Origin of the sequence: Geobacillus zalihae (assembly GCF_030414215.1) — a bacterium.
GTDB classification, from domain to species: Bacteria; Bacillota; Bacilli; order Bacillales; family Anoxybacillaceae; genus Geobacillus; species Geobacillus zalihae.
Genome location: NZ_CP129217.1, coordinates 2,577,020 through 2,634,690, shown reverse-complemented (window position 1 = coordinate 2,634,690; position 57,671 = coordinate 2,577,020). Strand labels below are relative to the sequence as shown.

Annotated in this window: 57 protein-coding genes, 1 other RNA gene and 2 other annotated features (2 of these 60 running past the window's edge); of the genes, 53 read left to right on the top strand and 5 right to left on the bottom strand. The window is 54.9% G+C overall.

The window, feature by feature from the left end; genetic code table 11:
• The 22 genes from pilM to pheA form a co-directional block, all read left to right on the top strand.
• Positions 1-152 carry the 3' end of a type IV pilus biogenesis protein PilM gene (gene pilM / locus QWV57_RS13365; protein WP_082825830.1) on the top strand. 787 nt of this gene lie to the left of the window's left edge, so 152 of the gene's 939 nt are visible here — the last part of the coding sequence; its start codon lies off the left edge, out of view; it ends in the stop codon at positions 150-152.
• Positions 142-717 (top strand): fimbrial protein, encoded by a 576-nt coding sequence (locus QWV57_RS13360; RefSeq protein ID WP_129447333.1) that lies wholly within the window; start codon positions 142-144, stop codon positions 715-717. Before pilM ends, QWV57_RS13360 begins: the two co-directional genes overlap by 11 nt.
• Positions 714-1,433 (top strand): pilus assembly protein PilO, encoded by a 720-nt coding sequence (locus QWV57_RS13355; protein WP_129447332.1) that lies wholly within the window; start codon positions 714-716, stop codon positions 1,431-1,433. Before QWV57_RS13360 ends, QWV57_RS13355 begins: the two co-directional genes overlap by 4 nt.
• Before the next feature lie 21 nt (positions 1,434-1,454).
• The gene (locus tag QWV57_RS13350; RefSeq protein ID WP_011232097.1) at positions 1,455-1,916 is read left to right on the top strand and encodes a type II secretion system protein; all 462 of its coding nucleotides are present in this window, start codon (positions 1,455-1,457) and stop codon (positions 1,914-1,916) included.
• Positions 1,917-2,032: 116 nt separating this feature from the next.
• Positions 2,033-3,148 (top strand): stage II sporulation protein D, encoded by a 1,116-nt coding sequence (locus tag QWV57_RS13345; protein ID WP_129447331.1) that lies wholly within the window; start codon positions 2,033-2,035, stop codon positions 3,146-3,148.
• A 437-nt stretch (positions 3,149-3,585) separates the two neighbouring features.
• Positions 3,586-4,161: a Maf family protein gene (locus tag QWV57_RS13340; protein ID WP_129447330.1), complete on the top strand. Its 576-nt coding sequence runs from the start codon at positions 3,586-3,588 to the stop codon at positions 4,159-4,161.
• Between the two features lie 136 nt (positions 4,162-4,297).
• Positions 4,298-4,978, top strand: a complete 681-nt coding sequence (gene radC / locus QWV57_RS13335; RefSeq protein WP_013144611.1) for a RadC family protein — start codon at positions 4,298-4,300, stop codon at positions 4,976-4,978.
• 157 nt (positions 4,979-5,135) lie between these two features.
• Positions 5,136-6,158 (top strand): rod shape-determining protein, encoded by a 1,023-nt coding sequence (locus QWV57_RS13330; protein WP_011232093.1) that lies wholly within the window; start codon positions 5,136-5,138, stop codon positions 6,156-6,158.
• A gap of 19 nt (positions 6,159-6,177) precedes the next feature.
• A complete protein-coding gene (mreC, locus tag QWV57_RS13325) occupies positions 6,178-7,044 on the top strand; it encodes a rod shape-determining protein MreC (protein ID WP_020278405.1) in 867 nt (288 codons plus the stop codon).
• A complete protein-coding gene (gene mreD, locus QWV57_RS13320) occupies positions 7,041-7,559 on the top strand; it encodes a rod shape-determining protein MreD (RefSeq protein WP_129447329.1) in 519 nt (172 codons plus the stop codon). Before mreC ends, mreD begins: the two co-directional genes overlap by 4 nt.
• Positions 7,560-7,608: 49 nt before the next feature.
• Complete coding sequence (minC, locus tag QWV57_RS13315; RefSeq protein ID WP_020278403.1) at positions 7,609-8,292, top strand: septum site-determining protein MinC; 684 nt, start codon at positions 7,609-7,611, stop codon at positions 8,290-8,292.
• Between the two features lie 2 nt (positions 8,293-8,294).
• Positions 8,295-9,101, top strand: a complete 807-nt coding sequence (gene minD / locus QWV57_RS13310; protein ID WP_014196423.1) for a septum site-determining protein MinD — start codon at positions 8,295-8,297, stop codon at positions 9,099-9,101.
• A gap of 260 nt (positions 9,102-9,361) precedes the next feature.
• Positions 9,362-10,129 carry a M23 family metallopeptidase gene (locus QWV57_RS13305; protein ID WP_060787742.1) on the top strand — a complete coding sequence of 256 codons (768 nt, stop codon included), beginning with the start codon at positions 9,362-9,364 and terminating at the stop codon, positions 10,127-10,129.
• Positions 10,122-10,982: a site-2 protease family protein gene (locus tag QWV57_RS13300; protein ID WP_063193079.1), complete on the top strand. Its 861-nt coding sequence runs from the start codon at positions 10,122-10,124 to the stop codon at positions 10,980-10,982. Before QWV57_RS13305 ends, QWV57_RS13300 begins: the two co-directional genes overlap by 8 nt.
• 472 nt (positions 10,983-11,454) lie before the next feature.
• Positions 11,455-12,822, top strand: coding sequence for an ISLre2-like element ISGsp3 family transposase (locus QWV57_RS13295; protein WP_301099953.1), 1,368 nt, complete (start codon positions 11,455-11,457; stop codon positions 12,820-12,822).
• A 264-nt stretch (positions 12,823-13,086) separates the two neighbouring features.
• Positions 13,087-13,166: a sequence feature (ribosomal protein L21 leader region), on the top strand.
• A gap of 14 nt (positions 13,167-13,180) precedes the next feature.
• A complete protein-coding gene (rplU, locus tag QWV57_RS13290; protein WP_011232086.1) occupies positions 13,181-13,489 on the top strand; it encodes a 50S ribosomal protein L21 in 309 nt (102 codons plus the stop codon).
• Between the two features lie 2 nt (positions 13,490-13,491).
• Positions 13,492-13,821, top strand: a complete 330-nt coding sequence (locus tag QWV57_RS13285) for a ribosomal-processing cysteine protease Prp (RefSeq protein ID WP_011232085.1) — start codon at positions 13,492-13,494, stop codon at positions 13,819-13,821.
• Between the two features lie 15 nt (positions 13,822-13,836).
• Entirely contained in the window at positions 13,837-14,127 is a 291-nt protein-coding gene (rpmA, locus tag QWV57_RS13280) for a 50S ribosomal protein L27 (RefSeq protein WP_011232084.1), read from the top strand.
• Between the two features lie 172 nt (positions 14,128-14,299).
• On the top strand, positions 14,300-14,848 hold the full coding sequence (locus QWV57_RS13275; RefSeq protein ID WP_015375495.1) for a sporulation initiation phosphotransferase B: 549 nt from the start codon (positions 14,300-14,302) through the stop codon (positions 14,846-14,848).
• A gap of 237 nt (positions 14,849-15,085) precedes the next feature.
• Positions 15,086-16,384, top strand: a complete 1,299-nt coding sequence (gene obgE / locus QWV57_RS13270; RefSeq protein WP_011232082.1) for a GTPase ObgE — start codon at positions 15,086-15,088, stop codon at positions 16,382-16,384.
• A gap of 16 nt (positions 16,385-16,400) precedes the next feature.
• The gene (locus tag QWV57_RS13265) at positions 16,401-16,844 is read left to right on the top strand and encodes an ACT domain-containing protein (RefSeq protein WP_011232081.1); all 444 of its coding nucleotides are present in this window, start codon (positions 16,401-16,403) and stop codon (positions 16,842-16,844) included.
• A gap of 21 nt (positions 16,845-16,865) precedes the next feature.
• A complete protein-coding gene (gene pheA / locus QWV57_RS13260; RefSeq protein ID WP_011232080.1) occupies positions 16,866-17,714 on the top strand; it encodes a prephenate dehydratase in 849 nt (282 codons plus the stop codon).
• A gap of 108 nt (positions 17,715-17,822) precedes the next feature.
• On the opposite strand, the gene QWV57_RS13255 is transcribed toward pheA, so the two are convergent.
• Positions 17,823-18,362 carry a transcription repressor NadR gene (locus tag QWV57_RS13255; RefSeq protein ID WP_013144620.1) on the bottom strand — a complete coding sequence of 180 codons (540 nt, stop codon included), beginning with the start codon at positions 18,360-18,362 and terminating at the stop codon, positions 17,823-17,825.
• A gap of 15 nt (positions 18,363-18,377) precedes the next feature.
• Positions 18,378-19,502 (bottom strand): IscS subfamily cysteine desulfurase, encoded by a 1,125-nt coding sequence (locus QWV57_RS13250; RefSeq protein ID WP_129447168.1) that lies wholly within the window; start codon positions 19,500-19,502, stop codon positions 18,378-18,380.
• 69 nt (positions 19,503-19,571) lie between these two features.
• On the opposite strand from QWV57_RS13250, the gene nadB reads away from it, so the two are divergent.
• The 15 genes from nadB to yajC all read left to right on the top strand — a co-directional run bounded on the left by nadB (position 19,572) and on the right by yajC (position 33,813).
• Positions 19,572-21,164: an L-aspartate oxidase gene (nadB, locus tag QWV57_RS13245; RefSeq protein WP_173400011.1), complete on the top strand. Its 1,593-nt coding sequence runs from the start codon at positions 19,572-19,574 to the stop codon at positions 21,162-21,164.
• A gap of 28 nt (positions 21,165-21,192) precedes the next feature.
• On the top strand, positions 21,193-22,023 hold the full coding sequence (gene nadC, locus QWV57_RS13240) for a carboxylating nicotinate-nucleotide diphosphorylase (RefSeq protein ID WP_129447170.1): 831 nt from the start codon (positions 21,193-21,195) through the stop codon (positions 22,021-22,023).
• A gap of 14 nt (positions 22,024-22,037) precedes the next feature.
• On the top strand, positions 22,038-23,141 hold the full coding sequence (nadA, locus tag QWV57_RS13235) for a quinolinate synthase NadA (protein WP_011232075.1): 1,104 nt from the start codon (positions 22,038-22,040) through the stop codon (positions 23,139-23,141).
• Between the two features lie 158 nt (positions 23,142-23,299).
• On the top strand, positions 23,300-24,856 hold the full coding sequence (gene safA, locus QWV57_RS13230) for a SafA/ExsA family spore coat assembly protein (RefSeq protein ID WP_011232074.1): 1,557 nt from the start codon (positions 23,300-23,302) through the stop codon (positions 24,854-24,856).
• A complete protein-coding gene (locus QWV57_RS13225) occupies positions 24,840-25,784 on the top strand; it encodes a phosphotransferase (RefSeq protein ID WP_301099952.1) in 945 nt (314 codons plus the stop codon). The genes safA and QWV57_RS13225 overlap by 17 nt, the downstream gene beginning before the upstream one ends.
• 34 nt (positions 25,785-25,818) lie before the next feature.
• Positions 25,819-26,559 (top strand): NAD(+) synthase, encoded by a 741-nt coding sequence (gene nadE / locus QWV57_RS13220; RefSeq protein ID WP_013144627.1) that lies wholly within the window; start codon positions 25,819-25,821, stop codon positions 26,557-26,559.
• A 115-nt stretch (positions 26,560-26,674) separates the two neighbouring features.
• Positions 26,675-27,409, top strand: coding sequence for a YhcN/YlaJ family sporulation lipoprotein (locus QWV57_RS13215; protein ID WP_013144628.1), 735 nt, complete (start codon positions 26,675-26,677; stop codon positions 27,407-27,409).
• 138 nt (positions 27,410-27,547) lie between these two features.
• Positions 27,548-28,288, top strand: coding sequence for a YebC/PmpR family DNA-binding transcriptional regulator (locus QWV57_RS13210; protein WP_014196414.1), 741 nt, complete (start codon positions 27,548-27,550; stop codon positions 28,286-28,288).
• A 226-nt stretch (positions 28,289-28,514) separates the two neighbouring features.
• Positions 28,515-28,991: an intercompartmental signaling factor BofC gene (locus tag QWV57_RS13205; protein ID WP_129447172.1), complete on the top strand. Its 477-nt coding sequence runs from the start codon at positions 28,515-28,517 to the stop codon at positions 28,989-28,991.
• Between the two features lie 103 nt (positions 28,992-29,094).
• On the top strand, positions 29,095-29,679 hold the full coding sequence (gene ruvA, locus QWV57_RS13200; protein WP_020756204.1) for a Holliday junction branch migration protein RuvA: 585 nt from the start codon (positions 29,095-29,097) through the stop codon (positions 29,677-29,679).
• Positions 29,680-29,704: 25 nt separating this feature from the next.
• Positions 29,705-30,706: a Holliday junction branch migration DNA helicase RuvB gene (ruvB, locus tag QWV57_RS13195; protein WP_033006369.1), complete on the top strand. Its 1,002-nt coding sequence runs from the start codon at positions 29,705-29,707 to the stop codon at positions 30,704-30,706.
• Complete coding sequence (locus tag QWV57_RS13190; protein WP_011232066.1) at positions 30,703-30,909, top strand: DUF2905 domain-containing protein; 207 nt, start codon at positions 30,703-30,705, stop codon at positions 30,907-30,909. Before ruvB ends, QWV57_RS13190 begins: the two co-directional genes overlap by 4 nt.
• Positions 30,910-31,328: 419 nt before the next feature.
• Entirely contained in the window at positions 31,329-32,357 is a 1,029-nt protein-coding gene (queA, locus tag QWV57_RS13185) for a tRNA preQ1(34) S-adenosylmethionine ribosyltransferase-isomerase QueA (RefSeq protein ID WP_129447173.1), read from the top strand.
• Between the two features lie 17 nt (positions 32,358-32,374).
• Entirely contained in the window at positions 32,375-33,517 is a 1,143-nt protein-coding gene (gene tgt, locus QWV57_RS13180) for a tRNA guanosine(34) transglycosylase Tgt (protein ID WP_060787735.1), read from the top strand.
• Positions 33,518-33,540: 23 nt separating this feature from the next.
• The gene (yajC, locus tag QWV57_RS13175) at positions 33,541-33,813 is read left to right on the top strand and encodes a preprotein translocase subunit YajC (protein WP_119877909.1); all 273 of its coding nucleotides are present in this window, start codon (positions 33,541-33,543) and stop codon (positions 33,811-33,813) included.
• A gap of 163 nt (positions 33,814-33,976) precedes the next feature.
• Here yajC and QWV57_RS13170 read toward each other — a convergent pair whose 3' ends face one another.
• Positions 33,977-34,360 carry a TIGR04086 family membrane protein gene (locus tag QWV57_RS13170; RefSeq protein ID WP_033006360.1) on the bottom strand — a complete coding sequence of 128 codons (384 nt, stop codon included), beginning with the start codon at positions 34,358-34,360 and terminating at the stop codon, positions 33,977-33,979.
• Between the two features lie 66 nt (positions 34,361-34,426).
• Positions 34,427-35,989 (bottom strand): stage V sporulation protein B, encoded by a 1,563-nt coding sequence (gene spoVB / locus QWV57_RS13165; RefSeq protein ID WP_129447174.1) that lies wholly within the window; start codon positions 35,987-35,989, stop codon positions 34,427-34,429.
• A 111-nt stretch (positions 35,990-36,100) separates the two neighbouring features.
• Here spoVB and QWV57_RS13160 point away from each other — a divergent pair, with 111 nt between their 5' ends.
• From QWV57_RS13160 to QWV57_RS13095, 14 genes are all read left to right on the top strand, one after another.
• Entirely contained in the window at positions 36,101-36,388 is a 288-nt protein-coding gene (locus tag QWV57_RS13160) for a post-transcriptional regulator (RefSeq protein WP_013524218.1), read from the top strand.
• A gap of 112 nt (positions 36,389-36,500) precedes the next feature.
• Positions 36,501-38,753, top strand: coding sequence for a protein translocase subunit SecDF (gene secDF / locus QWV57_RS13155; protein WP_047758105.1), 2,253 nt, complete (start codon positions 36,501-36,503; stop codon positions 38,751-38,753).
• 143 nt (positions 38,754-38,896) lie between these two features.
• Complete coding sequence (locus tag QWV57_RS13150; RefSeq protein WP_164977995.1) at positions 38,897-39,799, top strand: cation diffusion facilitator family transporter; 903 nt, start codon at positions 38,897-38,899, stop codon at positions 39,797-39,799.
• 57 nt (positions 39,800-39,856) lie between these two features.
• A complete protein-coding gene (gene recJ, locus QWV57_RS13145) occupies positions 39,857-42,223 on the top strand; it encodes a single-stranded-DNA-specific exonuclease RecJ (protein WP_015375482.1) in 2,367 nt (788 codons plus the stop codon).
• Positions 42,214-42,726 (top strand): adenine phosphoribosyltransferase, encoded by a 513-nt coding sequence (locus QWV57_RS13140; protein ID WP_013144641.1) that lies wholly within the window; start codon positions 42,214-42,216, stop codon positions 42,724-42,726. The genes recJ and QWV57_RS13140 overlap by 10 nt, the downstream gene beginning before the upstream one ends.
• Before the next feature lie 148 nt (positions 42,727-42,874).
• Entirely contained in the window at positions 42,875-45,073 is a 2,199-nt protein-coding gene (locus QWV57_RS13135) for a RelA/SpoT family protein (protein ID WP_301099951.1), read from the top strand.
• 23 nt (positions 45,074-45,096) lie between these two features.
• Positions 45,097-45,555 carry a D-aminoacyl-tRNA deacylase gene (gene dtd / locus QWV57_RS13130; protein ID WP_011232054.1) on the top strand — a complete coding sequence of 153 codons (459 nt, stop codon included), beginning with the start codon at positions 45,097-45,099 and terminating at the stop codon, positions 45,553-45,555.
• An 81-nt stretch (positions 45,556-45,636) separates the two neighbouring features.
• Positions 45,637-45,810 carry a hypothetical protein gene (locus tag QWV57_RS13125; protein WP_020756192.1) on the top strand — a complete coding sequence of 58 codons (174 nt, stop codon included), beginning with the start codon at positions 45,637-45,639 and terminating at the stop codon, positions 45,808-45,810.
• Between the two features lie 234 nt (positions 45,811-46,044).
• Positions 46,045-46,608, top strand: a complete 564-nt coding sequence (ahpC, locus tag QWV57_RS13120) for an alkyl hydroperoxide reductase subunit C (RefSeq protein ID WP_011232052.1) — start codon at positions 46,045-46,047, stop codon at positions 46,606-46,608.
• Positions 46,609-46,622: 14 nt separating this feature from the next.
• Positions 46,623-48,152, top strand: a complete 1,530-nt coding sequence (ahpF, locus tag QWV57_RS13115) for an alkyl hydroperoxide reductase subunit F (RefSeq protein WP_129447176.1) — start codon at positions 46,623-46,625, stop codon at positions 48,150-48,152.
• Positions 48,153-48,573: 421 nt separating this feature from the next.
• Positions 48,574-48,805 (top strand) — a binding site (T-box leader).
• Positions 48,806-48,851: 46 nt separating this feature from the next.
• On the top strand, positions 48,852-50,132 hold the full coding sequence (gene hisS / locus QWV57_RS13110; RefSeq protein WP_081133359.1) for a histidine--tRNA ligase: 1,281 nt from the start codon (positions 48,852-48,854) through the stop codon (positions 50,130-50,132).
• Between the two features lie 4 nt (positions 50,133-50,136).
• A complete protein-coding gene (gene aspS, locus QWV57_RS13105) occupies positions 50,137-51,909 on the top strand; it encodes an aspartate--tRNA ligase (protein WP_129447177.1) in 1,773 nt (590 codons plus the stop codon).
• Between the two features lie 75 nt (positions 51,910-51,984).
• Positions 51,985-52,171, top strand: a non-coding RNA gene (gene ssrS, locus QWV57_RS13100) — 6S RNA.
• A gap of 151 nt (positions 52,172-52,322) precedes the next feature.
• Positions 52,323-53,087, top strand: coding sequence for a tRNA threonylcarbamoyladenosine dehydratase (locus tag QWV57_RS13095; protein WP_020756171.1), 765 nt, complete (start codon positions 52,323-52,325; stop codon positions 53,085-53,087).
• 547 nt (positions 53,088-53,634) lie between these two features.
• Here the strand turns inward: QWV57_RS13095 and QWV57_RS13090 are convergent.
• Positions 53,635-54,285, bottom strand: coding sequence for an RsfA family transcriptional regulator (locus QWV57_RS13090; protein WP_033005212.1), 651 nt, complete (start codon positions 54,283-54,285; stop codon positions 53,635-53,637).
• 181 nt (positions 54,286-54,466) lie between these two features.
• Here QWV57_RS13090 and QWV57_RS13085 point away from each other — a divergent pair, with 181 nt between their 5' ends.
• Together QWV57_RS13085 and QWV57_RS13080 are read left to right on the top strand one after the other, a co-directional pair.
• A complete protein-coding gene (locus QWV57_RS13085) occupies positions 54,467-57,514 on the top strand; it encodes an efflux RND transporter permease subunit (protein WP_015375476.1) in 3,048 nt (1,015 codons plus the stop codon).
• A gap of 97 nt (positions 57,515-57,611) precedes the next feature.
• On the top strand, positions 57,612-57,671 hold the 5' portion of the coding sequence (locus QWV57_RS13080) for a TetR/AcrR family transcriptional regulator (protein ID WP_301099950.1). The gene runs 801 nt beyond the window's last position; 60 of the gene's 861 nt are visible here — the first part of the coding sequence; its start codon is at positions 57,612-57,614; the stop codon falls past the right edge of the window.

Below are 57,671 nucleotides of genomic sequence, written 5' to 3'. Positions count from 1 at the left end.
ATCCGCGGCTTGACGATGTGTTTGCCGTTATGTCAGAGCGGCTTGATGTGCCGCCGGAGCGGCTTTCTCGCTCGCTTGATCCGTTGCCGGACCGTTATCATCTCGCCTGGGGATTGGCGTTGAAAGAAGGAATGGCTGACCATGATCGTTGACATCAACTTGCTGCCGCGCAAAGAGCCGCGCCGTGCGGCGGGCGCCGTGCTGGCGGCCTTCGCCGTTTTGCTTCTGCTGCTTGGCGCTGGGGGAGGCTACTGGCTGATGGAGCGTGCGAATCAACGGCTCGCGGCGCTTGAAGGGGAGCTTCGGCAAGTGCGCGCCGAGCAGGCGGCGATGGAGGCGAAGGGAAAAACGACGGAGCAGCAGCAAGCTGAGCAAGAGCTTGCTAAAGCGGTCGAATGGGCGAACCGTTATCCGCTCAAAACGGTGCCGCTGTTGCGTGCGTTGGCCAAACAACTGCCGGAGCGCGGCTTTATCATGAACTTTTCGTATGCCGGTCAAAAGACGGTGACGATGACAGTGCAGTTTGATGCGGCGGAAGAAGCGGCCTATTATTTAGATCGGCTTGAGGAAGTTCATTTGGTCAAAGCCGTCAAATTGACCGGCATCTCGGCCAGCGGCGAAAGCGGCGGGGCAGAGGGGGAAACGATCGTGCCGCGGTATATCGCGCAATATGAGCTGGAACTTCAGCCGACAAGAAAAGAGGGGGACAACGAATGATGGGCCGTTTTGGCAAATGGCCGCTCGTGTTTACCGGGGTGTTTCTTCTTGCCGCTCTTTTGTTTGCCGCTTTCTATGTTTTTGTGCTCATGCCGCGCTACGAACAAATGGATCGGCTCGAGTCGGTCGTACAAAGCGAGAAAAACGTGTTGGCTGCAATGAAAAAGCAGGCGGCGGGGAATCGAGAAGAAACGGCAGAGAGCCTGGCGGCTTTGCAGAGGAAAGTGCCGGTGCGCCCGTTCGCCGACCAACTGTTGCTGGCGTTTCAAAAAGCGGAATATATTTCTGACAGCCGGTTATTGAGCGTCAGCTTCGCTGAAGGGCAAGGAACCGGAGAATCTCCTTCGCAAGGGAACGCGAATGGAGCGGAAAGCAAGGCGTCCGGAGACAAGGCGTTGATTCCTCCAAGCGGCATCCAGTCTATTACCGCCCAATTGACGGTGGAATCTCCCTCCTATTATCAGCTTGAACGGTTTTTAGAGGTGCTTGAGCACTCTGAGCGCATTTTGGCGGTGGAAGGATTGACGTTTACCGGCCCGCCGGAGTTGACGTCCACCGCTGTCGACGTGCAACCGCTCGCCTATTCCATCAATGTCCGCGCCTTTTACGCGCCGCAGCTTGAGAAATGGAAGCAGCTCATTCCCATCCGCGATGTCCCTCCGCCAAGCGGCAAAGACAATCCGCTCGTGGAAGTGGCGCCGCCTTCGGGACGGTAGCGGGGATGGTGGAAGGCCGATATGCTCATTCGCATGAAGCGGGGGATGACCCTCATTGAGCTTTTGGCTGTGCTCGTCATCATCGGTATTGTGGCGATGATCGTCGGTCTTGCCATGTGGACGGTGATCGACCGTGCGCGCGAGCGGGCGTTTGTTTCCGATGCGTATGGACTATATGAAGCGGCGCGGCTGTATGTCGGCGCCGAGAAAGTGGAATTTTTGCCAGCCCGTTCTTCTGCCATATTGTCGTATGGAGAATTGGTGGGCAACGGTTTGCTGGATCCAATCGAAGATCCGTTTACCGGAAATGTATTGCCGCCGGAAACGAATCCATCGTACGTGCTTGCCACGAAGCGGGAAGACGGCGGGATCGATTATGCCGTTTGCTTAAAAGGCGAGACAAAGCAGCTTTGCACCTATGAGGGGCGCGAGCAGCCGATTCCTGTCGAAGCGCTGGGGACCGAGGCGATTCGCAACCGTTGATGTCGGAAAATGAAGAACAGAAGCGGGGACAAGACGACAAATGTCTTGTTCTTTTTTTTTCCGTTTGTGGTAAGATAGGCGAAAGAAATCGAAGCATGAAGAAGGACGGTGGCCAAATGGACAAGCAGCGCATGCGCATTATGGTGAATATCAACGGCAAGCCCCGCCCATTTACCGTGGAGCGTTCGTCGGAAGGACGGCCGTCCGAGGAGTCGGGTGGATATCCGGTGGACAGCCATCTAGGGAAAGGACAGCGAGCCAAAAACGAGGCGGATGACAGCCGCCAAGTGAGCGCGTTTCAAGAAGGCGGGCCATCCGCAGGCAAGCCATCAACAGGCCTGTGGGTTGTGGAGGATGGGCAAGTTCGAGAAGATGTTGAAACGACGGGTTGGGAAGAGGCGGCCGCCCTTGAGGCGGATGAACGGGTCATTTCCGTTTCCGAGGCGATGCAACAAAAGAAAAGCGCCAGACGTCGGACATGGCGGCTGCCGGCTCAAGCCAAGTCGCTGCTCGCCGCCGCGTTGGTCGCTGCGTTGGTCGGCATGGCGTTTGGCATGACGGTGCTGCGCATCATTCCGAAGGAAAAATTGGCTTCGTCGCCGGCATCTGAAGCGATGACGGAATTGACAAAGCCTGAAACAGCGGCGGGCGAAGAAGGAAGAGAAAGCGTCGTACGAGCGCCGTTTTCCATTGCGGTCATTCAAGCTGGCGTCTATTCGAATGCGGCGGCGGCCAAGCAGGCGTCCGAATCGATCAAAACAGCAGGCGTGCCGGTCGTCGTCGCGGGGCAAAAACCGGCAGCGCTCTATATCGCCGTCGGCGCGGATAAGGAAACGTTGCGGACGGTCAACGACCAATACCGCCAAAGGGTGCCAAGCACGTATGTCAAAGAGCTGTCGTTTGCCGCCGAAGCGGCGGCGCGCCGGTCGGAGGCCATCCAAAAAGGGGAGGTTTTGTATGAAAACATGGCAGCGGTCTCCGCGGCTTTGCTTGGCGGCAGGAAAGCAGGAGAAGATGACTGGCAGGCGCTCCAAAAGGCGTATGACGCGTTAGAAAAAAGCAACGCTTCAAGCGACAAAACAGTCGGGCGGTATGTTGAAGCGCTGAAGCAGGCGTATGTCGCCCTTGCCGCATACAAAGAGCAACGGGATGAAGCGCTGTTGGCCAAAGCCCAGCAACAGCTGCTCGAGGCGCTCGCCGCTTATATCAAATTGGTGCCGCTAGGGAGCTAGGAGCCCCGTTTTTTTTTGCCTATTGCATATAAGTTGCAATAAAGAATTTCCGATTTTTTCGTTTCTACATTTATCTCCATACAAGTCGACTATGATATAACGTGGCGAGTGACCGGCTGGATGTAAAACAAATTATTATAGATAGATGGCAACGAAAACGTTTCACATATCCTTGACGGAAAAGCCGTTTGTCCATTTTTCGACTGTCGAAGGCAAGCCTGTGGCTTGGACGACCGAACAACCTCCCGCTTCACAGACCCATACATGAATCTGAAAGCGGCGTTGTTCGGCCGCCCCACAGTCGCTCAAATGACTTGGAAAAGCTGCAACGGTTCATGCTTCAAATGGCATCTATACAGAAAATTGCCTTTCACCGCAAAATTTGCTACGATACAAATGAATCTTCCGAGCCGAAACGAGCGAAAGGAGAATGAACGATGCCTCCACGGTTCGTGCTTGCTTCCCGCTCCCCACGCCGCAGGCAGATCCTCGAGCTGGCCGGTTGGCCGTTTGACGTTCAAGAAAGTCAAGCCGATGAGACGATCGCCCCCGGAACGCCCCCTGATGAAGCTGTCCAACTGCTTGCCCGCCGGAAAGTTGAGGCGGTGGCGCCGTCTGTCCCTGATGCGTACGTTCTTGGCGCTGATACAATCGTGGTGTGCGATGGCCGCTTGTTAGGGAAGCCGCGCACGGAAGAAGAAGCATTCGCCATGTTGCGGCTCTTGTCCGGGCGAACGCATGACGTATGGACCGGCGTCGCCATCGCACTCCCTCATGGATCAATCACATCGTTTGCGGAAAAAACAGCCGTCACGTTTTGGGAGCTGGGAGACGAGGAAATCGCCGCCTATATTGCGACCGGGGAGCCGATGGACAAGGCGGGGGCGTATGGCATCCAAGGCCGCGCCGCCCTGTTTGTCAAACGGATCGAAGGCGACTATTTGACGGTCGTCGGCCTGCCGCTGTCGCGGACGGTGAGGGAATTGCGCCGGCTCGGGTGGCCGCCGGCATAGATGAAAGCACAGGCGGCCGCCGTCTGGCGCCTTTTTGGCAAAAGAACGCCCCCGCAAACGGATTCTGCTGTCGTACCGAGGGGCGGTTCAAGCCTCTCCATCTTTCGATGAAGCAAAACAAAAAAGGGGGAGTATGATGGCGTGGATGATCCGCGATGTGCCGAAAGACAGCCGGCCGCGTGAACGGCTGCTGTCATCAGGGCCAGAAAGTTTATCCGACCATGAACTGATCGCCATTTTGTTGCGCACGGGCACGAAGGAGGAGTCGGTCGTGCAGCTCGCCCAGCGTCTCCTTCGCCATTTTGAGGGGCTGAGGTCGCTCAAAGACGCAACGGTCGAAGAAATGACGAACATCAAAGGGATCGGGCCGACGAAAGCCGTGCAAATTTTGGCGGCGCTCGAGCTCGGCCGACGCATCCACCAGTCCGGCTGCGCCGACCGCTATGTGATTCGTTGCCCGGAAGACGGAGCGAAATACGTCATGGAAGATATGCGCTTTTTATCGCAAGAACATTTTGTCGCCATTTATTTAAATACGAAAAATCAAGTCATCTACCGCAAAACGGTGTTCATCGGCAGTTTAAACGCCTCGATTGTCCATCCGCGCGAAGTGTTTAAAGAGGCGATCAAACGTTCCGCCGCCTCAGTCATTTGTGTGCATAACCACCCTTCTGGCGATCCGACTCCAAGCCGCGAAGACATCGATGTGACGAAACGGCTCGCGGAATGCGGCCGCATCATCGGCATCGAGCTCTTGGATCACCTCATCATCGGCGATCAAAAATTCATCAGTTTGAAAGAAAAAGGCTATGTCTGACGGTTCTCATTTTTTGTCGAATCAGTTATAATATCAACTATGGGTTTTTCCGAATCCGTTCGGGCGGTGTTGTACAATTTATAAATGACTTGACATCTGATCCATGTTGTCAATAGAAAATCATATGCATTTCGTTTCGGAAAGGAAGATCGATCATATGTTTGGAATTGGGACGAAAGATCTCGGGATTGATTTAGGAACAGCGAATACGCTCGTTTATGTGAAGGGAAAAGGGATCGTTTTGCGCGAGCCGTCGGTTGTCGCCATTCAGCGCGACACGAAGCAAATCGTCGCCGTCGGCAATGAAGCGAAAAACATGATCGGGCGCACGCCGGGCAACATCGTGGCGCTTCGTCCGATGAAAGACGGCGTCATCGCCGATTATGAAACGACGGCGACGATGATGAAATATTTCATTCGCAAGGCCGTCAAAACGAAAGGGTTGTTTGCCAGCAAGCCGTATGTGATGGTATGCGTGCCGTACGGCATCACAGCCGTGGAGGAGCGCGCGGTCATCGATGCGACTCGCCAGGCTGGAGCACGCGATGCCTATACGATTGAAGAACCATTTGCGGCCGCGATCGGCGCCAATTTGCCGGTGTGGGAGCCGACCGGGAGCATGGTCGTCGACATCGGCGGCGGTACGACTGAAGTGGCCGTGATTTCGCTCGGCGGCATCGTGACGAGCCAGTCGATTCGCATCGCCGGCGATGAAATGGATGAGGCGATCATTCAATACATCCGAAAAACGTACAATTTGATGATCGGAGAACGGACGGCGGAGGCGATTAAAGTCGAGATCGGCTCAGCCGGAAATCCGGAAGGAATCGGAAACATGGAAATTCGCGGCCGCGACTTGCTCACTGGGCTGCCAAAAACGATCGAAATCAGCGCCGAAGAAGTGGCTGAGGCGCTGCACGATACGGTCTATGCGATCGTCGAGTCGGTGAAAAACACGCTCGAAAAAACACCGCCGGAGCTAGCGGCTGACATTATGGACCGCGGCATCGTGCTGACAGGCGGCGGCGCTTTGTTGCGCAATTTGGACAAGGTCATCAGCAAAGAGACGGACATGCCGGTCATCGTCGCGGAAAATCCGCTTGATTGCGTGGCCATTGGCACCGGGAAAGCGCTCGACCACATCGACTTGTTTAAAAACAAGGCGAGAGACCATCGCTGACGGTAAGAAGGTGTGACGCATGCCACAGCTTTTTGGGAATAAGCGTCTCATTTTTTTGCTCGTCAGCATCGTCATCCTTGTCATGTTGATCGGCTTTTCCCTGCGCAGCCGCGAAGAATTGACGTGGCCGGAGCAGTTTGTAAAAGATACGGTCGGTTTTGTTCAGCTTCTGTTTGGGAAGCCCGCCCAGCAAGTCGCGGGCTTCTTTGAAAATGTGAGCGATCTTCGCCGTACATATAAGGAAAACGAACTGCTGAAGGCAAGACTTGAGGAATATGCGGCGCTTGAGACCGAGGTCGAGGCGCTGCGGCAAGAAAACGAACGGCTGCGCGCGTTGCTCGATAAAAAAGAGAGCTTGCGTGATTTTGTTTCGATTCAGGCGACGGTGATCGGGCGGAACCCGGATCGTTGGCGGGAAACGATCATCATCAACAAAGGCGAGCAACACGGCGTGAAAAAAGATATGGCCGTCATCACCCCAGCGGGGCTTGTCGGCAAGGTGCAGCACGCTTCCCAATTTACGTCCACTGTGCAGCTGTTAAGCGCGCTTGACCAAAACAACCGCATTTCCGCTTATATCCAAGGAAAGGAAAACGTGTTTGGGTTGATCGAAGGCTACGATGAGAAGCGGCGCGAGTTGCTGCTCGGAGAAATTCCGATTGACGCCAAAGTGGAAAAAAGGCAAAAAGTGTTGACTTCCGGCCTTGGCGGCGTGTTTCCGAAAGGGCTGCCGATCGGTGAGGTGACTGAAGTCAAGCCGGACCAATACGGATTGACGAAAGTCGTCTATGTCAAGCCGTTTGCCAACTTGTATGATATTGACGACGTCATGATTGTGAAACGAACCATCGATGCAGCACTGCAGGAAAAGGAGGAGGCAAAGTGAACAAGTGGCGTCTCCCTTTCCTTGCGGTGTTATGTTTTGTGAGTGAGAGCCTTTTTGTTGATATATGGCCAAAAGGCGACTTGTATGTCCACTATTTTTTTGTTCCCCGGTTTTTTCTTGTTTTTCTCGTGTTCACAGCGATGCATTTCGGCGGGACGCGGGCGATGGGGTACGGGTTTATCTTCGGGTTTCTGTATGACTGCGTCTACACAGAGCTGCTCGGTGTTTATGCGTTTGCCTATACGCTTATCGCCTACTTGGCGGGCAAAGCGATGAAATGGTTCCACCAAAACTGGTTCGTTGCATCGCTCTTGTCGCTGCTTTCCATTGTGCTGCTTGACAGTTATGTCTACGGCATCCAGCTGTTGATCGGGCGGACCGATTGGTCGTTTTCTGTTTTTTGGGACCGCCGTCTATGGCCGACGCTGCTTCTGAACGTCGCGTTTTTGCTCGTCTTTTCGTACCCGCTCGAACGGCGATTGGCCAAAATTCGCCGGTTTGAGCAGGAAGAATAAAAGAGGAAAAACGGCCCGTTTTGTAGAATTATTCGTTGGGGTGAACGTTGTGGCGAAACAAAAGCAGCAGTATGTGACGATTAAAGGGACGAAAGATGGGCTGACGCTGCATCTCGACGACCGCTGCTCGTATGACGATTTATTGAAAGAAATCGAGGAGCGGCTTGTCAAACAAGCTGGCGTCGCGCCAGACAGCCCCCTTGTCTCTGTTCATCTGAAAATTGGGAACCGCTATTTGACGCCTGCCCAAGAGGAAGAGGTGCGTGCGCTCATCCGCCGTTCAAAAAATTTGGTCGTCGATTCGATCGAAAGCAATGTCATGTCGAAAGCAGAAGCGATAGAATGGATGAGAAAAACGGAAATTGTGCCCGTTTCGCGCATTGTCCGTTCGGGACAAGTGCTTCATGTCGAAGGGGATTTGCTGCTGATCGGCGACGTGAACCCTGGCGGAACGGTCATTGCCGGAGGCAACATTTTCATTCTCGGCGCCTTGCGCGGCATCGCCCATGCCGGGTATGCCGGCAATAAACAGGCGATCATCGCTGCATCGGTCATGAAACCGATGCAGCTGCGCATCGGCGACATCATGAGCCGAGCGCCCGATTCGAAAACGGATGAAGGAAATGAAATGGAATGCGCCTATATTGATGAGCATAACCAAATTGTTGTCGACCGCCTTCAGCTGCTTATGCATTTGCGGCCGAATTTGACGCGCTTAGAAAGGAGAATGTGACCGTGGGAGAAGCGATCGTCATCACTTCCGGAAAAGGCGGCGTCGGCAAAACGACGACGACCGCGAACCTTGGGACGGCCCTCGCCATTCTAGGGAAGCGGGTGTGCCTTGTCGACACCGACATCGGGCTGCGCAACCTCGATGTCGTGCTTGGGCTTGAGAACCGAATTATTTATGATTTGGTCGATGTCGTTGAAGGGCGTTGCACGGTGCAGAAGGCGCTTGTGAAAGACAAGCGGTTCGATAACCATTTGTATTTGTTGCCGGCCGCGCAAACGAGCGATAAGTCGGCGGTCAACCCCGCGCAAATGAAACAGCTCATTGAGGAGCTGAAACAGGAATACGATTATGTGCTCATCGACTGTCCGGCTGGAATCGAACAAGGCTATCGCAACGCTGTCGCCGGCGCGGACGAAGCGATCGTCGTCACGACGCCGGAAGTGTCGGCGGTCCGCGACGCCGACCGCATCATCGGCTTGCTTGAAGCGGAGGAGCACGTCAAACCGCCGCGCCTCATCATCAACCGCATTCGCAGCCATATGGTGAAAAACGGCGATATGTTGGATGTCGACGAAATCATCTCGCATTTATCGATCGAGTTGCTCGGCATTATCGCCGACGATGAAAACGTGATCAAAGCGTCGAACCGCGGCGAGCCGATTGTGCTGGACCCAAACAGCAAAGCGTCGATCGCCTTCCGCAACATTGCCCGCCGCATCCTCGGCGAGTCGGTGCCGCTGCCGCCGCTTGAGGAAGAGGAGAAGGGGCTGTTTTCAAAGATTCGGAAAATATTTAGTTTGAAATCATGAAGTTGGCGCAAGAAGGCCGTTGAATGGGCCTTCTTTTTTTATTCATAATTGTTGTGCTGTTTGGAATTCCTGATCTGTAACAACGGAAGCAGATGGTATCGATCGGTTGCGGCGCTCAGCCGAAACGTTGGTGTGAAACCGTTTGAGGGATTTGTTCGCGGACGTGTTCGGCGAGGCGCGGCGAAAAACGCTCGTTCATATTCCATGAGGTTGTCTCATAAATTAGTACAAACGTTGTTGGAAAGGTGGAGGGGGGACGTATGGATCGACGCGTCCGTGAGATGAAAAAACGCATTGAAAAACGAAGAAGGGAACGTCAATATAAGGGGCAGGTTCCAAAAGAATCTAGATGGAGCGCCGCTGATGAGGAGCGGTACGGGCTGCCGGTCGTCACGTACGACCGCTATTCGTTTGAATCAGAGCCGCATCCGCTGTTTCGCAAAGAGTGGTTTCTTTTTCAAACCCTCATCGCCGCTTGTCTCGTGCTCGTGACGGCCATTGTGTTCCGGCATCCTTCCGCTTCGCTCGAGCCGGCGCGGCAGTTTATTGCCCGGACGATGGAAACGGAGTTTCAGTTTGCGGCTGTCTCAGCGTGGTATGAGAAAGCGTTCGGTGAGCCGCTCGCTTTTTTTGCACCGCAAAAAGAAACGAAGACGAAACCGGCGCCTTCCTACGCTGTGCCCGCTTCCGGCCGGGTGTTGGAGAGCTTTGACCAAAACGGGCAAGGAGTGATGATCGAAACCGAGAATGGAGCCAAAGTGGAAGCGATGAAAGAAGGAATTGTCACCTTTGCCGGTACGAAAGACCGTCTTGGCAAAACGGTCATCATCCAACATGCGGACGGCACGGAGACGTGGTACGGACATTTGGGGGCCATTTCAGTGAAATTGTATGACTTTGTTGAAATGGGGCAGGAAGTTGGCACGGCCGAGGCGAGCGAGGCAAATAAACAGAAAGGGCTGTTTTATTTTGCGATTAAACAAGGAGATGAATTTATCGATCCGATTCAGGTGATCTCCTTTGAATAAGTATATGGCGCTGCTCGGGAAGCTGCACGTCCACCCGCTGTTATGGCTGATCGGCGGCATCGCGGTGCTTACCGCCCATTTCAAGCAGCTTTGCCTGCTGTTTTTCATCGTCCTCGTTCATGAGCTCGGCCATGCGGCGGCAGCCGCGTTTTTCTCTTGGCGGGTGAAGCGGATTTTGCTGCTGCCGTTCGGCGGAGTGGCGGAAGTCGAAGAGCACGGCAACCGGCCGTTTGGCGAGGAGTGGATCGTGACGCTCGCCGGGCCGGCCCAGCATCTGTGGCTCACAGCGGCGGCGTTTTTTTTGTGGAAGGCCGGCATGATGGATGGCGGGAGCTGGGAGCTCTTTTTTCGCTACAATGCGGCCATTTTCGCTTTGAACTTGCTGCCGATCTGGCCGCTGGATGGAGGCAAGCTATTGTTTTTGCTGCTGTCCTACCGCCGCCCGTTCAGCGAAGCGCACCGGAACACGGTCGCCATATCGGCCGCCGTGCTTGCTGTCGGCGTCGTTCTTTTGTTTGTGTTGGCGCCGCGCCAGCTTGATTTATGGGCGATCGCCGCCTTTTTGGCGCATGCTCTTTGGCAGGAGCAAAAGCAGCATCCGTATGTCGTCATGCGCTTTTTGCTTGAGCGGTATTATGGAAACAAAGGCGGCTATACAAAGCTGCGGACGATTACGGCGCCGGCGGACGAACGCATCTCGGCCGTGCTGCAGCGATTTTACCGCGGACAAAAGCATGCGATCATCGTCGTTCGCGACGGGCGCGAACGGGCGACGCTCGATGAAAACGAGCTGCTGCATGCGTTTTTTGCCGAAAAACAAGCCGATGCGCCGCTTGGCGCTCTCATCTATTGATCGTGGCTATATATAAAAGTTTCACATATCCTTGATGGAAAAGTCGCTTATCTATTTTTCGACTGATGAAGGCAAGCCACAGGCTTGCCCTCGTCACACCTTGGCGTGACGGGAGGCCGAACAGCCGCTCGCTTCACAGACTCATACATGGGTCTGACAGCGGCGTTGTTCGGTCGCTCGACAGTCGATCCAATGCTCGGCAAAAGCTGCAAATGTGAAAGCTTCAAATGGCATCTATATAGTCGTTTGCACCGTTTCATCATCGCCCGCCGGGGGACGAAGGTGTGAGTAAAATATTTGTGGGTGACATTCAGGAATGATTCCCCGACGAGGGTTGCGAACTTTTGTTCGCGACGCTCGTCGGGGCCACCAAGCGAAGCGCGGTAGAAAAAAGCAAATGTCATGCAAAAAGGACTCTCTCCCTGCTATGATGGTGATGACCAACATCCATAAAACAGGAGGGAGAGAGTCCATGAAACATCTTACCACAGAATGGCCTTTATTAAAAGAGCTGGAGGAACAATTAGTCAGAACTCTTCAAAAGGTGTTCGCTGTCTTGTTGGCGGCCCTTTTGGAGGAGATTGATCAACAACTGGCGGAAGCGCGGGACAAGCGCCGGTATCAGCTGAAAGACAAACGGCCGACCACGATCCAAACGCTGTTTGGAGAAGTGACGTTTCGACGGAACTACTACTATGACCGGCAAACGGGGAACTATACCTTCTTGCTGGATGCCGAACTGGGCTTTGATGGAGCGCAGTCGATCAGCCCTTGCCTCGAGGAAACGGCGGTCGAGTTGGCCGTAGAGTGCTCTTCCTACCGCAAAGCAGCCCGTACGTTGGAGTCGATCGTGGGGTATGCGGTCCTAAGCCACGAGGCGATTCGCCAACTGGTGCTGGAGGCCCCTGTCTCGCTGCACCACCCTGTTTCCCAACGGCACGGCCGAGTGCTGTTTGTGGAGGCGGATGGGCTGTTCATTTCCCGCCAGGGGAAAGGGAAACGGGCGAAAGAAGAGAAAATCCTGGCGATTCACGAGGGATGGAAACGAAACGGTTCGCAGCTTGAGCTCGTGAACCGGCGCCACTACCTCCATGAAGGGGAGGGAGACGTGTGGGAACGGTTCGAAGAGTGGCTGATGAACGAATATGCCTATGATCCGTGCCGGGACCTTTTGATCATCAACGGCGACGCGGCGTCGTGGATCACGGCCTGCCGGGAGTATTTTGGGAAGCGGGCGTGCTTTCAGCTGGATCGATTTCATGTGGCGCGGGAGCTGCGTCAGTGTCTGTCCGGCCATTCGCGTTGGCGGGAGGTGCGGAAGAAGCTGGCGAAACAAGACGAAGAGGGGCTTCTCGTGGAGCTGAACAGCGCGGTCGGCACGTTGGAGGACGAAGCGAAAGAGAAGCAGATGGCTGCCATGATCCGCCGGATCGAGTCGATGCCGGGATGCATCCGGGACTATCGGGAGTGGCTGTCGGAGCAAGGGGTGGAGACGACCGGCATGCGTCCGATGGGCCACGCCGAGAGCGTGATGAGCCGGTTTGCGCATCGGGTGAAATCCCGCCGCAGCTGGAAAGACCAAGGGCTTCGGGCGTTTCTGAGGGCGATGGCAGCCCGAATCGACGGGATTTGGCGGAGAAATGGGCAGTTGGTGGAGGAAGAAGAGACCCGAACGGCAGCCTCGGCCTCGACGAAGTCCAAGCGGGTTGAACAGGCCAAACGGAAGGCAGGACGGTTGTGGGCAGATGTGGTGCGTCAGAATCTACCGTGTCTGCAGCGGTCATCCGGGACGCCGATCCATCGAGCGTTGTCGGCGCTTCGGGATTTTGGTTGGGTGTAAAAAAATGGAATACAATATCATCACCTCAAGATGAGGGATGAGAGTCCGAAAGCGCTTACGATATCAATTCCTGAAAATGGTTCGCTAACTAGTGATTGACAACACCCGTAGTGAACCGAAAAAATGTTCTCCACAAAGTCTTGACTGACTCGGGACGAAGATGACGGTTGACGGACGGCCGTTTCTATGTTACGATAGATGACGTTGTAGACTTTTTGTCCTGCCAACAAGGGCAAAAGAGGGCGGCTGTCGCAAAAAGACGCACCCGCACTACAACCGCTCAGCGCGGGCGATGAAGCGCTCCGTCTTGGGCCGCCTTGGCGCTGGCGAGTCTGAGTCTATGAAGGAGGTGCGATGCATGTACGCAATTATCGAAACTGGCGGCAAACAATTGAAAGTCGAAGAAGGCCAAGAAATTTACATCGAAAAATTGGATGCGAATGAAGGCGATACGGTCACGTTTGACAAAGTGCTGTTCGTCGGCGGGGAAACGGTGAAAATCGGCAACCCGACAGTCGAAGGCGCAACCGTGACGGCGAGAGTGCAAAAACACGGCCGACAAAAGAAAATTATCGTCTTCAAATATAAAGCGAAAAAGAACTATCGCCGCAAACAAGGCCACCGTCAGCCGTACACGAAAGTCGTCATCGAAAAAATCAACGCGTAACGATGATCCGCGTCACGATTGAACGGGAAGCGGACGGCCGCATCCGCGCGTTTACGATGGAAGGGCACGCCCATTTTGCGAAACGCGGGCAGGACATTGTATGCGCCGGCGCTTCGGCGGTCTCGTTCGGCACGATCAACGCCATCGAGACACTTATTGGCGTAAGCCCGCATGTTTCGCTCGGCAAAGACGGCGGCTACCTCCGCTGCGAGCTTCCGGAGCTGGAAGAAGCGGCGGCAGAGAAAGTGCAGTTGTTGTTGGAAGCGATGGTCGTTTCGCTAAAGACGATCGAACGCGATTACGGAACATTTATCCGCGTGACATCCATCTAGCGGGAGGTGACTGCCATGCTGAGACTTGACCTGCAATTTTTTGCTTCGAAAAAAGGGGTCGGTTCGACGAAAAACGGCCGCGACTCGATCGCGAAACGTCTTGGCGCAAAACGGGCTGACGGTCAATTCGTCACCAGCGGTTCGATTTTGTACCGTCAACGCGGAACGAAAGTCCATCCGGGCTTGAACGTCGGCCGCGGCGGCGACGATACGCTGTATGCGAAAATCGACGGCATCGTCCGCTTCGAGCGGCTCGGCCGCGACCGCAAACGCGTCAGCGTCTACCCGGTCAGCCAAGAAGCGTAATCGATGTGAAAAAACTCTAACCGTTCGGTTAGAGTTTTTTCTTTTTGGCGTAGAAAAATCGTTCCCGTTCAATGTCAAAAAATGTTATAGTAAAAGTACATATGCCTCCCCCATGGAGGCGGAAGTCCAAGCGAGGCAGGGAGCCTACGCTTAGTGGATAGGGGAGCGTTGGATGGAGAAGCGATGGACTGTCGTTGAGGTGATGCGCCATGCCCGCCATGACTGGCTGAACAAAATCCAGCTCATCAAAGGGCATTTGGCGCTCAATAAAATCGAACGGGTGCAGGAAATCATTGAAGACATGATCGCCGAGATGCATCAGGAAACACGGTTGACGAACTTGAAAGCCGAGCAGTTCGCTGAGCTTGTCATGACTTATAACTGGGAGCCGCGCCCGCTTTTTCTTGAGTATGAAATCACGGACGGCGAAGCCGATTGGTCGCGGTGCGATGAGCAGCTGACTGAATGGTGCCGCCAATTTTTTCACCTGCTTGAAGCGCAATCCGATGAGCGGACAGAAAACCATTTATGTTTGTCCATTGAGCTGTCCGACCGACGGGCGGCGCTGTTTTTGGATTATTGCGGCACGTTTCGAGATGGCGAAGCCATTCGCACTTGGCTTAAGCGCTGCGAACCATCACCGCCGCTTCGGCTCGCGTCGTTTGCCGTTGGCGAGGGCGAATTGACGGTGGAGCTTGAGCTTTTGGCGGCGGAATCTTGACCATTGGTTGGACGAAGGAAAATGGAAGGCAAAGCTTATTTTGCCCTAAGAGGTGCGAACGGATCGATCCAATCGGACCGAAAAGCGGCGGCTGGGCTTGAACCGCCCGCCAGCCCGCAGACGGCCGATGCTTGCGTACATATTGACATCATGGAATCGACTCTGTATACAATAATAAGTATTAGTCATACTCATTTCGCCATGATACCATGATGGAAGCGAATCGGAGGAACAGCCATGTTTGTTGATCAGGTGAAAATTTATGTGAAAGGCGGGGACGGCGGCAACGGCATGGTCGCGTTCCGCCGGGAAAAATACGTCCCAAAAGGCGGGCCGGCCGGCGGAGACGGCGGCAAAGGCGGCGATGTCGTCTTTGTCGTTGATGAAGGGCTGCGGACGTTGATGGATTTCCGCTACCAGCGCCATTTTAAAGCGCCGCGCGGCGAAAACGGCATGTCGAAAAACCAGCATGGCAAAAATGCGGAAGACTTGATTGTCAAAGTGCCCCCAGGCACCGTTGTCATCGATGCGGATACGAACGAAGTGCTCGCCGATTTGACCGAGGCGGGGCAGCGGTTTGTCGTCGCCAAAGGCGGGCGCGGCGGGCGCGGCAACACCCGATTTGCGACGGCGTCCAACCCAGCGCCGGAAATTGCGGAAAACGGCGAACCGGGCGAAGAGCGCAACATCATTTTAGAGCTGAAGCTTCTCGCTGACGTCGGGCTGGTCGGGTTTCCAAGCGTCGGCAAATCGACGCTGCTGTCGGTCGTCTCCGCAGCCCGTCCGAAAATCGCCGAGTACCATTTTACGACGCTCGTTCCGAACTTGGGCGTTGTCGAAACGGAAGACGGGCGCAGTTTTGTGATGGCCGACTTGCCGGGATTGATTGAAGGGGCCCATCAAGGGGTCGGGCTCGGGCATCAGTTTTTGCGCCATATTGAACGGACGCGTGTCATCGTCCATGTCATCGACATGGCGGCGGTCGAAGGGCGCGATCCGTACAACGATTATCTCGTCATCAACGAAGAGCTGAAACAGTACAATTTGCGCTTGACCGAGCGGCCGCAAATTGTTGCCGCCAATAAAATGGACATGCCGAACGCCGAAGAAAATTTGCGCCGCTTCAAAGAGAAAGTCGGCGATGCGGTGCCAGTCTTTCCGATTTCTGCAGCGACAAGACAAGGAGTGCGCGAGCTGTTGTTTGCCATCGCCGACCTGTTGGAAACGACGCCGGAATTCCCGCTTCATGAACGGGAAGATCCGGCCGTGCAGCGCGTCGTGTACAAATATGAAAAAGAGGAGCCGCCGTTTACGATCACCCGCGCCAGCGACGGAGCATTCATTTTGGCGGGCGACAAAATTGAAAAGTTGTTTAAGATGACGGATTTCTCGCGCGAAGAATCGGTGCGCCGCTTCGCCCGCCAGCTGAAGGCGATGGGGGTGGATGATGCGCTGCGCGAGCGCGGCGCGAAAGACGGAGACACGATCCGGTTGCTTGATTACGAGTTCGAGTTTGTCGACGACTGGGATGAATAGAGCGGGGGAAGGTGCGGTGGAGAAAAAATTTTATTTGGTGCGCGAAGACGTCCTGCCGGAAGCGATGAAGAAAGTCGTGCTCGCGAAACAGCTGCTTGAGCGGAAAAAAGCCGCCTCGGTCGCCGAGGCGGCGCAGCTCGCCAACATCAGCCGCGGTGTGTTTTACAAATACCGCGATGCCATTTTTCCGTTCCAAGCGGTGACGAAAGAAAACATCGTCACGCTCTTTTTCCATTTAGAAGACCGCTCCGGAACGTTGTCACAGCTGCTTGGCGTTGTGGCGGCGGCCGGCTGCAACGTGCTGACCATCCATCAAACGATTCCGCTTCAAGGGAGGGCGAACGTGACGCTGTCGGTCAGCACAAACGATATGAACGAGGAGATCGATGAACTCCTCGCTAAGCTCAAACAGCTCGAATTTGTCGAAAAAGTGGAAATTGTCGGTTCGGGAGTGTATTAAAGCAAGGGAGAGGCAAACGAGATGAAAATCGGTTATTTAGGACCGAAGGCGACGTTCACCGAAGCGGCGGCTGCTCTTCTTTTTCCGTCGCAGCCGCGGGAGCCATATGACACGATTCCCGATTGCATTGACGCCGCGGCGGCCGGAGAGATTGAAGCGGCCGTGGTGCCGCTCGAGAACGCCTTGGAAGGATCGGTCAATTTGACACTCGACTATTTAATTCACGAACAGCCGTTGCCGATCATCGGCGAAATCGTTGTGCCGATCGAGCAACATTTGATGGTGCACCCATATTTCACCCCTCATTGGCGCGAAGTGAAAGAAGTGTATTCCCACTCGCACGCCATTGCCCAATGCCGGAAGTTTTTGCATACGGTGCTGAAAGGGGCGAAGCAAGTGCCGATGACGTCAACGAGCGCCGCCGCGAAATTTGTGAGCGAGCATCCGCACTTGCCGGCGGCGGCGATCGCCAACCGGCTGGCGGCGGAAAAATACGGGCTAGTGATCGTGCAGGAAAACGTCCACGATTACGATTACAACCATACGCGCTTTATTGTCGTCAGCCGGCGCAAAGAGCCGCTTTCGCCTGCTTCGCCTCTTTATGCCGGCGACAAGACGACCGTGGTCGTCATGCTGCCGCAAGACCGTCCGGGCGCACTCCATCAAGTGTTATCAGCGTTTGCCTGGCGGCGGCTCAACTTGACGAAAATCGAATCGCGCCCAGCGAAAACGGGCCTTGGAAATTATTTCTTTATTATTGACATCGACGCGCCGATGGATGACGTCCTCATCCCGGGGGCGATCGCGGAAATTGAGGCGCTCGGCTGCACTGTGCAGCTGTTGGGCAGCTATCCATATTATTTTGCTTGACACAGACAAAAACACGCGGGCGGTCTGCTGCCGTCCGCCTGTTCCTTTTTAGACGGCCCGCCGCGCAGTATTCCGCAGGGAATGAACCGATGTTCGGCCAGGTCCAGTTTACGCTTCGATGAGAAAGCCGGCTTGTTTCAAGGCGCGGCAGGCGGCGTCAAGCTTCACTGGTGAATCGGCTTCCAGCGTATGCAAATGGGTTCCGTCCGTCAGCTGCAACAAATACGACGATTTTGTCGCCTCGATTTTGGCGATGAATTGGTCGACTTCCAGGCGGTTGCTCACCATGATCGAGGCGGTTAAATCGCCGTAAACCGGATGCTCGATTTTGACGTCCTTGACTGTCACGCCGCAATCCACGAGCAAATACAACTCTTCTTTCGTCTGTTCTGGCGTATGGAAGCAGGCGACCGTCCTCGTGTACGTTTTGGCCGGTTCAGCCGGCTTTAAATACAAATAGCCTTGGCTTGTGGCGATGATTGGTTCGTTGCGCGCCTTTAACAGTGAAATGTCTTGGACGATCACTTGGCGGCTGACGTTCGTTTTCGCTGCCAGCTCAGCCCCCGTGAGCGGCGCTTCGCTTTCTTTCAACCATTGCAAAATGAGCTGGCGCCGCCTTTCCCCTAAAATTTTCTTTTCCTCTTTCACCTGCCATTCCTCCTTTCATGCCGATGTAAGTCGCTCCAATGTGGAAACGAACTGGTCGATCTCCGCTTCGGTCGTGGCCGCGCCCAATGAGACGCGGATGAATTGCTTCGCTTCTTCAGGCGTTTTCCCGACGGCGAGCATCGTCCGCGACGGCGCTTGCAGCCCGACTTGGCAGGCGCTGCCGGTGGAAATGGCGATGCCGGCGCGGTTGCATTCAAGCATCACAAGCTGCCCTTCGTACCCAGCGACGGACAAACCGATAATATGGGCAAGACGGAAATCGGGATGGCCTTCCACCGCCACCGGCAGCTGTTTGGCGGCGATGGCGTGAAGCAACCGATTCCGCAGTCGTTCCAAACGCGACTGTTCGTCCGCCATTCGTCGATGGAGCTGCTGCGCGGCCGTAATGAAGGCGGCAATACCCGGTACGTTGACCGTTCCCGGCCGAAAGCCTGATTCGTGCGTCGCTCCCGGGAATACCGGCTTCCAATGCCGGCGCGGGTTGATGTACACAGCGCCGACCCCTTTGGGACCGTACACTTTATGGGCGGAAACGGATAGGCTGTCTAGTCCTATCTCTTGAACATCTAGCTGTATTTTAGCAAAAGTTTGCACGCAGTCGCTATGAAAAAGGACGCCGTGCGCCCGCAGGAGGCGGCCGATGTCGGCAAGCGGCTGAATCGTGCCGATCTCTGAGTTGGCATGCTGAATGGAAACGAGAACGGTCTGCGGCGTGATGGCGCGTTCCAAATCGGCCAGCCGAATGCGCCCGAATCGGTCAACGGGCAAATACGTGACCGTATATCCTTCTGTTTCCAGCTGTTTGAACAGGTGATGGAGCGAGGCATGCTCGATTTCGGTCGTGATCAGGTGGTTTCCCTTATGCCGGTAGGCGGCAGCTAGCGAACGGATCGCGAGCACGTTCGCTTCCGTTCCGCCGCTTGTGAAATAGATCCCTTCCGCTTCTCCGTTAATCATGGCGGCGAGTTCGCGCCGGCATAAGACAAGCAGTTGTTTCGCTTTCGTTCCGATGTCATGCAAGCTGCTTTCGTTGCCAAAGTAAACGGACGCCGCTTCAGCGTAAGCGGCGATCGCCTCTTGGCACATTGGCGTCGTTGCCGCGTAATCCAAATAAATCATATTCCCCCGCCTTTGCATCATTTTTTTCGCCAAACCTCTTGCCATTAGTTTAAATATGTGTAAATATAGATGTCAAGACAGGTGAAAAGAAAGGGGCGTCCGAGAGTGAAGGAAGGTGGCGTGATTATCGTCGGAAGCGGGCTGGCGGCGTTAACGGTCGCGTATCATTTATCTGAGCTCGACCATGTGATGATATTCACGAAAAAACGTTGCACCGACAGCAATTCATGGCGGGCGCAAGGAGGGGTGGCCGCGGCGCTGGCAGAGAGCGACGATTGGCGCGCTCATTTCCGCGATACGATGGTCGCCGGCTGCTTTCATAACGATGAACGAATGGTCGAACGGCTCGTCCGCGAAGGGCCGAGGCGGCTGCAAGAATGGATCAACGCCGGCATGGCGTTTGATCGGGACGAACGCGGCCGGTTTTGTTTCGGCCTTGAAGGCGGGCATAGCCACCGCCGGATTTTGCACGCCGGCGGCGATCAAACGGGCAAAGCACTCGTTTCGTTTTTGCTTGAGCGGCTCGAGGGACGCGTATGGATGGAAGAAGGCGAGCAGGTGATTGATTTGCTTGTGGAAGAGGGGCGTTGCGTTGGGGTGAAAACGAAGCGGGAAGACGGTTCGGTGTCCATTTGGCCGGCGTCGGCCGTCGTGTTGGCGACCGGTGGATGCGCCGGATTGTATACGTTCACTTCCAATGCGCCGACGGCGACTGGCGACGGCATTGCCATGGCGTACCGCGCCGGTGCGGCGGTGGCGGATATGGAGTTTATCCAATTTCATCCGACGATGCTCGTTGCCGGCGGAAAAGCGGTCGGGCTCGTCTCGGAAGCGGTGCGCGGCGAAGGGGCGGTGCTTGAGGCGGAAGATGGAAGACCGCTGATGGACGGCGTCCATCCGCTTCGCGATCTCGCTCCGCGCGACATCGTCGCCCGAGCGATCGCGGCGGAACTCGATCGCGGCGGCCGCGTCTATTTGAATATTTCCCGCGTGTCCCACTTCCGCCGCCGCTTTCCGACGATCGCCGCGCTATGTGAGGCCTATGGCGTCGACCTTGAAGCCGGCCGCCTTCCTGTCGCGCCGGGCGCCCATTTTTTAATGGGCGGCGTTGTCGTCAACGAGTGGGGGCAGACGACGGTTCCGGGCTTGTACGCCGTCGGGGAAGCGGCGTGCACCGGTGTGCACGGCGCCAACCGGCTCGCGAGCAACTCGTTGCTTGAAGCGATCGTCTTTGGATTCCGTGCGGCCTGCGCCATCCGCCGTCAAGCGGCGTGGCCGGAAACGGTGCACCGAGCGGATTCATCCAGCCCGCGTCGTTTGATTGTACCACGGCTGCCAGAGCGGGCGTTGCTCCGCGAACAGCTGTCAACGTTTGTCGGCATCGTCCGCAACGGCGATCGGCTTCGCGAAGCGGTCGACTGGTTGGAACAGTTTTCGTTGCCGGATTGGCTGGATGGCGACCTTGAACGATTGTCGGCAGAGGAGATTGAAACAGGATATATGTTGCTAGTGGGCTGGCTTGTCGCTTCATCAGCGCTTGGGCGCACGGAAAGCCGCGGCGGCCATTACCGGAGCGATTTTCCGCGTGAACGCCCGGAGTGGCGGGGGCGGCGCCTCGTGCGGACGAAAGAAGAGTGGGCCCGCCTTGGGGCTGGGAGGTAAAGCGGCAAAGAAAACGGAGGGATGAAAGATGAACCGGTTGAAGCTCGAACAACTGTTGCGACAGTTTTTTCTTGAAGATATTGGCGACGGCGATGTGACGAGCGAGACGATTTTTCCGGCTCATGAACGGGCATCAGGCATGTTTATGGCCAAAGCGGACGGGGTGGTGGCCGGCGTCGGCATTATTGCGGCGGGCTATCAGCTGCTGGATCCGCGCGTCGAAGTAACCATCATGAAACAGGACGGCGAACGGGTCCAAGCCGGCGAAACGATCGCCGTCGCATCCGGACCGGTCGGGCCGCTGTTGTCCGGTGAGCGCGTCATTTTAAACTTGCTGCAGCGGTTAAGCGGCATTGCCACCGTGACGCGACAGGCCGTTGACTTGCTTGGCAATAGCTCCACACGCATTTGCGACACGCGGAAAACGACGCCGGGGCTGCGCATGCTTGAAAAATATGCCGTCACATGCGGCGGCGGCTACAATCACCGCTTTGGCTTGTACGACGGTGTCATGATTAAAGACAACCATATCGCCTTTTGCGGATCGATCGCCCTCGCCGTCAAAACGGTGCGGGAGCGGCTTGGGCATATGGTGAAAATCGAAGTAGAGACCGAAACGGAAGACGAAGTGCTCGAGGCGGTCGAGGCCGGGGTGGATGTCATTATGTTTGACAACCGGACGCCGGATGAGGTGCGGGCGTTCGTCCGGCTTGTGCCAAAGCCGATCATCACGGAAGCGTCGGGGGGAATTACGCTCGCCAATGTGGCGGCGTACGGCGCGACCGGAGTCGACTACATTTCGCTCGGATGTTTAACCCATTCCGCCCCGGCGCTCGATATGAGTTTCAATTTGCGATAATGGAGGGGAGAACCGTGAACGTCCTTGAACAGTTGAAACGGCTGGATGAGATGCCCAAACGGTATAAAACGATGGAACGAAGCGAGCTCGAAGCACGCGCCCGCGCGGTGAAAGAACGGTTCGGCCGGCGCCTTTTCATCCCGGGTCATCACTACCAAAAGGATGAGGTCATTCAGTTCGCCGATGCGACCGGCGATTCGCTTCAGCTTGCCCAGCTCGCGGCAAAGAACAGCGAAGCCGAATATATTGTGTTTTGCGGCGTCCATTTTATGGCGGAAACCGCCGATATTTTAACGAGCGACGACCAAACGGTCATTTTGCCGGACTTGCGCGCCGGCTGTTCAATGGCCGATATGGCCGATATTTTTCAAGTCGAGCGGGCATGGGCGGCGCTTATTGAGCGGTTTGGCGAGACGATCGTGCCGCTTGTGTACGTCAATTCAACCGCGGCGATTAAAGCGTTTGTCGGCCGCCATGGCGGAGCGACCGTCACCTCGTCGAACGCGAAAAAGATGATGGCTTGGGCGTTTTCACGGAATGAACGGATTTTCTTTTTGCCGGATCAGCATTTAGGGAGAAATACGGCCTATGCGCTCGGCATCCGTCTTGACGAGATGGCGGTGTGGGATCCGCATGAGGAGACGCTCCAAGGGGCGGACGATCTCGACAAGGTGAAAGTCATTCTTTGGAAAGGACATTGCTCCGTGCATGAAAACTTCACCGTGCGACAAATCGAGCATATTCGACGGATGAAGCCGGGAATCCATGTCATCGTCCATCCGGAATGCAGCTGGGAGGTCGTCCAGCAAGCAGACTACGCCGGTTCGACAAAATACATTATTGAAACGATCCGCAATGCTCCACCCGGCACCCAGTGGGCGATTGGAACGGAAATGAATTTGGTGAACCGGCTGAAGCATGAACATCCAGACAAAGAAATTGTTTCTCTCAATCCATATATGTGCCCGTGTTTAACGATGAATCGAATTGATTTGCCGCATTTCGTCTGGGCGCTCGAATCGCTTGAGCAAGGAGCGATCGTCAATCGCATCACCGTTCCGAAAGACATCGCCGCAGAGGCAAAAGAGGCGCTCGACCGCATGCTTTCGCTTGCCTAGCTTTTTCCCTGGCTTGACGAGGAGGGATCCTCGTTCGGTCAGGGATTTTTTTATCATAAATCAACGATCATCGTCATACATTGTGTTGAAAGACGATAACGGGAAACAAGCATCGGTTCGATCGAGCGTAAACAGTCTCGGTTTAGGAGGGGAATGGAGTGAAAATCCATATTGTCCAAAAGGGCGACACCCTTTGGAAAATCGCCCAAAAATATGGAGTGGATTTTGAACAATTGAAAAAAATAAATGGGCATTTGAGCGACCCGAATATGATTATGCCTGGAATGAAAATCAAAGTGCCGACAGCAGGGGTGCCGGTCAAAAAAGAGACGAAGGCGCCTGTGTCACCCAAAAAAATGCACGTAAAAGAGCACCCGTACGCGGAGGCGAAACCGTTCGTCTCATTCCACATTGATACCGAGCTTGACACTGCTGTCGCCCCTGCTCCGGAAGGCGAGGCAGCGGTAAACGAACCGGCGGGTGAGGCGCCGAAAGCAGTGGTAAAGAAAACGCCCAAAGCAGTCGTAAAGGAAACACCGAAAGCGCCGGAGAAGAAGGCGGAGAATGTGCCAGTGAATGAAGCGCCAAACGTGCCGGTGAACGAAATGCCAAATGTATCAGTGAATGAAACGCCAAATGTGCCCATCAATGAAGCGCCAAAGGCCGTCGAGAAGGAAGCGCCAAAAGCGGCACCAAAAGCAGTGGTGAATGAAGCGCCGAACGTACTGGTGAACGAAACGCCGAATGCGCCCATCAATGAAGCGCCAAAGGCACCGGCGGGTGAGGCGCCGAAAGCGGCGATGAACGAAACGCCAAAGGCTGTCGAGAAAAAAGCGCCAAAAGCAACGGCACAAGAAGCACCAAAAACGCCGAAAGCGGAGGCAAAAGAAGGGGCAAAAGCGAAAGGCGCCTCTGTGCCGCCGCTTGTGCATACGATTCCGCCGGTGGCCCCGCCTCCTCAACTTTCGTTCGCTCAATCGCTGGCCAACGTGCCGCCGATTCCGCCGAAGCCGAGCAATATTTTGCCCAACATGATGAAAGAGGAGGACAATGAAAGCCCAGCTGAATGGAAAGGGGAACCGGCGGCTGAGAGCGAAGACGCGCCGCCGCTGCCGAACATTCCATACGTTCCTGTCGCCCCGCCGACGATCCCAATATTTGGCACTGACCAAGGATGTACGCCAGTGCCGCCAGTTTGGCCGGGGAGCGGTTTTTACGCGCCGCCGCTGCCGATCATGCCGACGTCCTATCCGCCATCGTCTGCGCCGTCGGCCGTTGGGAAAAGCGGTGAAAGTCCGGAAAACGGTTCGGCGCCGTTTCCCGGCATTCACGAAAGCAGCAGTGAATCATTAGAGCCGCCGTTTTCTGGGCCTGGGGTTGCCGCCCCGTTTGTCCCGTCCGCAGGGGGCGTTCTCCCGCCGCCCGGCGCTGCAACGCCAGTTTATGCGCCGCCTGCGGCGCACCCCTCGCCTTTTGGGTATGCACCGGCCTATGCGCCGCCCCCGTACTATTATGGAGGGTACGCCCTGCCGGCTCCATACGGATATGCGCCGCAGTCAGCGCCGCCGCTTCCGTGGCCAGGCGTCGTTTATCCGACAAGTCCAGCGGGATACTCGCCGCCATCCTACCCGCCATCATCCGCCCCGCCGGTCGCCGGCCCCCGTTTGTTTAGCGAACCGCCGGATGAGGAGAGCGGGCATGGCGAGGAACAATAACCAAGTGAAAAGAGACGCCGCCGGCCGTCTCTTTTTTCTTCTTGACCGCCAATATCGGCTTGTTATTCAACAAGTTGTGGCATTGAAACCGCATGTCTTCGCCATTGCCGCCCGGCAAGGAATGTTTGTCGCCAAAGCGTATCGCTTTCCTGTTGCGGCCGCGCGGCACGCCTGGCTTCTTGCCGCATTAAGGAAGACCGGTTTTTCCGCCGCGCCGGCCCCTATGCCGATCGGGCGCGGAGGAGTGGTTGAAGCCGGCGGATGCTATTGGCTGCTGACGGAATATGTAGCCGGAGCGCGTCCAATCTCGTTTGCCGCTTGGGCTGACGCCGCTGACGGACTTCATTTGCTCGAACGTTACCATACCATAACGGCAAACATCGCCAGCAGCAAGCAGGAGGCGATGGGGCTGCCGCGTGCGCAGCTGTATGACAAATGGCGGCGCCGCTATGAGGAGTTTTGCCGACATTTGCCTGTTGTTGAAACGATCATGGACAAAGAAGACATTTTATTTACGCTGCGCTGGGCGGATTACTGTCTATCAACGTGTCGCGAGCATGCTCCAGAGTTGACGGCGGATTCTGCTGCCATCATTCATGGTGATGTCGCCTCCCATAATTTTTTGCGCACCACAACCGGCCAGATGTACCTCATCGACTATGACGCGGCCGCTCTTGCCTCGCCCGGGCTTGACTATTGCCAATACGCCAATCGCCTCTTGCCGTATATCGGTTGGTCATATTCAACACTCGCCCGTTTCGCTCCGCTTCGCCGTTGGTTGGAAAAACGCTGGTTTTTGCATGCGCTCTTATTTCCGGCTGATGTGTTTCGCGAATGGCGGTCAGCCGCCGCGCGCCGCCGCCCCCTTGTGTTTGACCGCAAGCGGAGAGAACGGTTTGTCCGCCGCCTTTATGCTATGCTACAATGAAGAATGGAATCTTTGGAAAAGGAGTCGAGGACGGATGCAAGAAAAAATTGACAAACTCGTGCAATGGTTGCGTGACCAAGTCTCATCAGCCGGTTTAAACGGGGCGGTCGTCGGCATCAGCGGCGGCATCGACTCGGCGGTTGTCGCCCATTTGATTAAGCGTGCCTTTCCGGACGATTCGCTGGGGCTGATCATGCCTTGCAAAAGCAATCCGAAAGATATGGAAGATGCGCTGAAAGTGGTGAAAAGCTGCGGCATCCGGCATTTGGTCATCGATTTGACCGAGGCGCACCGGACGTTGTTTGGCGCGGTCGAGGCCGAGCTGAAAGCCATCGGGGAATGGAGCGAAGAGCGCGCGCGCCTCGGCGATGCGAATACAAGGGCGCGTTTGCGCATGACGACGTTGTATGCGGTCGCCAACAATTACGGCTATCTCGTCGTCGGTACGGACAACGCCGCCGAATGGCATACGGGCTACTTTACGAAATACGGTGACGGTGGAGTCGATTTAGTGCCGCTCATTCACTTTACAAAAGGCGAAGTGCGCGAAATGGGCCGTCTGCTCGGCGTCCCGGAAGAAATTATCAAGAAAGCTCCAAGCGCCGGACTGTGGGAAGGGCAGACGGATGAAAGCGAAATGGGCACGACGTATGAAATGATCGATAAATATTTAAAAGGGGAAGATATTCCAGAACGCGATCGAAACATTATTGAACGGCTTCATGAACGTTCGCATCATAAACGGCAGTTGGCGATTGCGCCGCCGAAGTTTTAGCTGTCATCTCGTTGGGTTGAACTGACAGCGATAAACCCCCCGCGTTTGCCGCAAGCTAAACGTAAGGCTGGCTTCATGCCAGCCTTGGGCGAAGGAAACCAAGGGGGGTTTTCCATTGAGATACGCGGTCAGATGGATCGGCGCGTTGTCGGTCGCCGGATTGCTCGCCTCATGCACCAACTACCGGGCGAATGAGGAAGGGGCGCAGCGTTATCATGATGCGGCGAGACCGATCGGTTTTTACTCGACGGAGCGAGGCGACGATTTCCGCTATGGCCGATACGGGACGAATGCGCTCAATTATGACAACCGTTATATATGGGCGCGCCGCGGTCCGGTCACCGATTATTTGACGGACGGCGGCCGCCTCGGAGGACCAGCAGCGACCCGGTTTGACACGGACGTTCCGGCTCTTCCGCCCGACGTCGATTTCGGTGACAGTGATTACAACTACCATGGGCATTTGCACTCGCTAAACGTCGATCCGCACCCGTCGTACTACCGAAGCTATGCCGGCGGTTTGGCTGAGAAGCTCTCCCGCCGCGCCGCAGCGGTGAACGGAGTCGACGATGCCCGCGCGGTTGTGTATGGCGATCAGGCGCTCATCGCGATTGCCACAGACGACCGCCATCCCAAGCGGCTTGAGAAGCAAATCGAGCAAGCGGTCGCTCCGTACGCGGACGGCAAGCGGGTGCGCGTCACCTCGAATCCGAGCATGTACCACCGCATCCGCACGATTGACAACGCGCTTCGACGCGGGACTCCAATCAATATGGAAGAAATCCGCCGTGATTTGCGCACCATTTTTATCGATGGCACGATTCAAGAACGGCCGGAAAACACTCGGTGACAAACGAAAAAGGCGTCCCAAAAAAGCGGGGCGCCTTTTTTCATGGCTGCTCCTTCGCTGGAGCTTGGCTGACAATTTCCGCGTTTTTTGCTATAGTAATAGTCGGAACATTCCGTTGCGATGAGAGGAGAACTGTCGATGGCTGGACATTCGAAGTGGAAAAATATCCAACGGCGGAAAAATGCTCAAGATGCCAAACGCGGCAAACTGTTCATGAAACTGGCGAAGGAAATTTATGTGGCCGCCAAAAGCGGCGGAGGCGATCCAGCGTCCAATCCGAGCCTGCGCCTTGTCATTGAGAAGGCGAAAGCGGCCAACATGCCGAGCGAAAACATTGAACGGGCGATTAAAAAAGCAACTGGAACCCAAGAACATACCAACTATGAGGAAATTCGCTACGAAGGATATGGACCAGGCGGCGTTGCCGTCATGGTCGTTTGCCTGACGGATAATAAAAACCGCACCGCCGCCAACGTGCGTGCGGCGTTTTCGAAAAACGGCGGCAATTTAGGGGAAACGGGCTGCGTCTCCTATTTGTTCGAGCGCAAAGGGCTGCTCGTGATTGACCGCGAACAGCACAACGTTGATGAGGATGAATTGCTGCTGTTGGCCATTGAAGCGGGCGCCGAGGAGATGGAAACAACGGACGAATCGTTCGAAATTTATACAGCGCCCGAATCGTTTGAAACGGTGAAAGACGAGCTGGAACAGCAAGGATTCACGTTTGCCAGCGCGGAAATTACGATGATTCCGCAAACGTATACGACGCTTGAGGGCGACGATTTGAAAAAAATGCTGAAGTTGATCGATACGCTTGAAGATGATGATGACGTCCAAGAAGTGTACCATAATTTGGACGAATCGGTGCTTGAGGAGTAGCGACGTCCGTCGGCGAAGCCGGCGGATTTTTTGTACATACGTTCGAAGGTCGTGGAACATAATGGAATATGATGATCGAGCGCCGTTGGCTCGAATCCCTGCCCCACTTTTTGGATCGACGGCAGCTTGATTGGCAAAAAAGCTGATGGATCAAGGAATAAAATGGCGTCCGCTGGTGAAACTAGTGGCGTAAAGGAACCATCATCCGAGAAGAGAGGAACAAACGATGCGAATTCTTTCCCTCATACTGTGGATCGCCGCCATCGTGTTACCGGTTCATTCGGCCTCCGCCGCACCGGTTAAGATGACGATTGTGCTCGAGCGGCAATACTTGGACGGAGAGATGAGCGAAGAGAAAGTCACCGAAACCGTCGATTCGATGACAGAAATATGGAAAAAATATCGCGGTTGGCAACTCGTGACGCTCGATGATCAGACGATCGTATTTCGCAAAACAATCAACGACATTTCGCCGTTGTTAAAAACAAACGGCTACTTCGGAATTACAGACGATGGCACGTTGTCTATCTTCAACGGCAAACCGGGCCGGTCGAGCGAAATCATCCAGTCGTTTTTCCAAATCGACGTGCAAAAGCTCGAAAGCCGTCAGCAAGAAAAGCTGAAGCAAGGAATTCGCGTCCTCTCGAAAGAACAATACGAACAAGTGATTGAAATGTACCGCCATTTTGCGGTTGTCCAGTAAAGCGGCGACAAGCCCGTGGTGCGATGCGCATCACGGGATTTCTTTTTGCTATAATGAAATCATATGATACAATGAAAGGACGAAAAAAGGAGAGGAGCATCCATTGATCGAGTTTATCCGTGGGTATGTCGATTACGTCTGCCCGGAATATATCGTCATCGACCATAACGGCATCGGCTACGAAATTTTTACGCCGAATCCGTTTGCCTTTCGCGAGAGCCGCGAGGCGGTGGTGACGGTGTATACATACGAATATGTGCGCGAAGATGTGCACGCTTTATACGGGTTTTCCACGCGCGAAGAGCGCAACTTGTTCACAAAGCTGCTTCAAGTGTCCGGCATCGGTCCGAAAGGCGGCCTCGCCATTTTGGCGGCCGGGCGTCCTGATGAACTGGCGCGGGCCATCGAGGAAGAAAACGAGGCGTTTTTATGCAAGTTTCCAGGCGTAGGCAAAAAGACGGCTCGGCAAATGATTTTGGATTTAAAAGGGAAGCTCGGGGCGCTTGCGGCGCCGGCGGCTGCACGTTCGGCCGCACCGCTTTCCGGTGCGCTCGCCGAGGCGGTGGCGGCGCTCAAGGCGCTCGGCTACGCTGAACGGGAGATCGAGAAAATCATTCCGGCGCTCCGCGAAGAAGCGATGTCGACGGAACAGTATGTGAAGCGGGCGCTGGCGCTGCTTTTGGGATAAACAGCGGCCAAAGGGAGGAATGACGGTGAAGGAACGGCTTGTATCCGGGGAGGTCTTAGGGGAAGAAACTGCGCTTGAACCGAGTTTGCGCCCGCAATATTTGCATGAATATATCGGGCAAGATAAGATCAAAGAAAACTTAAAAGTGTTCATTGAAGCGGCCAAGCTCCGCGAAGAGACGCTCGACCATGTGCTGCTGTACGGACCGCCGGGGCTTGGGAAAACGACGCTCGCCGTGATCATCGCCAATGAAATGGGCGTCAAGCTGCGAGCGACATCTGGACCGGCGCTCGAGCGGCCGGGAGATTTGGCGGCGCTTCTCACTTCGCTTGAGCCGGGGGATGTGCTCTTTATTGATGAGATCCACCGGCTGCCGCGGGCGGTGGAAGAGGTGCTCTATCCGGCGATGGAAGATTATTGCTTAGATATCGCGATTGGCAAAGGGCCGGATGCGCGCACGCTTCGCCTCGACTTGCCGCCATTTACGCTCGTCGGGGCGACGACGAGAGCCGGGGCGCTGTCGGCGCCGCTTCGCGACCGGTTTGGTGTCATCAGCCGGCTCGAATACTATCACGTCGACCAACTCGCCCAAATCATTGAGCGGGCGGCGGCCATCTTGCAAATCGGCATCGAGCGCGAAGCGGCGCTTGAGCTTGCCCGTCGGGCGCGCGGCACGCCGCGCATCGCCAACCGTTTGCTGCGGCGCGTCCGCGATTTTGCGCAAGTGCGCGGAGAGGGGGGAATTACGCTGCCGCTTGCTGTCGAGGCGCTCGAGCGGCTGCAAGTCGACCGGCTCGGGCTCGACCAAATCGACCATAAGCTGCTTTCAGCGATGATTGAAAAATTCGCCGGCGGCCCGGTCGGGCTCGAAACGCTGGCGGCCGTCATCGGCGAAGAAGCACAAACGATTGAAGAAGTGTATGAGCCGTACTTGATGCAGATCGGTCTCTTGCAGCGTACGCCGCGCGGGCGCGTCGTCACGCCGGCTGCGTACACCCATTTCGAAATGGAGGTTCCGAAGCGGTGAACAGCTTGCCAAAGTTGATCATGACGATCGGCGTTGTGCTCATCATGGTCGGGTTTGTCATGCAGTTTGTCAAACTCGGCCGCTTGCCGGGGGATATCGTCATCCGCAAAGGGAATATGACGTTTTATTTTCCCGTTGTGACATCCATCTTGCTGAGCGTTGTGTTATCGTTGATTTTTTACGTGCTCGGACGATTTCGCTGAAGGAAGGAGAACTGCGTCAACTACCCCCACTTAGCTAACGCTTGAAGTGGGGGCTTGCAACTCCCCAGAAGTGCAAACGGACTTCGTCCTCCTTCCTTGACTTGGGGTTGCATCAGGGGGCAGGTTGACGACTACCCAACGACGCAGGTCATGCCTGCATCGTTACCGATTCTCTCGGTGTGTCTGTTGGCAGTACTTGGCTTCCACACACAACAGACGGACCTACGCTCGATGTTTTACGGTTACAACGTTTCCTGTAACCAACTCCATACATCGAGTAGCCGTGATTGGAGTGCCTTTATTGAACGGTTTTCTCCACGCCTTTATTATATCATACACAAAAGAAAGGGGGGAACGCGCATTCCTCTCCCACTTACTCCCTTTGGTCGTTGAAGTGGGAGTCTCCTGCGCGAAATAGGATGAAAGTCGATTTGTTTGATTTTCATTTGCCGGAAGAGTTGATTGCGCAAACGCCGCTTCCAGACCGGGCGGCATCAAGGCTCATGGTGCTCGATAAACGAACGGGCGCCATTCGCCATGAAACGTTTCGCAACATTATTTCGTACTTGAATCCGGGCGACTGCCTCGTTTTAAACGATACGCGCGTCATGCCGGCGCGGCTTTACGGCGAAAAAGAGGAAACGGGCGGAACAGTCGAAGTGCTGCTGTTAAAGCAATTGGACGGCGACCGTTGGGAGACGCTCGTCAAGCCGGGAAAACGAGTCAAGCCAGGAACGAAACTCACCTTTGGCGGGGGGAAGCTTGAAGCCGTCTGCCTCGATACGCTGGAACACGGCGGGCGAGTGCTTGAGTTTTCGTATGACGGCCTGTTTTATGAAGTATTGGCCGAACTTGGGGAGATGCCGCTGCCCCCGTACATTAAAGAAAAGCTTGACGACCCGGAACGGTATCAGACGGTGTACGCCCGTGAAATTGGTTCGGCAGCGGCGCCAACCGCCGGTTTGCATTTCACCGAAGAGCTGCTTGACGCCATTCGCGAAAAAGGGGTGCATATCGTCTTCATCACCCTTCATGTCGGGCTTGGCACGTTTCGGCCGGTGCAAGTGGACGACGTCGAGAAGCACGATATGCACGCCGAATTTTATCAAATGAGCGAGGAAACGGCCGAGACGTTAAACCGCGTCCGGGAGCAGGGCGGCCGCATCATCGCCGTCGGCACGACGTCGACACGGACGCTCGAGACGATCGCCGGCAAACATAACGGCCGATTTGTCGCCGAAAGCGGCTGGACCGACATTTTCATCTATCCCGGCTATGAGTTCAAAGGGATTGATGGGCTGGTGACGAACTTCCACCTGCCGAAATCGACGCTCATCATGCTCGTGAGTGCGCTCGCCGGGCGCGAAAATATTTTGCACGCGTATCAAGTAGCGGTCAAAGAGCGATACCGCTTTTTCAGCTTCGGTGATGCGATGCTCATCATTTGAGAAAGGAGACGAGCACGTTGACGACACCGATTCGCTTTGAACTGATCAAAACGTGCCGGCAGACGGGCGCGCGCCTTGGCATCCTCCATACGCCGCACGGCTCGTTTGAAACGCCGATGTTTATGCCGGTTGGGACGCTCGCCACGGTCAAGACGCTGTCGCCGGAAGAGCTGAAGACAATGGGGGCCGGCGTCATTTTAAGCAACACCTATCATCTTTGGCTGCGCCCGGGGCATGACATTGTCGCGGAAGCGGGCGGGTTGCATGCGTTTATGAATTGGGATCGCGGCATTTTGACGGATTCCGGCGGCTTCCAAGTGTTCAGCCTCAGCGAATTCCGCCGCATCGAGGAAGAAGGCGTCTATTTCCGCAACCATTTAAACGGCGATAAGCTGTTTTTATCGCCGGAAAAAGCAGTCGAAATTCAAAATGCGCTTGGCGCCGACATCATCATGGCGTTTGATGAGTGCCCGCCGTATCCGGCGACGTATGAATACATGAAACAGTCCATCGAGCGGACGAGCCGTTGGGCGGAGCGCTGCTTGAAGGCGCACCGCCGCCCGAATGAGCAAGGGCTGTTTGGCATCGTCCAAGGCGGCGAGTATGAGGAGTTGCGCCGGCAGAGCGCCCGCGATTTAGTGTCGCTCGATTTTCCCGGCTATGCGGTCGGCGGATTGTCGGTCGGCGAGCCGAAGGAGGTCATGAATCGGGTGCTTGAGTTTACGACGCCGCTTCTGCCGGCGGACAAGCCCCGCTATTTAATGGGCGTCGGTTCGCCGGATTCGCTCATCGACGGGGCGATCCGCGGCATCGACATGTTCGACTGCGTATTGCCGACGCGCATCGGCCGCAACGGGACGGTGATGACGAGCGAAGGACGGGTGGTGATCAAAAATGCCCAGTACGCCCGCGACTTCTCGCCGCTCGATCCGAACTGCGACTGCTACACGTGCCGGAACTATACGCGCGCGTACATCCGCCATCTCATCAAATGTGATGAAACATTTGGCATCCGCCTCACGTCTTACCATAACGTCTATTTTTTGATAAAATTGATGGAGCAGGTGAGACAAGCGATCCGCGAAGATCGACTCGCCGATTTCCGTGAGGAATTTTTCGAACGCTACGGCTTCAACAAGCCGAATGCAAAAAACTTTTGACGACCGGAAAGGAGGGGGATTGCATGAACGCAGCGATCGCCAATTTGTTGTCGATTGTGCTGTTTTTTGTGATTTTCTACTTTTTGTTCATTCGCCCGCAACAAAAACGGCAACGCGCCATCCAGCAAATGCAGGCGAATTTGAAAAAAGGCGATAAAATCATCACGATCGGTGGATTGCACGGCATCATCGACTCGGTCGATGAGGACAAAATCATCGTTCGCGCCGGCGACGGCACGCGACTGACGTTCGACCGCTCCGCGGTGAGAGAAGTGGTGGCGGAAAGCAAGGCGTAGCGAAAGCGCGGCCATCGGCGTCTAAGCTTGAGCGCCGATTTGAACGGCGGTGTGAAAAGCGCGAGCGAGACGCAATCTCGTTTCTTACCATCGCGCTCTCCATCACAAAAGGTGTCCCGTTTGCTTTGAGGACACCTTTTGCTTTTGCGCTGGTTTGTCGTTTTTACGTCCGTTCATAGCGCGACGATGACAAATTGACCCCGACGATGCCGCCTAAGGAAGCAGCGGCGAAAAAGGCAAGGTGGTACAGCCATTGTTCGACGGTAAACGATTTTTCCATGCCAAGAAATTGAAACAAAAAGATGATCGCCGTAAATAAGAGGCCGGTCAGCCCGCCGGCGAGCCATCCTTTTTCTTGGCTTTTTCCGCCGGCGACAACGCCGCCGATAAACAGCGAGACAACCGAGGCGGCAAACACGATCCAGGTGAGCGACGATTCGTGAATGTCCGTCCATTTGAGCAACAACGAAAAAATGAAGCTGACGAGCGCCGCCAACACAAAAACTGTGGCGATTCCATACACCAGTGCGCTGCCAAGCCGTGACACCGCGATCCCTCCTTGGCCCAAACGCTTTTTACCACAATATATTCACCGCCGGACAGGTTTAGACGTTTATTTTCGCTTGTTTTTGCCGGCCAGCCAGTGCAGCCCCGGAAGGTAGACGAGCTCTTCGCGCCGGATGAGCCGGAACAGAACGAGGCAGGCGGCATATAGGGCGGCTGTCGCGGCCATGGCAAGCAGCGTCCAAAGCGGTGCGGGCACCGCCAAAAGCGGATGGCGGGAGAGCGCATAGCCGATTGCGCCCGCAGCGATGATGGCGCCAAGCGCTTTGATGTACTCGCGCGCATCGATGGAAAAAGACACCACCTTGACGACCGTGGCAAAGTGAAGCAACGTCACAAGAACGGTGCTGACTGCAGTCGCCAGCGCCGCGCCCATAATGCCCAAACTTGGACGGGAAGCAAGGACGAAGATGCACACGAGCTTCACCACTGCTCCGATCAAGCTGTTCGTCATGGCGGCGTTCGCCAAGTCCAGTCCTTGCAAGACCGCCTGCAGCGGGCCTTGGAAATAATACAATAAGAAAAACGGCGCCATCACTTGAATAAAGATCGCGGCTTCACTTGTGCCGTACATCCAGCGCATGAGCGGCTCGGCGAACAAGTAAAGAACGACGGTGGAAAGGCCGCCGGTGACAAGCGACAAGCGCATCGCCTGGGCGATCCGGTATTCGACCAAAAGCAGCTTGCGTTGCGCCATGGCTTCGCTGATGGCCGGCACCAGGGCGGTCGAAAGCGCGTACGTAATAAACGACGGCAACGTCAACAACGGCAGCGCGTAGCCGACAAGCTGTCCGTATTGCCTTGTGGCAGTGGAGGCGGCGATGCCGGCCAATGCCAAGCTGTTGGCGACGACGATTGGCTCAAAAAACCAAGAAAGCGAGCCGATCAAACGGCCGCCGGTCGTCGGCAAGGCAATGCGCATGAGGCGGACGAACGTCTCTTTGCCGGCTTGGACGTAGTGAAAAAACTTTGTCCGCAGGCGAATCGATTTTTTAACCTTAAATAAAAACAGCAAATACAATAATGCTGCCAGCTCGCCGAGAACGGAAGACGCCATGGCGCCGGCGGCGGCATACTCGACGCCGTACGGCAAAAGCGGCTGTGTGCATAAAGCGATCAAGCTGATGCGGACGATTTGTTCCATCAAGAGCGAGTAGGCGTACGGTTTCATTTGCTGGCGTCCTTGAAAGTAGCCGCGCAGCACCGAAGAGATGGCGACGATCGGCACAATTGGAGCGATGGCAAGAAGCGGATAGTACGTGCGCGGGTCGGTGAACATCGTCCGGGAGAGCCATGGCGCAGCAGCGATCAACGCCGGCAGAAGCACGATGCTTAGCGTGCCGGTGGTGGCCAGCGACACGACGAGAATTTGTTTCACCCGCTGCCGGTCGCCGGCCGCCTCTGCTTCGGCGACGAGTTTGGAAATGGCGACCGGCAGCCCGATCTGCGTCGCGGTAATCGCTAAAACGAGCGTCGGCACGGCCATCATGTACAGCCCGACTCCTTCATCGCCGATCATGCGGGCGACGACAATTCGGTTGATGAAGCCGAGAATTTTCGTAATAAAGCCAGCGGCGATTAAAATGACCGTACCTTGTAAAAATTTAGACATTTTCTCCCCCTGCCTTCTCAAATGCCTCCGTCTTTTATACAATATATGCAAGGCCCATGGCCAAGCATGACAAGATTGGCAGGCGGCAATGGATACAAGGGGGTATGGGGGATGGATGAAAACCGGAAGCTGCGCGAACAGCTCATGCCGGCGCTCGAGTCGAAGTGCGATGAGTTTCGTCTTCTCGGCTATACGCAAGTGACGATGGACGGGCTGTGGGAATGTTTATGTTCCCGCAAGTGGAAGCATCGGCCGGCGGAAAAAAAACTGCATGAGTTGGTCAGCGACATTTTCTCTCTTTCGCCGAGCGAGTATATGATGTTTTTGACGATGCGTTCGTATAAGCAGCAGGCGGCCGGCGATGATGAGTTGGAGCGGGTTTTAAAGGAATTGTTATAGTGGAAAATTGACACTTGCCGGCTGCTGTTTCATAATGGAAGGCGAGGCCAATGTTTTGCTTGGCGCTGCGGCGGACGGCGCCGAGGCAAGTTGAAGGAGGATCTTAAGGAGAATGGTAAAACGAAGCCGCATCGTCGCCTTTTTTCTGCTCCTGCTTTTGTTCGCCGGAGTGATGGGGCCGACGATTCAAGGAATTGTACATAACATCAAACTGGGCCTTGACTTGCAAGGCGGTTTTGAAGTGCTGTATGAAGTGAAGCCGGCCAAAAAAGGCGATAAGATTGATCAAGAGACGCTGCAAAGCACCGTCAGCGCGCTGAATAAACGGATCAACGTCCTTGGCGTCAGCGAGCCGCGCGTTGACATCGAGGGAGGAAACCGCATCCGCGTCCAGCTCGCCGGGGTGAAAGACCAAAATGAGGCGCGCGAAATTTTGTCCACGCAGGCGAAATTGACGTTCCGCGATGTCAATGACAACGTGCTTATGGACGGAAGCGACCTCGTCCAAGGCGGAGCGAAGCTGTCGTTTGATGAAAACGGCCGGCCGAGCGTCGCTCTGAAATTGAAAGACGCCGACAAGTTCCGCCAGGTGACGGAAAAAGTATATAAAATGGGGCCGCCAAACAACATTTTAGTCATTTGGCTCGATTTTAAAGAAGGGGTGGACTCCTACCGGAAAGAAGCGGGCAAAGCTGATCCGAAATTTATTTCCGCCGCTTCAGTCAACCAAGTGTTCAATCAGACGGATGTGTCGATCGTCGGCAATTTTACGGTCAAAGAAGCGCAACAGCTGGCCGATTTGCTCAATGCCGGCGCGCTGCCGGTCGAGCTGCATGAAATTTACTCCACGTCCGTCGGCGCTCAGTTTGGGAAAAACGCCCTGCAAAAAACGGTGTTGGCCGGCATCATCGGTGTGGCGGCGATCTTCTTGTTCATGATTTGGTTTTACCGGCTTCCCGGGATCATCGCCGTCATTACGCTGTCGGTATACATTTATTTGATTTTGCTTTTGTTTGATTGGATGAACGTCGTTATGACGCTGCCGGGCATTGCCGCCCTGATTTTGGGGGTTGGGATGGCGGTCGATGCCAACATTATTACGTACGAACGGATCAAAGAGGAGCTGAAGCTCGGCAAGTCGATGCTGTCGGCGTTCCGTGCTGGCAACCGCGGGTCGTTTGCGACGATTTTTGACGCCAACCTTACGACGATCATCGCCGGCGCTGTTCTTTTTATTTACGGGACAAGCTCGGTGAAAGGGTTTGCGACGACGCTCATCATCAGCATCGTCGTCAGCTTTCTCACCGCCGTTTACGGCACGCGGCTGTTGCTCGGACTGCTTGTGTCAAGCCGCTGGCTCGATAAAAAGCCGGAGTGGTTTGGCGTCAAAAAGTCGGAAATCTTAAACATTGCCGAAACGACCGAGGAAACGGAAGTGCCGACGAAGTTTGACCGCTGGGATTTTGTCAAACATAGCAAAAAGTTTTTCATTTTCTCTGGCGCATTGACGATCGCCGGCGTCATCTCGTTGTTTGCCCTGGGGCTGAATCTTGGCATTGACTTCACGAGCGGAACGCGCGTTGAGGTGACGAGCAGCCAGCCGATCGATGCAAAAGAGTTGAGCGGCTATTTCGAGCGGCTCGGCTACAAGCCGGAAGATGTCGTCCTGTCCGGCACGGATGGGAAAACAGGCGTCGTCCGCTTGATTGGCGTGCTCGATAAGCAAGAAATTGCCAAGCTGAAAAATGAATTGAAGCAAGCGTATGGCAACGAACCAAACATCAGCACCGTCTCTCCGGTCGTCGGCAAGCAGCTGGCTCGCAACGCGCTCATTGCTGTGCTTATTTCATCCATCGGCATCATTCTTTACGTGACGATTCGCTTTGAGTGGCGAATGGCGCTCGCAGCCATTGTCGCCTTATTGCACGATGCGTTTTTTATTATTACCGTGTTCAGCTTGACGCGTCTTGAAGTCGATTTGACATTCATCGCCGCGGTGCTGACGATCATCGGGTACTCGATCAACGATACGATCGTCACGTTTGACCGCATCCGGGATTTGATGAAAAAGCGGAAAGTGAAAACGGTCGACGACTTGAAGCATATCGTCAACCGGGCGTTGCAGCAAACCTTTACGCGCTCGGTCAATACCGTATTGACCGTCTTGTTTACGGTCATCGCGTTGCTCATCTTTGGCAGCGAAGCGATCCGCAATTTCAACCTCGCCTTGCTCGTTGGACTTGTGTGCGGCGTCTATTCGTCGCTTTGCATCGCTTCTCAGCTTTGGGTCGTTTGGAAAGGACAGGAGCTCAAAAAAGGGAAAGGAGCCAAAAAAGCGGCGGCCGAGGCCGAACCGCAGGTGTAACAGCGCGCCGGAAAAGTGAATGTGCTTTTCCGGCGCCTTTTTTGTTCGGTGCAATGCTCGGGGCGGAAAATGGATACACTAACCGTCAGATGCAACATAGGCAGCGCGTGAGGCTGCTGAATGCAAAGGTGGGGGAGATGGCCATGGAACACGAACAGCGGTTCAGGCAGGCGAAAACAGCAGCGGTCGTCGGCATCGCCGGCAACATGGCGCTCGCCGTCGTCAAGGCGGCGGTCGGCGTGTGGAGCCAAAGCCAAGCGTTGATCGCTGATGCCGTCCATTCAGCGTCCGATGTTGCCGGCTCGTTCGCCGTTTGGGTCGGACTGCGGGCCGCTGCGCGCCCGCCGGATGAGGATCATCCGTACGGGCATGGGAAAGCGGAATCCATCGCCGCCATTATTGTGGCGGTTCTTCTATTTCTCGTTGGGATCGAGATCGGGCGCTCGGCGTTTCTGTCATTTTTCGCCCCACTGTCGCCGCCCGGGGCGGCCGCCATTTACGTCTTGTTGTTGTCGATTGCTGTCAAAGAAGCGATGTTTCGCTATAAATACCGGCTCGGGAAAAAGCTAAACAGCGATGCGCTGATCATCAACGCCTATGAGCACCGATCGGATGTGTTTTCGTCGTTTGCTGCGCTCATCGGCGTCGGCGCCGCCATTGTCGGTGGAAAATGGGAGATTGACTGGCTTGTATATGCCGACCCGCTCGCCGGATTGTTCGTCTCGCTGCTTGTTCTGAAAATGGCATGGGACCTTGGCCGACAGTCGGTCCATACGGCGATCGACCATGTGCTTCACGAGGAGGAGGCCGGCTATTTGCGCGAGGCGGTCTTGTCCATTCCCGATGTGCGGCAAATCAATGAGCTGCATGCGCGCGAGCACGGCCATTACGTCATCGTCGATTTGAAAATCGCCGTCGATCCGCGATTGACGGTCGAAGAGGGGCACCGGATCGGAAAGAAAGTGAAAGAAAAACTGCTGACGCTGCCGCGCGTCCGCAATGTCATGGTTCACATCAACCCGTACAACCCGGAAAAAAAACCGTAATGTCGTTGCCTGCCCTTTTCTCCTTTTTGTATAATAAGGAGAGTTGAGGTGGGAGACATGTTGAAAGCGAAAACGCGTTGGGAGGTGGAGCGCCTCGATGAGCAGACGGTGAGGCGGCTGGCTGAGGAAGCCGGCGTCACGCCCTTATTGGCGAGGCTTCTCGTCCGCCGCGGGGTGCGGACGGCCTCGGAGGCGGCGGCGTTCCTCAATCCGCTTCGCCAACCGTTTCATGATCCGTTTTTGCTTGACGGGATGGAGCGAGCGATTCAGCGTCTAAAGCGGGCGATTGACGCGGGCGAACGCGTGTTGGTATACGGCGATTACGATGCCGATGGCGTTTGCAGCACGTCGGTGATGGTGAGTGCTCTCAAGGAGGCGGGGGCGTCGGTCGAGTTCTACATTCCGAACCGATTTACGGAAGGATACGGGCCGAACATGGCGGCGTTTCGCTCCGCAAAAGAGCGCGGCGTTTCCGTCATTGTGACCGTCGACAATGGGATTGCGGCGGTCAAGGAAATTGCGGCCGCCAACGAGTGGGGGATGGATGTCATCGTAACGGATCACCACGAGCCAGGTCCGGTGTTGCCGGAGGCGCATGCGATCATTCATCCGAAGCAGCCGGGAAGTACATATCCGTTTCGCGATTTAGCCGGCGTCGGCGTTGCGTTTAAGGTAGCCCATGCCTTGCTTGGGCGGGTGCCGCGCCATTTGCTTGATTTGGTCGCGATCGGCACGATCGCTGATTTGGTTCCGCTTGTTGGGGAAAACCGCCTCTTTGTTGCACACGGGCTTGAAGCGTTGCGAGCGACGGAGCGCATCGGGCTGCGCGCTCTTTTTCGGCAATGCCGCATTGATGCGGCGGCCATCAACGAACAGACGGTCGGATTTGTCATCGCTCCGCGCTTGAACGCGGCGGGGCGCCTCGGCGGCGCCGATCCGGCAGTGGCGCTCTTAATGACGGACGATGAGAACGAAGCGGTGCAGCTGGCGGCGGAGATGGACGAGTTAAACCGCGAACGTCAGCAGCTTGTGGCACAAATCGCTGAAGAAGCGGCGGACATGGTGCGCCGCCAATTTCCTCCTGAGGAACATCGCGTCTTGGTTGTGGCAGGCGAAGGATGGAATGCCGGAGTGGTGGGCATTGTCGCTTCTAAGCTTGTCGAGCAGTTTTACCGCCCGGCGGTCGTGCTTTCCATCGACCGGGAAAAAGGGATCGCCAAAGGGTCAGCCCGCAGCATTCATGGGTTTGACTTATTCGCCAGCCTGTCGCAATGCCGCGACCTGTTGCCGCACTTTGGCGGCCACCCGATGGCGGCGGGGATGACATTGGCGCTTGATGATGTCGAAGAATTGCGGCAACGGCTGAACGCCATCGCCGCCGAAACGTTGTCTGAGGACGATTTTACGCCGCCGACGTTCATCGATGCTTCCTGTTCGATTGCTGAGTTGACGCTCGACGCCGCCCGCGGTCTTGAGCGGTTCGCTCCGTTTGGCGTCGGCAATCCGCGGCCGCTTGTTCTCATTGAAGGGGCGTCCGTTGAAACGATGCGGCGCGTCGGGGCGAACGGAGCCCATATGAAAGCCGTCTTTTCCCAAGACGGGGCCGCGATCGATGCCATCGGCTTCGGCCTCGGGCCGTTATGCGAAGAAATCGCTCCGGATGCGCGCATTTCGGCGGTCGGGGAGCTGTCGGTGAACGAATGGAACGGGTTCGCCAAGCCGCAGCTGTCGTTGTGTGATCTGGCGGTCAGCGACTGCCAGCTGTTTGACGTCCGCGGCTGCCGCGACGTCCGTCCACTTCTTGAGCGGCTGCCAAAAGAGAAGCGGCTAGTCGTCTCCTTTCGCTGCGAAACTGGGCAGCGCCCCGACGTGGCGCCATTTCGCGGGGAGCTTCATTGCGTGCCGACCGAAGAAGAGGCGGGCGCCTTATCGATTGACGACCGCTATGTCGTGCTGCTTGACGTGCCGCCGCGGCTGGCCTTGCTGTCGGCGCTTCTTGGCAGCGGGCGGCCGGCGCGCATTTACGCGGTGTTCGCCCAGCCCGAGGCGCAATTTTTCCGCACGTTTCCGACGCGCGAACATTTTAAATGGTTTTACGCCTTTTTGCATCAACACCGTTCGTTTCCGCTCGCCAAGCGCGGCGGTGAGCTGGCCCGCGCCCGCGGTTGGACGGAAGAGACGGTTCATTTTATGGCGAAAGTATTTTTAGAGCTTGACTTTATCAGCGAACAAAACGGCGTCATTTCGCTCGTTCATCAGCCGGCGAAGCGCGATTTGCACGAATCGCCGACGTACCGCCGGCGGCGGGACGAGCTCGAGGCGGAGCATCAGTTAGTCTATTCCACTTACGAGCAATTGAAACGCTGTTTGGCGGAAATGACACGTTCGCAAACGCACGAGGAGGCAAACGTATCATGGACTTAAAACAATACATTACGATTGTGCCCGATTTCCCGAAGCCGGGCATCATGTTTAAAGATATTACCACGCTGATGGACAACGGTCCGGCGTACAAATACGCGACCGACCAAATTGTTCAATATGCGCGCGAAAAACAAATCGATATCGTCGTTGGTCCGGAAGCGCGCGGCTTTATCATCGGATGCCCAGTCGCCTATGCGCTTGGCGTCGGATTTGCGCCGGTGCGCAAGGAAGGGAAGCTGCCGCGCGAAGTCGTCCGTGTGGAGTATGGCCTGGAATATGGAACAGATGTCTTGACGATGCATAAAGATGCCATTAAGCCAGGGCAGCGCGTGTTGATCACCGACGACTTGCTGGCGACGGGCGGGACGATGCGGGCGACGATCGATTTGGTGGAACAGCTCGGCGGAGTGGTGGCCGGATTGGCGTTTTTGATTGAGCTTACCGAGCTTGGCGGCCGCAAAAAATTGGAAGGCTACGACATTTTGACGCTGATGCAGTTTTAAACAGTCGACATTGTTCGCATCTTCGGATACAATAAAGAAAAAAGGGGCACTCACACATGAGTGCTCTTTCTTATTAACCGTATGAACGCAACGGACCTCTGTGCTTTGCAGCTTCAATTTTAATCGATTAAAAAGGTGATTCAACCCTATGGCCAATGAACAAGTGCTGACAGCGGAGCAAGTGTTTGAACGAGCGAGCTGTTATTTGTCGGAACAAGACGTCGCCTTTTTGAAAAAGGCGTATGAGTTTGCCAAGCACGCCCATCGCGACCAATTTCGGAAATCGGGCGAACCATACATCATCCATCCGATTCAAGTCGCGGGCATTTTGGTGGACTTAAAGATGGATGCCACGACGATCGCCGCCGGGTTTTTGCATGATGTCATCGAAGACACCGAGGCGACAAAAGAAGACCTTGAGCGCGAGTTCGGCGCGGAAGTGGCGATGCTTGTCGACGGGGTGACGAAGCTTGGAAAAATTAAATATAAATCGCAGGAAGAACAGCAGGCGGAAAACCACCGGAAAATGTTTTTGGCCATGGCGCAAGATATCCGGGTCATTTTGATCAAGCTCGCCGACCGGCTGCACAATATGCGGACATTGAAACATTTGCCGGCCGAAAAACAGCGGCGCATTGCCAATGAGACGCTCGAAATTTTCGCTCCGCTCGCGCATCGGCTCGGCATTTCGAAAATCAAATGGGAGCTTGAGGATACGGCGCTTCGCTATTTAAACCCGCAGCAATATTACCGCATCGTCAATTTAATGAAGAAAAAGCGGGCTGAGCGCGAGCAATATTTGGAGGAAGTCATTCAAGAAGTGCGCGAACGGCTCAACGAAGTGCATATTCCTTGCGAAATTTCCGGGCGTCCGAAACATATTTACAGCATTTATCGTAAAATGGTGATGCAAAATAAACAGTTTAACGAAATTTACGATTTGCTCGCTGTCCGCATCATCGTCAACAGCATCAAAGACTGCTACGCTGTATTGGGGATTATTCATACATGTTGGAAACCGATGCCCGGGCGCTTTAAAGACTACATCGCCATGCCGAAGCCGAACATGTACCAATCGCTCCATACGACGGTGATCGGCCCAAAAGGCGAGCCGCTTGAGGTGCAAATCCGCACATTTGAAATGCACCAAATCGCCGAATTCGGGATTGCTGCCCACTGGGCGTACAAAGAAGGAAAGACGATCAAGCCGAACTCGTTTGAAGAAAAGCTGTCTTGGTTTCGGGGAATTTTGGAATGGCAAAACGACGCGAGCAATGCCGAAGAGTTCATGGAATCGCTCAAGATGGATTTGTTTTCCGACATGGTGTTCGTCTTCACGCCAAAGGGCGATGTCATCGAGCTGCCGGCCGGATCGGTGCCAATCGATTTCGCTTACCGCATCCATTCGGAAATCGGCAACAAGACGATCGGGGCGAAAGTGAACGGCAAAATGGTGCCGCTTGATTACAAGCTGCAAACGGGCGACATCGTCGAAATTTTAACTTCCAATCATTCGTACGGTCCGAGCCAAGACTGGCTGAAACTGGCGAAAACGTCGCAGGCGCGCAACAAAATCCGCCAGTTTTTCAAAAAGCAACGGCGCGAAGAAAACATCGAAAAAGGCAAAGAGATGGTCGAAAAAGAGGTGCGCAGCCTCGGCTTTGAGCCGAAAGAAGTGATGACGGCCGACAACGTAAAGCGCGTCGCCGAAAAGTTCAACTTCTCGAACGAAGACGATATGTATGCGGCAGTCGGCTATCATGGCATCACAGCGGCGCAAATCGCCCATCGGTTGACGGAAAAATGGCGAAAGCAGCGCGATCTCGAGGAACAGCAGCGCAAACTGGCCGAAGCGGTCTTCGAAGCCAAGCTGCCAGCTGGCAAAAAGCGCGACTGCGGCATTCGCGTCCAAGGAATGGACAACTTGCTCATCCGTTTGTCGCGCTGCTGCAACCCGGTGCCGGGCGATGAAATTATCGGCTTCATTACCCGCGGCCGCGGCATTTCCGTCCACCGCGCCGATTGCCCGAACGTCAAGACCGAAGAAGCGGCCGATCGGTTGATTGCCGTAGAATGGGAGAGCGGAGCAAACGGCGAGCGTGAATATAACGTGGACATTGAGATCACCGGATTTGACCGCCGCGGTTTGCTGAATGAGGTGCTGCAGGCGGTGAATGAAACGCGCACCGATATTTCCGCCGTCTCGGGACGCTCAGACCACCGACATAAAATTGCGACGATCCATATGACAATCGCCATTCATAATTTGAGCCACTTGCAAAAAGTCGTCGAACGAATCAAACAAATTCCCGACATTTATTCCGTCCAGCGCTTGATGAACAACTAAGGGCGGCGAAAGGAGGGATGCAAGTGAGAGCGGTCATCCAGCGGGCGAAAGAGGCAAAAGTCACCGTCGGCGGCGAAGTCGTTGGTGCCATTGATGCGGGTTTTGTCGTCCTTCTTGGCATCACGCATGAAGATACAGAAGACGATGCTGCCTATTTGGCTGAGAAAATCGCTCATTTGCGCGTTTTTGAAGATGAAGACGGAAAAATGAACCGCTCCTTGCTTGACGTCGGCGGGGCGGTGCTGTCGGTGTCGCAGTTCACCCTTTACGGCGACTGCCGAAAAGGCCGGCGCCCGAACTTTATGGCGGCGGCCAAGCCCGACCATGCCTTGCCGCTGTATGAGGCGTTCAACGCCGCTTTGCGCGAAAGAGGCGTTCATGTAGAAACCGGCGTATTCGGTGCGATGATGGACGTATCGCTCACAAACGACGGGCCAGTCACCTTGATCATCGACAGCAGCGAGAAACTGGGAAACAGATGAAGTTTCCCGGTTTCTTTTTTATTTTCGGCGAAAAATGGGAAAGATGAAAACAAGTGCGGCGATAGAGAAAGGAGGAGCGCGATGCGGCAAACCAAAAGAGGCGAGCAGGCGCACCGGACAAACGATGTGCTGTCCGTCGACTTTCACGAATGGGTGCGGCTCGAGGCCCAATATAGAGCGTTTGAGTTGGCATCCGAATTCGGTGTGGCGCCGAAAGACGTACAAATGTTGAAAAAACAGCAGCCCCGCCCGTAAACATGGCGAGTTGGAAGGAGCGCACGGGGCGTGTGGATGTTTCGTGGGCCTAGGCGGTGTGGCCGTTCAGACGAAACAGCTGCGAATGAGCGCTGCGCATCCGCTCAACACTGATCCAGCTCGGTAGAGGAAAAAATCCATTGCATATGTATTGACAAACATATGCCCCTATATGATAATAAGTATTGGTTTAAAATTATTATAAATTAACAGTCGCAGGAGGTAGATGAAGCAATGTCTTTGGTTGGGAAAAAAGTACAACCATTCCGTGCCCAAGCGTATCACAACGGCGAATTCATCGAAGTGACAGAGCAAGACTTCATGGGGAAATGGAGCATCGTTTGCTTCTATCCAGCGGACTTTACGTTCGTCTGCCCGACGGAGCTCGAAGATTTGCAAGATCACTACGCGACGTTTAAAGAACTTGGCGTGGAAGTGTACTCGGTTTCGACCGACACTCACTTTACTCATAAAGCATGGCACGATACATCGCCAGCCATCAGCAAAATCGAATACGTGATGATTGGCGATCCTTCGCATCAACTGTCGCGCATGTTTGATGTGCTCGATGAAGAACAAGGATTGGCGCAGCGCGGCACGTTCATCATCGATCCAGACGGCGTCATTCAAGCGGTGGAAATCAATGCGGACGGCATCGGCCGCAACGCCAGCACGCTGATTGATAAAATTAAAGCGGCCCAATATGTGCGCAACCATCCGGGTGAAGTCTGCCCGGCGAAATGGAAAGAAGGAGCGGAAACGCTGAAGCCAAGCCTAGACCTCGTCGGCAAAATTTAAGGGGGGCTTAGGCGATGCTGCTGGATGCTGACATCAAGGCGCAACTAGCCCAGTATTTGCAATTGCTTGAAAATGATATTGTCTTGACGGTAAGCGCGGGAGACGACAACGTTTCCCGCGATATGCTTGCTTTAATCGATGAATTAACGGCGATGTCGCCGAAAATCAAAGTGGAAAAAGCGAAGCTGGAACGAACGCCAAGCTTCAGCGTCAATCGGGTCGGCGAAAACACCGGCATCACCTTCGCCGGCGTGCCGCTCGGCCATGAATTTACGTCCCTCGTTTTGGCGCTGCTTCAAGTGAGCGGGCGGCCGCCGAAAGTCAGCCAAGACGTCGTGGACCGCATTCAACAAATCAGGGGCAAACATCATTTTGAAACGTACGTCAGCCTGACCTGCCACAACTGCCCGGACGTCGTGCAAGCGCTCAACATCATGAGCGTGTTAAACCCGAACATTTCGCATACGATGATCGACGGGGCGGCGTTTAAAGAAGAAGTGGAGCAAAAAGGGATTATGGCCGTACCGACGGTGTTTTTAAACGGCAAACTGTTCGCGAGCGGCCGCATGTCGCTTGAAGATATCCTCGCCAAATTAGGGAGTGCTCCGGACGCTTCTTCCTTCGCCGACAAAGAGCCGTTTGATGTGCTGGTGATCGGCGGCGGCCCTGCAGGTGCGACAGCAGCCATTTACGCAGCGCGCAAAGGCATTCGCACTGGCATTGTCGCGGAGCGCTTCGGCGGACAAATTTTAGATACGCTCGGCATTGAAAACTTTATCAGCGTCAAATATACGGAAGGACCGAAGCTTGCGGCCAGCATTGAAGAACATGTAAAGCAATACAACGTCGACATCATGAGCTCGCAGCGGGCAAAACGGCTCGAGAAAAAAGACTTGATTGAAGTCGAGCTGGAAAACGGCGCTGTGTTGAAAAGCAAAACCGTTGTTATCGCAACGGGCGCCCGTTGGCGCAACCTTGGCGTGCCGGGCGAGGAAGAGTTCAAAAACAAAGGGGTCGCCTATTGCCCGCACTGCGACGGCCCGCTGTTCGAAGGGAAGCACGTGGCGGTCATCGGCGGCGGGAACTCTGGAGTCGAAGCGGCGATTGACCTCGCTGGCATCGCCAGCCATGTGACGCTGCTGGAGTTCGCCCCTGAACTCAAGGCGGATGCTGTTTTGCAAGATCGTTTGTACAGCTTGCCGAACGTAACGGTGATTAAAAACGCGCAAACGACGGAAATCACCGGCACGGACAAAGTCAACGGCTTGACGTACATTGACCGGGAAACAGGAGAAGAACATCATATCGAATTGCAAGGCGTGTTCGTGCAAATCGGCCTTGTTCCGAACACCGAATGGTTGGAAGGAACGGTGGAACGGAATCGCTTCGGTGAAATCATTGTTGATAAACGCGGCGCAACGAACATTGAAGGCGTCTTTGCCGCAGGCGACTGCACGGACAGCGCCTATAAGCAAATTATTATCTCGATGGGCTCGGGTGCAACCGCGGCGTTAAGCGCGTTTGATTATTTGATTCGCCATTAAGAGGGCCGAAGGTGGACCGCCTCTTCGATCCCATGGAGGGGCGGTTCAACGAGTCGGCTCTCTTTTTTTAACATCTTTCCGAAAGAAGTCTCCCACTTTGAAGCGAAGTGAAAGTGGGAGATGAATGTCGGTTGGCGTCAGCCAACGAATAGGATAGAATATGGCTAGAACGGACACCTTCGGAACGAAGGGAAGCGTAAAGGGTTCTTGTGTGTGGCTTACCGTTCGGCGAACACACACAAGTCGCTTGAAGCCCCCATCTCTAAGCGAAGCGTAGGTGGTGGGTAGTTCACACAAGGTGAAAAATGTGATGAGACATCAAAGTTTTTCTCTTTGCGAAAAACCATGGATCACAGCCGCTAGGACAACTTGACAAACGGCCGAGATTGTCCGTAATATAAAATTACATCTTTCTCATACGGAACAACCGATGATGGAGAAAAGTAGTTAAGGCCCACATGGCCAGAGAGGAAACGCCTAAGGCTGCGAGCGTTTCTCCATGATGGCTTAACGAAAGACACTCCGTAGGTTTCCCTTTGAACGCGCTTTGCGCCAGTAAAGGGGAACGTGTGCCATGCGTTAATGGCGACAAGCGGAAGCCGGATCGGCTTCAATTAGGGTGGCACCGCGGGAATGACGCTCTCGTCCCTATCGATGACAGGGACAAGGGCGTTTTATTTTGGGCAAAGGAGGATGAGCATGGCTTTTCAAATTCCAAGAGGGACACAAGATGTGCTGCCGGGTGACTCGGAAAAATGGCAATATGTCGAGCACATTGCCCGCAGCCTCTGCAGCCGGTATGGGTATCGGGAAATCCGGACGCCGATTTTCGAGCATACGGAGCTTTTTTTGCGCGGCGTGGGGGATACAACGGACATTGTGCAAAAAGAAATGTACACGTTCGAAGACAAAGGGGGGCGCGCGCTGACGCTCCGCCCGGAAGGAACGGCGCCGGTTGTCAGAGCGTTTGTCGAGCATAAGCTGTACGGCAGTCCGAACCAGCCGCTGAAATTGTATTACAGCGGGCCGATGTTTCGCTACGAGCGTCCGGAAGCGGGACGGTTCCGCCAGTTCGTCCAGTTCGGCGTCGAGGCGCTCGGCAGCAGCGATCCGGCGATTGACGCCGAGGTGATGGCGCTAGCGATGCATATTTACGAAGCGCTTGGCTTAAAACGGATCCGGCTTGTCATCAACAGCTTGGGCGACCTTGACAGCCGCCGGGCGCACCGAGAGGCGCTTGTTCGCCATTTTTCAAGCCGCATCCACGAGCTGTGCCCGGACTGCCAGACGAGGCTTCATACGAATCCGCTCCGCATTCTCGACTGCAAAAAAGACCGCGATCATGAGCTGATGGCGACGGCGCCGTCGATTTTGGATTATTTGAACGAAGACTCGCGTGCTTATTTTGAAAAAGTCAAACAATATTTAACTAACCTTGGCATTCCGTTTGTCATTGATTCGCGTCTTGTGCGCGGACTTGATTACTACAATCATACGACGTTCGAAATTATGAGCGAAGCGGAAGGATTTGGCGCGGCGGCGACGCTGTGCGGCGGCGGGCGTTACAACGGGCTTGTCCAAGAAATCGGCGGTCCGGAGACGCCGGGCATCGGCTTTGCCTTGAGCATCGAGCGGCTGTTGGCCGCCCTTGACGCCGAAGGTGTGGAATTGCCGGTGGAGAGCGGGCTTGACTGCTATGTCGTCGCTGTCGGTGAGCGGGCGAAAGACGAGGCGGTCCGCCTCGTTTATGCATTGCGCCGCTTTGGATTGAGGGTCGATCAAGATTATTTGGGCCGAAAATTGAAGGCGCAGCTGAAGGCCGCCGACCGGCTTGGGGCATCGTTTGTCGCCATTATCGGCGATGAAGAACTCGAGAGACAGGAAGCGGCGGTAAAGCATATGGCGAGCGGCGAGCAAACGAATGTACCGCTCGGCGAGTTGGCGCACTTTTTGCATGAACGGATCGGGAAGGAGGAGTGAGCGAATGGAACGGACGTATTATTGCGGAGAAGTGCCGGAAACGGCCGTCGGCGAGCGCGTCGTGCTCAAAGGCTGGGTGCAAAAGCGCCGCGACTTAGGCGGCCTCATTTTCATTGACTTGCGCGACCGAACGGGCATCGTCCAAGTTGTCGCCAGCCCGGACGTGTCGGCTGAAGCGCTGGCGGCAGCGGAGCGCGTGCGGAGCGAATACGTTTTAAGCGTCGAAGGAACGGTCGTCGCCCGCGCTCCGGAGACGGTCAATCCGAACATCGCGACCGGCCGCATTGAAATTCAGGCGGAACGAATCGAGATCATCAACGAGGCAAAAACGCCGCCGTTTTCGATTTCCGATGACACGGATGCGGCGGAAGACGTGCGCTTAAAATATCGGTATTTGGATTTGCGCCGCCCAGTCATGTTTCAAACACTGGCGCTTCGCCACAAAATCACAAAGACGGTGCGCGACTTTTTGGATAGCGAACGCTTTTTGGAAATTGAAACGCCGATGTTGACGAAAAGCACGCCGGAAGGGGCGCGTGACTATTTGGTGCCAAGCCGCGTCCATCCGGGCGAATTTTACGCCTTGCCGCAGTCACCGCAAATTTTTAAGCAGCTGCTCATGGTCGGCGGCGTGGAACGGTACTACCAAATCGCCCGTTGCTTCCGTGACGAGGATTTGCGCGCCGACCGCCAGCCGGAATTTACGCAAATCGACATCGAAATGTCGTTTATCGAACAAGAGGATATTATCGATTTAACCGAACGGATGATGGCTGCCGTCGTGAAAGCGGCAAAAGGGATCGACATCCCGCGCCCGTTTCCGCGCATCACGTATGACGAGGCGATGAGCCGCTACGGCTCGGACAAGCCGGATATACGCTTTGGCCTCGAGCTCGTCGACGTATCGGAAATCGTTCGTGATTCAGCGTTTCAAGTGTTCGCCCGCGCCGTCAAAGAAGGAGGCCAAGTGAAGGCGATCAACGCGAAAGGCGCTGCCCCTCGCTATTCGCGTAAAGATATTGACGCCTTAGGAGAATTTGCCGGCCGCTACGGGGCGAAAGGGCTCGCCTGGCTGAAAGCGGAAGGCGAAGAGCTGAAAGGACCGATCGCCAAGTTTTTCACCGATGAGGAACAGGCGGCGCTGCGTCGAGCGCTTGCTGTCGAAGACGGAGATTTGCTTTTGTTTGTCGCCGACGAAAAAGCGATCGTCGCCGCGGCGCTCGGCGCGTTGCGGCTGAAGCTTGGCAAGGAGCTCGGCTTGATCGACGAAGCGAAGCTCGCGTTTTTGTGGGTGACGGATTGGCCGCTTTTGGAGTATGACGAAGAAGAAGGGCGCTATTACGCCGCTCACCATCCGTTTACGATGCCGGTGCGCGACGACATTCCGCTGTTGGAGACAAACCCGGGCGCCGTCCGCGCGCAGGCGTACGACCTCGTCTTAAATGGCTATGAGCTTGGCGGCGGCTCGCTCCGCATTTTCGAGCGGGACGTGCAAGAAAAAATGTTCCGCGCCTTAGGGTTCAGCGAAGAAGAAGCGCGCCGTCAGTTCGGATTCTTGCTTGAGGCGTTTGAATACGGCACTCCGCCGCACGGCGGCATTGCGCTTGGCCTTGACCGGCTGGTGATGTTGCTCGCTGGGCGCACGAACTTGCGCGATACGATCGCGTTTCCGAAAACGGCGAGCGCGAGCTGCTTGCTTACCGAAGCGCCGGGGCCGGTCAGCGACAAGCAGCTCGAGGAGCTGCACTTGGCGGTTGTGCTTCCGGAAAACGAGTGACAGCGGCATCTGAAAAAGAAACGTTGGCAATAGGTGTTCACAAAGGCTGAAAAATGTGTTACAATCAAACTAACAACCGTCCTAATGTGTTCGTCGGATCACTGATCGTTTTGACCGAACAGTTTATGATCCGGGAGCTCGGGGTTTCCAAGCGGCGTGCACGCCTCTTCGTCACAGGGGAAGCGCAAACCTTGGAACAGGGCACCCACCTATGGGAGAGCGGGTTCAAAACGAAGGCATCGACGGCACGATTGGGACTGGCAACAGTAAGGAATCAACAACATTTCCCCTATGCGGATGGCCGCGTAGGGGTTTTGTTTTGCCAGCAAAATGCCGTTGCCTCTTTTGCTGTCTTGATGGTAGGATAAAAAGCGGCATAAACACCAATTTTGGAGCAAACGGAGAGGAGAACGATGCTGCATCAATTTTCCCGCAATGAACTCGCGATTGGCCCTGAAGGGTTGGAACGCTTAAAAAACGCCACCGTCGCCGTCCTTGGCGTCGGCGGCGTGGGGTCGTTCGCCGTCGAGGCGCTCGCCCGTTCCGGCATTGGCCGCTTGGTGCTTGTTGATCGCGATAACGTCGATATCACCAACATCAACCGGCAAATCCATGCGTTGCTCTCGACCATCGGGCGTCCGAAAGTGGAGCTCATGAAAGAGCGCATCGCCGACATCAACCCGGCGTGCGAGGTGATCGCTTTGCAAATGTTTTATACGGAAGAGACGTATGAGCAATTTTTCGCCTATGATCTGGATTTTGTCATCGATGCGTCCGACACGATTGTGTACAAAGTGCATTTGATGAAACAATGCCTCAAGCGCGGCATTCCGATCATCTCCAGCATGGGTGCGGCGAACAAAATGGATCCGACCCGGTTCCGCATTGCCGATATTTCGAAAACACACACCGATCCGATCGCGAAAGTCATCCGCGCCAAGCTGCGCAAAGAAGGGATCCGCCGCGGCATTCCGGTCGTCTTTTCCGACGAGAAGCCGGTGAAAATCCGCGAAGATGTCCGCCAGGTTGTCGGCAATGACGCTTCGCCGATCCGCAAGGCGAAAATGCCGCCGTCTTCGAATGCTTTCGTTCCATCAGTTGCCGGGCTCATTATGGCTTCCTACGTGATAAATCGTCTATTAGAGGGAATTCCTATAAGGCGCGTTGGCGACGATTGAACTCTTCCACCTTCATCCTATTTCGCGCAGGAGACTCCCACTTCAACGACCAAAGGGAGGAAGTGGGAGAGGAATGCGCGTTCCCCCTTTCTTTTGTGGTATGATAGAATAAAGACGTGGAGAAAACCGTTCAATAAAGGCACTCCAATAACGGCTGCTCGATGGATGGAGTTGGTTGCAGGAAACGTTGCAACCGTCAAATATCGAGCGTAGGTCTGTCTGTTGTGTGTGGAAGCCAAGTACTGCCAACAGACACACCGAGAGAATCGGTAACGATGCAGGCATGACCTGCGTCGTTGGGCAGCTGTCAACCTGCCCCCTGATGCAACCCCAAGTCAAGGAAGGAGGACGAAGTCCGCTCGCACTTCTGGGGAGTGGCAAGCCCCCACTTCAAGCGTGAGCGAAGTGGGGGTAGTTGACTTCGAACAAAATGGGAAGGCGAAGGTTCCTGTAAACATCCGGTGCATTCACCGGTTTGTTGCGGGCGCTGTCCGTCGTTCCAGCGGTGAAAACGTGTCCCGATACTTTGTTGGGGCACCTTCTTTTTTTATGAATGGGCGAGCGATTCGTTCGATCCGTTCGCCTCGGCGGCAAACAGCTCGGCAAGAGAGAAGCGGTCGCCTTCTTCGGAAGCGAGCTGGCGGGCGCGAGCCATGATTTTCACGAGCGCCTCATAATCTTCTTGCACGGTGGTCTGCCTCGTTTCAAGGCGTTCGAGTTTTTGAGCAAGCTGTTCGTTCCGCGCCTGCCATTCCGCCCGCTCGCGTTTCAGGCGCTCGTTGTCTTGGCGGATCGCTTCCATCTCCTCGATGCCGCGCCGCAATGTTTGCAAAAATGAAATGCACTGCTCCAGTGTCAATGGGGCTGCCGGGAGAAAAGGCGATGACCCTTCGGCGCCGTCCCGTTCTCCAGAAGGACTCCAAGCAGCAACCGTATTGTCTTTTTGCCACTTTTTCATCATTTCGAGCGCCCGTTTCCGTTCTTTCCGCTGCTTTTTTGCCTGTTCGATCGCCTCAACGTACCGTTTGCGCACCTCGGCGTTCCAACGGAATCCGCATGCTGCCGCTGTGCGGTGCAGTTGTCTCCCAACGACTTCAAAAGCGGCAAGTTGCGTTTTTCCTTCGCGTATATATTGCAGCACCGTTTCAGCCAACAGTACATCTTCTTCATGTGACCAAGCATCCTGTCTTGTTTTCATGTTGTCCACCCCATCAAATGGTAATGTTGATATGGTCATAGTTTTTCCGTTTGATTTCCACTTTAAACTTCGCCCTTTTCATTTTTCCCATTTTCATGTATCATAGAAATAGTTTTGTATGACCGGTCAGTTCAAAATAATTAGACTGATTGGTCAAAATCGTGGGATGAGAGGTGGCATGATGACGTTTTTGACTAGGTTCAGTTTGAAAAATGCGGCAGCTGTGTTTGTATGTTCGTTTTTGCTCATGTTTCTAGGACTGTATTCCTTCTCCTCCTTGAAGGTCGATTTGCTGCCGAACATTGAATTTCCCCAGTTGTCGATTGAAGCGGTCTATCCTGGGGCTTCTCCGCAAGACGTGAATGAGGAGGTCACGGCCAAGCTCGAGGAAAAACTGAAGTCCCTTGACGGGCTTAAGCAAATGCAGAGTTCTTCCTATGAAGGAATGGCTGTTATCAATCTTGAATTCCCGTTTCGGACAGATATGGAGAAAATGGAGCGGCAGGTCGAATCGCTCATTGATAAGGCAGGATTGCCCGATCATGTCCAAACGGAAGTCAATCGGTTTTCATTCGGTTCCATCCCGGTTTTCAACATTTCCTTGTTTGCCAAAAACGAAACCGATCTGCAAACGTTGCTGGAAACCGAAGTGATTCCAGAATTGAATAAAATCGACGGGGTGAATTCCGTTTCGATCGGTGGAGACAGCGAGCGCCTCATCCGGATCACAGTCGATCGGAAAAAGGCCGCTCAGGCGGGATTGACCTTGTCAGAGATTAAAAACCAAATCAATGAAAAGGTGTTGGCGTTCCCGGCTGGAACGTTGCAAACCGATACATGGCAAATTCCGGTTCGCGTCGAGGAAAAATTGAACACCATCCATGAGTTGAAAAATCTGAAACTCGTGCCGACAGCTGTTCCTATGGCGGCGAATGGATTGCAGCGCGTCTCTCCCGTGAAGCTTGGGGATATTGCGACGATTGAGGAAGTCAACGAGCAAAGCGAATTCACCCGCTATAATTTGAAGCCATCGCTGTCGATGGCCGTGACGAAAAAACAAGATGCCAATACGATTGAAGTGGCAGACCAAGTGATCAACGTGCTGAATTCCTACAAACATCAGTTTGATTATTCCATCGGGTTTGATTCGTCAGCTGGCATCAAACAATCCGTTGAATCGCTTGTCCGTGAAGGGCTGCTCGGGGCGCTGTTCGCTTCGTTGGCCGTCTTGCTCTTTTTGCGCAACGTTCGGGCGACTGTGATTGCCATCGTCTCGATTCCGCTCTCGCTGCTTGTATCGGCCATTTTTCTCAATCGTATGGATATTACCCTCAATGTCATGACGCTTGGCGGCATGGCCGTCGCCGTCGGCCGAGTCGTGGATGACAGCATTGTCGTGATCGAAAATATTTTCCGCCGCGTCCGCCGGGAGAAAACAGGCATGAGCGATGATTTAGTCGAGCAATCAACGAAAGAAATTGTCAAAGCGATTGTGTCCTCGACCATCACAACGGTTGTCGTCTTTTTGCCTCTCGGGCTTGTTGGGGGCATTACAGGGGAATTTTTCCTGCCTTTTGCCTTGACGATTACGTTTGCCCTGTTGGCCTCTTTGTTGGTGGCCGTGACGGTTGTGCCGATTTTAGCGAAATTTTCGTTCCGCCGTGTGCCGCCAGAGGAAAAAGAAGGAGCGCTTCAGCGTCTGTATGGCCGAATCATTGAATGGGCGCTCAACCATAAAGCGATTGTCTTTGTGTTGTCGGTTGTGCTATTGGTTGGTTCATTGGCGCTCGTGCCGAAACTTGGATTTACGTTTTTGCCGAACGAAGAGCAGAAAACGCTGGTGGCGAGCATTGAACTGCCGGCTTCCACATCGGTGGTCAAAACGAATGATGTGTCGTTGGAGATGGAAAAGATGTTTTTAAAACGAAGCGATGTCGAGAGCGTCACCGCCGCAGTGGGAAGCCGCGATTTCCGCACAGGATTGAAACGGCCCAATCAAGCCAGCTATTATATTCTATTAAAGGACAGCGCTGACACCGCGAAAACCGTGGCCGTTCTCGAAAAAGAAATGCGCCGCATCGCCAATCAGCTCGCGCCCGGGGCCAAAGTGGGCGTGCAAGAGATGTCGAGCGGAGGGCCGCCAACGAATAATAACGTGAATATTGACTTATACTCCAATGACTTGGAGGCGCTCCAAACAGCAGCCAAACAGGTCGAGACGTATTTAAAACAACGCGATGATGTCAAAGATGTGACGAATAACTTGACGGAAAAGCAAAAACAAGTGATTGTCGCCATTGATCCGGAAAAGGCGGCCGCTTATGGCGTTTCGGGCATGCAATTGCTCGGGGCGGTGGCCGATGCAACCAAACCGGTCGATGTAGGGACGCTGAAACTCGGCGGCAAGGATGAGCAAGTCGAACTTTCGTATGATGAAACGTTGGGATCGATCGATGAGTTGAAAGAGCTTCCGATCGTGACGAGAAACGGAGTGATTCCACTTTCAGCTGTCGCCGAAGTGAAAGAGGCGGACGTGTATACGTCCATTCAAAAGCTGGACGGAAAAGTGTTTGCCCGCGTATCCGCCCAGATTGTCGGCGACAACATTCAGAAAGTCACGAATGATATTTCGAAACATGTAAATGATTTGAAGATCCCATCCGATGTCACAGTGAAAACGGGCGGCGGAAGCGATGAGACGGTGCAGACGTTCCGCGAGCTCGGTGTGGCCATGGCGGCGGCCATCGGGCTTGTGTATTTGACGATGCTGATTACATTTGGCAAAGTGCGGGTGCCGCTGATCATTTTATCTTCCCTTTTGTTTGTTCCCATCGGTTCGCTGTTTGCTTTGTATGTGGCCGATGAGCCGCTTTCCATCAGCGTCATGATCGGCTTGTTGATGCTCATTGGCATCGTGACGACCAATGCGATCGTGCTGGTGGATCGAATCGGGCAAAACCGCGAACAAAAACGGATGACGGTGCGAAGCGCCATCATTGAAGCCGGCAAAATACGGCTGCGGCCGATTTTAATGACAGCCTTTGCGACTGTGACAGCGCTCATTCCGCTTGCGCTGACGAATGAGGCCGGCACGTTGATTTCGAAAGGGCTGGCCATCACTGTCATCGGCGGCCTGACGTCGTCGACGTTATTGACGCTTGTGTTCATTCCTGCGATGTATGAGGCGTTTTTCTTCCGGACGGCAAAACGCGAACCGATGGCAAAATGACAGGGCTGGATGGCCGGATAACGGGCCGTCCGGCATTTTTTTTCATGGCAAGATCGACTATAATGGACATGAAGAAGGAGTAAGGAAGGAGAAAACATTGGGACGGAAAGAGGACATCATTGAAACGGCGATGAAATTATTCGCCGAAAAAGGCTAT

Coding starts and splice junctions, on each gene's coding strand:
- secDF (WP_047758105.1), top strand. CDS start 36,501: ATGGTAAAACGAAGCCGCATCGTCGCCTTTTTTCTGCTCCTGCTTTTG.
- QWV57_RS13295 (WP_301099953.1), top strand. CDS start 11,455: ATGAAACATCTTACCACAGAATGGCCTTTATTAAAAGAGCTGGAGGAA.
- QWV57_RS13150 (WP_164977995.1), top strand. CDS start 38,897: ATGGAACACGAACAGCGGTTCAGGCAGGCGAAAACAGCAGCGGTCGTC.
- ahpC (WP_011232052.1), top strand. CDS start 46,045: ATGTCTTTGGTTGGGAAAAAAGTACAACCATTCCGTGCCCAAGCGTAT.
- QWV57_RS13135 (WP_301099951.1), top strand. CDS start 42,875: ATGGCCAATGAACAAGTGCTGACAGCGGAGCAAGTGTTTGAACGAGCG.
- aspS (WP_129447177.1), top strand. CDS start 50,137: ATGGAACGGACGTATTATTGCGGAGAAGTGCCGGAAACGGCCGTCGGC.
- mreC (WP_020278405.1), top strand. CDS start 6,178: ATGCCACAGCTTTTTGGGAATAAGCGTCTCATTTTTTTGCTCGTCAGC.
- QWV57_RS13330 (WP_011232093.1), top strand. CDS start 5,136: ATGTTTGGAATTGGGACGAAAGATCTCGGGATTGATTTAGGAACAGCG.
- nadB (WP_173400011.1), top strand. CDS start 19,572: ATGTCAAGACAGGTGAAAAGAAAGGGGCGTCCGAGAGTGAAGGAAGGT.
- QWV57_RS13085 (WP_015375476.1), top strand. CDS start 54,467: ATGACGTTTTTGACTAGGTTCAGTTTGAAAAATGCGGCAGCTGTGTTT.
- QWV57_RS13360 (WP_129447333.1), top strand. CDS start 142: ATGATCGTTGACATCAACTTGCTGCCGCGCAAAGAGCCGCGCCGTGCG.
- nadE (WP_013144627.1), top strand. CDS start 25,819: ATGCAAGAAAAAATTGACAAACTCGTGCAATGGTTGCGTGACCAAGTC.
- spoVB (WP_129447174.1), bottom strand. CDS start 35,989: ATGTCTAAATTTTTACAAGGTACGGTCATTTTAATCGCCGCTGGCTTT.
- hisS (WP_081133359.1), top strand. CDS start 48,852: ATGGCTTTTCAAATTCCAAGAGGGACACAAGATGTGCTGCCGGGTGAC.
- ahpF (WP_129447176.1), top strand. CDS start 46,623: ATGCTGCTGGATGCTGACATCAAGGCGCAACTAGCCCAGTATTTGCAA.
- QWV57_RS13350 (WP_011232097.1), top strand. CDS start 1,455: ATGCTCATTCGCATGAAGCGGGGGATGACCCTCATTGAGCTTTTGGCT.
- obgE (WP_011232082.1), top strand. CDS start 15,086: ATGTTTGTTGATCAGGTGAAAATTTATGTGAAAGGCGGGGACGGCGGC.
- queA (WP_129447173.1), top strand. CDS start 31,329: ATGAAAGTCGATTTGTTTGATTTTCATTTGCCGGAAGAGTTGATTGCG.
- pheA (WP_011232080.1), top strand. CDS start 16,866: ATGAAAATCGGTTATTTAGGACCGAAGGCGACGTTCACCGAAGCGGCG.
- QWV57_RS13125 (WP_020756192.1), top strand. CDS start 45,637: ATGCGGCAAACCAAAAGAGGCGAGCAGGCGCACCGGACAAACGATGTG.
- rplU (WP_011232086.1), top strand. CDS start 13,181: ATGTACGCAATTATCGAAACTGGCGGCAAACAATTGAAAGTCGAAGAA.
- radC (WP_013144611.1), top strand. CDS start 4,298: ATGGCGTGGATGATCCGCGATGTGCCGAAAGACAGCCGGCCGCGTGAA.
- QWV57_RS13250 (WP_129447168.1), bottom strand. CDS start 19,502: ATGATTTATTTGGATTACGCGGCAACGACGCCAATGTGCCAAGAGGCG.
- QWV57_RS13095 (WP_020756171.1), top strand. CDS start 52,323: ATGCTGCATCAATTTTCCCGCAATGAACTCGCGATTGGCCCTGAAGGG.
- QWV57_RS13275 (WP_015375495.1), top strand. CDS start 14,300: ATGGAGAAGCGATGGACTGTCGTTGAGGTGATGCGCCATGCCCGCCAT.
- QWV57_RS13225 (WP_301099952.1), top strand. CDS start 24,840: ATGGCGAGGAACAATAACCAAGTGAAAAGAGACGCCGCCGGCCGTCTC.
- QWV57_RS13355 (WP_129447332.1), top strand. CDS start 714: ATGATGGGCCGTTTTGGCAAATGGCCGCTCGTGTTTACCGGGGTGTTT.
- yajC (WP_119877909.1), top strand. CDS start 33,541: ATGAACGCAGCGATCGCCAATTTGTTGTCGATTGTGCTGTTTTTTGTG.
- QWV57_RS13090 (WP_033005212.1), bottom strand. CDS start 54,285: ATGAAAACAAGACAGGATGCTTGGTCACATGAAGAAGATGTACTGTTG.
- QWV57_RS13285 (WP_011232085.1), top strand. CDS start 13,492: ATGATCCGCGTCACGATTGAACGGGAAGCGGACGGCCGCATCCGCGCG.
- QWV57_RS13210 (WP_014196414.1), top strand. CDS start 27,548: ATGGCTGGACATTCGAAGTGGAAAAATATCCAACGGCGGAAAAATGCT.
- QWV57_RS13340 (WP_129447330.1), top strand. CDS start 3,586: ATGCCTCCACGGTTCGTGCTTGCTTCCCGCTCCCCACGCCGCAGGCAG.
- QWV57_RS13345 (WP_129447331.1), top strand. CDS start 2,033: ATGGACAAGCAGCGCATGCGCATTATGGTGAATATCAACGGCAAGCCC.
- rpmA (WP_011232084.1), top strand. CDS start 13,837: ATGCTGAGACTTGACCTGCAATTTTTTGCTTCGAAAAAAGGGGTCGGT.
- nadC (WP_129447170.1), top strand. CDS start 21,193: ATGAACCGGTTGAAGCTCGAACAACTGTTGCGACAGTTTTTTCTTGAA.
- QWV57_RS13205 (WP_129447172.1), top strand. CDS start 28,515: ATGCGAATTCTTTCCCTCATACTGTGGATCGCCGCCATCGTGTTACCG.
- recJ (WP_015375482.1), top strand. CDS start 39,857: ATGTTGAAAGCGAAAACGCGTTGGGAGGTGGAGCGCCTCGATGAGCAG.
- QWV57_RS13305 (WP_060787742.1), top strand. CDS start 9,362: ATGGATCGACGCGTCCGTGAGATGAAAAAACGCATTGAAAAACGAAGA.
- QWV57_RS13140 (WP_013144641.1), top strand. CDS start 42,214: ATGGACTTAAAACAATACATTACGATTGTGCCCGATTTCCCGAAGCCG.
- QWV57_RS13160 (WP_013524218.1), top strand. CDS start 36,101: ATGGATGAAAACCGGAAGCTGCGCGAACAGCTCATGCCGGCGCTCGAG.